A 41,619-nucleotide genomic window follows, 5' to 3' on the forward strand; every position below is an offset into this window, starting at 1 on the left:
GGAGAAGGCGTCCAGGAAGGCGGCGGCCGCGCAGTTGTCGGCCTGGCCGAAGCCGCCGACGATGCCGGTGGTGGCCGAACCCGAGAGGAAGAAGTCCAGCGCGTCGTCGGCGAGGAGCTCTTCGAGCAGCAGCGTGGAGCGCACCCGCGCCCCCAGTACGGCCTCGAAGTCGTCCCGCGACTTGAGCGCGACGAGTCCGGTGCCGCGGGCGTCCGCGCAGTGCAGTACGCCGTCGACGGCGCCCAGCAGGGAGCGGGCCTCCTCGACGAGCGCCCGGGCCTGCTCCGGGTCGGCCAGGTCGGCCGCCCGGTAGGTGACGGCACCGGGACGGGCGGCGCGCAGCGCGGCGATCCGCTCGGCGCGGGCCCGCTCGGCCCCCGCGGGCAGCGCGGCCCACTCGCTCTCGGCCGGGAACTGCGGGTCCCCGACGAGCACCAGGCGGGCGCCCGCCCCGGCGAGCTGCTCGGCGAAGCTCAGCCCGGCCTCGCCGGACACGCCGGTGACCAGGTAGCCGGCGTCGGCCCGCCAGGCCCGCTCGACGGGTACGGCCGCCGGCTCGACCGGCGCGAACGCGCGGCCCAGCCGCTGGGTGCCGCGGTAGGCGACGAGGGTCTCGGTGCCGGGACCGGCCAGTTCGGTGGCGAGCTGCCGGGTCAGACGCGTCCGCGCGGCGGTGTCGGCCGGGGGCAGCACGTCGATGCTGCGGCACGTCAGCCAGGTGTACTCCTGCGGCAGGACGGTGACCGCCCCGTACAGGGCGGCCCGCTCGGGGCGGGTCACGTCCGAGCCGTGCGCGTCCTGCAGCCGGTCGGTGAGGACGTCGACGCGCACCGGGGTGTCGGCGCCGCTCTCGCCGAGGGCCTGGGCCAGCGCGACCAGGCTGTGGAAGCCGGTGGCCACGCCGTCGGCGTAGCGCTCCGCGGCCGTGGCCGGAGCCGAGCCGTCCGGCCCGGTGACGGCCCAGGCGTGCAGGATCCGGTCCGGGGCCGACCCGTCCTGGCGCAGCTCCGCCAGGACCCGGCCCAGGTGCCCGGCGTCCGCCGGGTCGGCGTCGAAGCCGCGCTCGGAGGTGCGGGCGTACGCCGCCGCCTTGCGCACGGTGGTGACGCTGTCGCCGCGCTCGCGCAGGGCGGCGGCCAGGTCGTCGGCCAGTCCGCGTTCGTCGGCCAGCACCAGCCAGGTGGCCGGTCCGGCCGGCTCGGGGGCGGCGGCCAGCGGCGCGCGGTGCCAGACCGGCGCGTACGTCCAGCGCGCGCTGTCGGTGCGGACGCTCGTGGCCTCGGCCGGCTTGGGCAGCAGGAAGCTGCGGCCCTGGAAGGGATAGGCGGGCAGCGGCACCCGGCGGCGCGCGCCGCCCTCGTGCAGGGCGCTCCAGTCGACGCCGACGCCGTGGCGCCACAGCTCGGCCAGGCCCTCGCGGACCGCGCGGTGCTCGGCGGGCGCCTCGGCTCCGGCGCGCGGCTTGCGCAGCAGGGTGACGACGGGGCCCGGCTCCGGGTGCGTCTTGACGAGCCCGCCGAGCTGGCTGCCGGGGCCGGCTTCGACGAACACGGCGGGTCCGCGCCGGGCGAGGGCGGCGATGCCGTCGGAGAACCGGACGGGACGGCGGGTGTGGGCGACCCAGTAGGCCGGGTCGGTGGCCTGCTCGTCGGTGATCCAGGTACCGGTGACGTTGGACAGGAAGGGGATCTCCGGCGCGTTCAGCGTGACCGAGCGCAGCACCTCCTCGAGGCCCGGCAGGGCGGACTCGACCAGCGCGGTGTGGAAGGCGTGCGAGGTCTCCAGCTCGCGTACGGAGGCGCCCTGGGCCTCCAGGACCCGGCGGGCCCCGGCGACCTCCTCGGGCGTGCCGGCGACCACGCAGGAGCCGGGCGCGTTGACCGCGGCGATCGTCGCGCGGCCCTCCAGCGCCCGGGTGAGCGCCTCCTCGTCGAGGAGCACGGACAGCATCCGGCCGGGCGCGAGGTCCTGCATCAGCTGGGCGCGGCGGGCGACCACGCGCAGGATGTCCTCCAGGCTGAACACCCCGGCCAGGCAGGCCGACACGTACTCGCCCAGGCTGTGGCCGGTCATGGCGGACGGCTCGACGCCCCAGGAGAGCAGCAGCTGCGCGGTGGCGTAGTCGACGCAGAAGACGGTGGGCTGGGTGTAGAGGGTCTGCCGCAGCCGCTCGCGGGTCTCCTCGCCGTCGGCGGCGAACGCCACGTCCCGGACGTCCCAGCCGAGCTGGGGCAGCAGGAGCTCGGCGCACCGGTCGAGGGCCGCGCGGAAGACGGGCTCGGTGCGGTAAAGGTCCGCGCCCATGCCCGGGTACTGGGCACCCTGGCCGGGGAAGAGGAACACCACCTCGGGCGTCCCCCCGCCCTGCCCGGCGGCCACGGCGGACGGGGCGGGCCGGTCCTGGCGCAGCGCGGAGGCGGCGCCCTCCGGGCTGTCGGCCACCACGGCGCGGCGGTACGGGAGTTCGACGCGGCCCGACTGCAGGGTGTGGGCGACGTCCGCGAGGGCCGCGCCGCTCCCGGTGAGCGCGTCCGCGAGGCGCTCCGCGGCGGCGTCGAGGGCTTCGGGGGTACGGGCCGACAGGGGCAGGACCTGCCAGCCGCCGTCCGCGCCGCGTTCCGCGGCGACGGCGGGGGCCGCCTCCAGGACCACGTGCGCGTTGGTGCCGCCGATGCCGAAGGCGCTCACACCGGCGCGCGGCGGGGTCGCGGTACGCGGCCAGGGGGTGCCCTCGCCGGTGACCACGAACGGGCCCTTGTCGAGGGCGAGCCGCGGGTTGGGGGCACGGAAGTGCGCGGTCGGCGGGATGAAGCGGTGCTCCAGGGCGAGCGCGGCCTTGATCAGGCCGGCCACGCCGGCGGCCGCGTCGAGGTGGCCGATGTTGGACTTCACCGAGCCCAGGTGGACCGAGCCGGCGGCCACGTCGGGACCGAACGCCTCGGTGAGCGCCTGCACCTCGATCGGGTCGCCGAGCGGGGTGGCGGTGCCGTGCGCCTCGACGTACTGGACGGTGGCGGGCGGGGCGCCCGCGACGGCCAGCGCCTCGGCGATGACCTCGGCCTGGCCGTGCGGGGACGGCGCGGTGAAGCCGATCTTGGCGGCGCCGTCGTTGTTGACGGCCGAGCCGCGGATCACGGCGTGGATGTGGTCGCCGTCGGCGACCGCGTCCTCCAGGCGCTTGAGGACGACCAGGGCGACGCCGTCGCCGGAGACCGTGCCGGAGGCGTCCGCGTCGAAGGGGCGGCAGTGGCCGTCCGTCGAGAGGATCGCGCCCTCCTCGTAGCGGTAGCCGCGCGGCTCGAACTCGCGCACCGCGACGCCGCCCGCGAGGGCCATATCGGACTCCCGGGCGAGCAGCGACTGCACGGCCAGGTGCACGCCGACCAGCGAGGAGGAGCAGGCGCTCTGCACGGTGAAGCTGGGCCCGGTCAGACCGAGCTTGTAGGAGACGCGCAGCGCCAGCATGCCGGGGTCGTTGCCGATCGCGACCTGGATCTCGTCGGAGATCCGGCCGTCGCCGCCGCTGTCGGCGATCCGCTCGCGCAGGTAGCCGCTGCCCGAGGTGCCGGCGAAGACGCCGGTGCGGCCCTCGAAGGAGCCCGCCGGGTAGCCGGCCCGCTCCAGGGCCTGCCAGGCGGTCTCCAGCAGCAACCGGTGCTGCGGGTCCATCAGTTCGGCCTCGGAGCGGGTCACGCCGAAGAACTCGGCGTCGAACCGGTCGAACCCCTCGACGGGGAAGCCCGACTTCACGTAGGCCGGGTCGCCGAGCAGCGCCTCGGGCACGCCCGCCCCGGCGAGCTGCTCGTCGGAGTAGTCGGTGCGGCCCTCCTCGCCCGCCGCCACCATGCGCCACAGGGCGTCGACATCGCCGGCACCGGGGAAGCGGCCGCTCATCCCGATGATGGCCACGGACTGCTCGGGCAGCGGCAGATCCGCTTCGTACGTCATGCGTTCTCCCCGTGCGGGTTGGTTGTGGACGGTGCGGCGAGCAGCTCTTCCAGGGCCGCCGCGAGTTCTCGGACCGTGGGCAGGTCGAAGAAGATCCGCAGCGTCACGGCGACGCCGAACTGCTCCTTCGAACGGGCCACGACCTGGGTCGCGAGCATCGAGTGCCCGCCGAGGTCGAAGAAGTCGTCGTCGAGGCCGACCCGGTCGACCGAGAGCACATCGGCCCAGATCTCCGCGAGGGCCTTCTCCACCGGGGTGCCGGCGGCCTCGAAGCCGCCGCCCAGGTCGGGGCGTACGGCCTCGGGCGCGGGCAGGGCCCGCCGGTCGACCTTGCCGTTGAGGGTCAGCGGCAGACGCTCCAGCGGGACGAAGACGTTCGGCAGCATGTACGCGGGCAGGGTGCGTCCCAGGTGCTCGCGCAACTCGGTCGTACCGTCGCCGGGTCCGGCCCCTGCGGACACCCAGTACGCGACCAGGCGCGGCTCGCCGACCGAGTCCTCGTCGACGATCACCACGCAGTCCCGGACGTCCGGGTGGCGGGTCAGCGCGTTCTCGATCTCGCCGAGCTCGATGCGGTAACCGCGCACCTTGACCTGGTGGTCGAGCCGGCCGAGGTACTCGTGGTCGCCGTCCGCGCCCCGCCGGGCGCTGTCGCCCGAGCGGTAGCGGCGGGCGCCGGGCTCGGCCGCGTCCGGGTCGGGCAGGAAGCGCTCGGCGGTCAGGGACGGCCGGCCCAGGTAGCCGCGGGCGACCCCGGCGCCGCCGACGAAGAGCTCGCCGGCCTCGCCGTCGGCCGCCCGGGTGCCGTCCGCGGCGGCGACCTCCATCGTCCAGCCCCCGAAGGCCCCGCCGATCATGGAGCCGGCTCCGGCGTCGAGGTCGGCCGAGGTCATCCGGCGGTAGGTGGAGTGCACGGTGGTCTCGGTGATCCCGTACATGTTGACGAGCTCGGGCCGGTCCTCACCGTGCCGGGCGATCCACGGCCGCAGCATCTCGGGCGGCAGCGCCTCGCCCGCGAAGACGACCAGGCGCAGCGCGTCGAGGGCGGCCGGTCCGGCGGCGGGCGGCTGTTCCTCCTCGTACCGCACGAGCTGCCGGAAGGCGGCCGGGGTCTGGTTGAGGACGGTCACCCGCTCGCGGTTCAGCAGCGCGTGGAACTCCTGCGGCGAGCGCCGGGTCTCCTCCGGTACGACGACGAGCCGCCCGCCGTGCAGCAGCGCGCCCCACATCTCCCACACCGACACGTCGAAGGCGGCGGAGGCGAACATGGACCAGACGTCGTCGGGGCCGAAGCCGAAGTGGCCCCGGGTGCCGGTGAGCAGGCCCGTCACGTTGCGGTGCTCGATCATGACGCCCTTGGGGGTGCCGGTCGAGCCGCTGGTGTAGATGACGTACGCGAGGCTCGCCGGGCCGGTGCCCGCGTCCTCGGGAGCGGTGTCCGGGTGGCCGCCGAGGTCGGTGCCGCCGGGGCCGGTCAGGACGGTGTGCGCGGCGGGCAGCCCCCGCCCGTCCCGGTCGGTGACCAGGACGGTGGCGCCGGCGTCGGCGAGGGTGAAGGCGATCCGCTCGTCCGGGCTCGCCGGGTCCAGCGGCACGTACGCGCCGCCCGCCTTGAGCACCGCGAGCAGCGCCGTCACCAGGGCGGTGGTGCGCTCCATGCAGACGGCGACCGGCACTTCGGGGCCGACGCCGAGGGAACGCAGGTGGTGGGCGAGGCGGTTGGCGGAGCGGTCGAGCTCGCGGTAGGTCAGCCGGCCGTCGATGCCGGTCACGGCGATCGCGTCGCCCCGCGCCGAAGCCTGCCGCGCGAACCAGGCGTCGATGGTGCCCGTTCCCGGGGCGGCCAGTGGGTCAGCGGTCACGGTGCGTGTTCCTCTCGGTGCCGGACACCCGGAAGCGGACCGCTGGGAGATCCAGCACGGGCCCGTCCGGGAAGGTGATTGCGTCGTGCAGCGTCTGCTCGTAGGCGGCCAGCAGCGCGGCCGGGGTTTCGGGCCCGAACAGGTCGGTGTCGTATTCGAGGGTCAGCGCGACACCCGCACCGCTCTCCTGCGCGTACAGGCTGAGGTCGTACTTCGCGGTGTCCTGCGGTCCCGTGAGGTCGAGGGAGCAGTGCCCCAGCCCGGCGAAGACCGGGTCCGACTGCTCCTTGAGGAAGCTGAACATCACCCGGAACACCGGCAGGAAGTCCCGGCTGCGCCGGGAGACCAGGGCCTCGACCAGCTTGTCGAAGGGCAGTTCCTGCTGCGCGGAGGCGTCGAGCAGCGCGGTGCGGGTACGGGCGAGCAGCCCCCGGAAGGCCGGGTCCCCGCCGAGTCCGACACGCACCGGAACCATGTTGATGAGGCAGCCGAGGAGCTCCTGGAGTTCGGGCCGGGTGCGGCCCGCGACCGGGATCCCGACAGTGACGTCCTCGGTCCCGGACCAGCCCGCGAGCAGCGCCTGGAACCCGGCGAGCAGCGTCATGTTGAGCGTTGCGCGCTCGACGCGGCCGAACTCCCGCAGACGGGAGGTGAGTTCGGGCCCGAGATCGCGGGTGACGACCGCGCCGCGGAAGGACCGGTGGCGGGGCCGGGGGTGGTCGGTGGGCACGGCGAGGGCCTGCGGGTCGTCGCCGAGCACCGCCCGCCAGTGGGCGGTCAGGGCGTCCAGGGTGTCGCCCTGGAGCCGCTCACGCTGCCAGACGGCGTAGTCGGCGTACTGCAGCGCGGGCGCGCCGCCCGTGTCCGTGCCCGCATCCGCGTCCGGGTCGCCGTACAGCTCCCCCAGTTCCCGGAAGAAGATCTCGACGGACCAGCCGTCGATGGCGATGTGATGGAACGTCACCACCAGGTGGTGGTCCTCGGCGCCGAGCCGCAGCAGGTGGGCCCGCAGCGGCAGGTCGGCGGCGAGGTCGAAGACGTACGCGCCCACCTCGGCGGCGATGCGCGCCGCCTCGGCCGCGGGCTCCGGCGCGGCGCTCAGGTCGGTGGTCGGGAGCGGGAACTCCCCTGGTGCGGCGACGGCCTGGTGGGGCACGCCGGACGACGCCTGGTAGGTCGTGCGCAGCACCTCGTGCCGGGCGACGAGCGCGGTCAGCGCCCGGCCGAGCCGGCCGTGGTCGAGGGCGCCGCGCAGCCGCAGCACGGTCGGCACGTTGTAGAGCGTGGTGTCGGGGTCGATCTGCTGCATGAACCAGAGCCGCTGCTGGGCGAAGGACAGTGCGGGCCGCTCCGGACGTGCCCCGGCCCGCGGGCCCGACGGTCCGGCCGCCGCGGCTCCCGCCCCCGGTCCCGTCCCCGCCTTCCTGGCCGCCATGGCGCCGCGCACCAGGCGGGCCATGCCCTCCAGGGTGCCCGCGTCGAGCAGCCCCGCGGGCTCGACGCGGGCGCCGAGCTCCTCGTCGATCCGGTCGGCGAGGGTGCGTACCGCTTCCGGCCGCCCGCCGAGCGCCTGCCAGTGCGAGCCGAGTGCCACGTCGGTGGCGCAGAGGATCTCGGCCCACATCTGGGCGAGCTCCTCCTCCACGAATCCCATGACTGTCATATGAGTTGTGTCCCGGAGTGAGAGTGACGCACGGCGTCCTGGAGCAGTTCGAGGAATTTCGGCGGGTTGCCGCTGAAGTAGAAGTGGTCGCCCTCGAAGACGTGCACGTCGGCGTCGGCCGTCGTGTGGGCGCCCCAGGCGCCGGCCTCGGCGAGCGGCACGTCGGGGTCGCCGTCGGCGACGAACACGGTGACCGGGCAGCCGACGACGGCGCCCGCGTCGACCCGGTACTCCGCCAGGGCGCGCAGGTCGCCGCGGATGGCGGGAAGCACGAGCTGCAGCAGCTCCGGGTCCTGGCGCACTCCGTCACTGGTGCCGCCGAGGCCCATGATGCGGGCGAGCACGGCCTCGTCGGGCTCGGGCTCGGCCTCGGACCCAGGCTCTGATCCGGCCTCCCCCGAGGTCAGCCGGTCCGTACGCACCGAGGGTGCCGAACTGGCCGAAGCGACGAGGAGGTGGGGAGCGGTGCCCCCGGCCGACTCCAGCCGCCGGGCGACCTCGAAGCCGATCAGCCCGCCCATGCTGTGCCCGAAGAAGGCCGGACGCCGCGGCAGCCGGGTACGCAGCGCCTCGTACACGCCGTCCGCCAGCGCCGCCACCGATCCCGCGGGCTCCTCGAAGAGCCGGTTCTCGCGCCCCGGGTACTGCACGACCAGCATCTCGATGTCCGGGTCGAGCGCCGCCGACAGGTCGAAGTAGTAACTGGCCGACCCGCCCGCGTGCGGGAAGCAGACCAGGGTGTACCGGGCCGCCGGCTTCGGGTGGAAGCAGCGGATCCAGGTGGTGGTGGGGGCGGGGCCGGTCCCCAGGACCCGCACCGGTGTCGTCGTGGCCGTGCCGCCGTCGGGACAGTGGCCTTCGCCGGCGCCGCCCATCAGGCGTGCACCGCGTCCGCGCGCAGCGCCCGGTGGGCCCGGCGCGCCTGCGCGAACTCGACGACCTGGCCGGCCATCGCCGTCAGCTGCTGCTGGACGTGCGGGTCGGTGCACTCGCCGTCGGCACCGAACCCGGCCGTCGCGCTGTTGAGCGCCACCCCCAGCGGGGTGGTCCAGCCGCGCAGGGCGTGCACGATGTCCCGGAGCGCGGCGAGCGTGGTCACCGCGCCCTGCCAGCCCATCCCGACGGACAGGCAGCCGACGGCCCGCTCCGAGAGGTAGGGCCGGACGTCGCCGCGGAGCTCCTCGGTGTAGTCCAGGGCGTTCTTCAGCAGCCCGGACACCGTGCCGTGGTACGCGGGGCTCGCCAGCACCACGCCATCCGCCGAAGCCACCTCGTCGAGGAGCCGGCGCGCCGGGGGCGGGCAGGCCGCCACGCGCGGGTCGTAAAGCGGCATGACGAGGTCGGCGCCGCTGACGAGACTGACCTGCGCGCCCAGCCGGGCGGCCTCCGAGAGCACCACCCGCAGCCCGAGCTCCGCGGTGGAGCCAGGCCGGGAGGACCCCCCGATTCCGACGACCTTCACGGCCTGCTGCATGAACTCCCCGTTTCGCGTGACTTGGTCCAAAAGCCCGGCCGCCCGTCCTCGTGGCGCTCCGGGTCCCCCGGTGGTCGATCTCCCCGGTCGATCAGGACCGGCCACAGCCTTCGGCACGCCAACTTGCAGGTCAACGCCCGTTGTCCGGGGGAATCCGATGGCCCCGTTCGGACATTCCGATGGGGCCTTGCGGTCATGCCCGGCGCCGGTCGGCCGGTCATGCCCGGCGCCCGTCGGCGGCCCCGCTCCCACCGGGGCACCCGGGCCGCCGCCACCGATCGTTCCCACTGATGGGAGCCATCGGAGATACCCGTCGGCCCGCTCTTTTCCGGGCGCCCCCGATGCGCGGATCATCGGAGCGGCGCCGATCGCGCACACCGCCCCATGCCGAGCTTCCGGCGCGTACTCGAACAGGGTCATGTCCCGGAGCCGACGGCCCGCACGGCCGCCGGCCGTCCGGGTTCCCTGCCCACCGCGGATCCGAGAAGCCCATGCCCCAGGTCGACGACCCCGCCGCCCCCCGCATCGCCGTCGTCGGAGCGACCGGTGCGGTCGGCGGCACCCTGCTCGAACTCATCGAGGACCGCGCGCTGCCGTACCGGAACCTGCACCTGGTGGCGTCCGCCCGCTCGGCCGGCCGTACGATCCGCGTCGACGGCCGCGACCGACGCGTCACCGAGCTCTCCCGGTTCGCGTTCGGCACGGTGGACGCGGCCCTGTTCTGCGCCGGTGAGCAGGTCAGCAGGGAGTGGGTCCCGGTCGCCGTCGCCCACGGCGCCCTGGCCATCGACAGCACCCCCGCCTTCCGGATGGCCTCGGGCACCCCCCTGGTCGTCCCGCAGCTCGACGCGGCCGAGCTGGGCCGCCGTCCGGCGGGCGGGGTGATCGCGGTGCCCGGCGCCGCCACGGTGCCCGTGGTCCGCGTACTGCGGGACGTGGAGCGCCGTTGGGGGATCCGCCGGATCGTCGTCAGTACGTACCAGGGCGCCTCGGGCGCCGGGCACGGCGGTATCGAGGAGCTCCAGGACGGCTCGCGCACGGTCCTGCAGGACCCGCATGCCACCGTGCCGTCGGCGCAGTTCTCGCCCGCGCTCGCCTTCAACGTGCTGCCCGGCATCGGCGACGTCCTGGACGACGGCTCGACCCGCCAGGAGCGGGAGGTGGCCGACGAGGTCCGTAAGGTCCTGGGGCTGCCCGGCATCGAGGTCACGGCGACCTGCGTCCGGGTCCCGATGGTCAGCGGGCACGGTGCGGCGGTGTGGGTGCAGTGCCGTGCGGCGGTGGACCGTACCGAACTGGTCGCACTGCTGAGGGCGCTGCCCGAGGTCGTGGTCCACGACCCCGGCGGCCCGACCCCGGCGGCGCTGGGCGATCCGGACCAGCTCCACGTGGGGCGGATCCGGGTCTCGGCCACCGCCCCCGAGGGCTTCTGGCTGTGGCTGGCCACCGACAACCTCCGGGTGGGCGGCGCGCTGGACGCCGTACGGATAGTGGAGGAACTGCTGGCCCGGGGCGCCCTGTGAACACGCCGCCGCCGGCCCGCCCGAAGGCGGGGGCGGCGGCGCCACGGGCGCTGGCGGAACCGCGGGAGGGCGGCCTTCAGCAGGCCACCAGCTGCCGGTCCTGCTCGGCGAAGCGGACCATCCAGTCGATGAACACCCGCATCTCACGCGTGAGGTGGCGCCCGTACCGCCACGCGATCTGTGTGTAGACCTCGAACGGAGCCTTCCAGTCCAGCACCGTCAGCGACTGCGCCTCGAGCTCGGCGGCGACCGCCATCGCGGGCAGCACGCTGACGCCGAGACCGGCCGAGACCCCGCGCTTGATCGACTCGATGTTGCCGAACTGCAGCAGCGGTACGGGCTGCTCGGCACCGCCGTTGAGCTCCGCCTCGAACATCGCCCCGTACGAGCAGCCCGCCTCCGGCGCCAGGATCGGCACCGCGCGCAGATCACTGGTGGAGACGTTGCGGACGCCCGCCAGGACATGGTCCGGGGCGGCGACCGCGACCAGCGGCTCGGAGCCGAGGATCTCTGTCCTGACCCCGGGATGGTCGGTCTCGGCCTCCATGAGGAAGCCCAGGTCGAAGGTGCCCTGCCGGAGCGCCTCGCAGGTGTCCCGGCACAGGCTGGGCCGCAGCGCGAGCTGGAGCTGCGGGTAGCGGTGGTGGAAGTACTCCAGGACCGGGGGCATCCGGTAGGACGTGAAGCTCTCCATCGTGCCGATGGTGAGCACCCCCGAAGGTTCGCCCAGGCCGGTGGTCCGGTCCCGGGCCTCGTCGACCAGGGACAGGATCCGCTCGGCGTACGGAACGAGCCGTTCTCCGGCCGGAGTCAGCCGGATCCGCCCCCGCAGGCGCTCGAAGAGCTCCACGCCCAGCGCCACCTCCAGGCCTTTGACCTGGGCGGTGACGCTGGACTGCGCGTACTTCAGGTCGGCTGCGGCGCGGGTGAAGCTGAGCAGGGTCGCGACCCTGTGAAAGGTGGTGAGCTGCTTCAGATCCATACGCTGTCCCGGCGGCGCGCCGTCCCCGTGCTGGTGGCGCCGGTCACTGCCAGCCCATGTCCGTCTTCTGGGCGTCGGCCTGGGTGGTGGGCGCGGCGGCGGCGCCCTGCGGTACTTCGGTGGTGGCGGCCTGCGCGGTGGCGGGCGCCATCAGCACGGCGGCACCGAAGACGACGATCGCTACGGCCTTGCCCATACGAGTGCTAAGCATGAAAGAACATCCCCCTGTGTCATGCGTGTTTCTTGCCGCTACAGCATCACCACGCGTCACAGCCTCGGGAAAGGGTTTTCCCGTGGCCAGATTGGGCCCTGACCCAATCTGGCCAGCAGGGCCCGAACGGGCCCCACCGGAGATACTGGTCTCTGCTGACGGATGGGGGGGCCGATGCTCGACGTACTGGGACTGGACGGACCGACCGAAGCCGTTTACCGAGCGATGCTGAGCCACCCGCGGGACGACGCCGCGGCCCTGGCCGGGCTGCTCGGAATCTCCGAAGAGGCCGTGCGCGCGGCATGGGACCGGCTGTCCTGCCTCTCGCTCGTGCAGTACCCCGCCGACAGGGCGGCCGACCCGTCGGCGGCGCCCCGCGCGGTCAGTCCGGAGGTCGGCCTGGAGTACCTGCTGGCCCGGCGCCAGGCCGAACTGTCCCTGGAGAACCAGCGCATCGCGGGCGCCCGGGCCGCGGCCCAGCGGCTGATCTCCGAGTACGAGGGCCTCCGCCCGGTCGGGGCGCCGGTCAGCGTGGAGCACCTCGCCGACGTCGACGAGGTCCGCACCCGCCTCGCGGTGCTCACCGAGAACGTCCGGAACGAGGTGATGGTCTTCGCCCCCGGCGGGGCGCAGACGGAGGCGAACATGGCGGCCTCCCGCCCGCTCAACGAGCGGCTGCTCGGCCGGGGCGTCACCATGCGGACGATCTACCTCGACAGCGTGCGCAACAACCCGGCCAGCGAGGCGCACGCCAAGTGGCTGACGGAGCTGGGCGGCCAGGTCCGCACGATCGCCGTGCTGCCGCTGCGGATGACCATCGTGGACCGGACGACCGCCGTCCTGCCCGTGAACAGCGAGGACAGTGGTGAGGGCGCGGTCGCCCTCACCGGCCAGGGCACGCTCACCGCGCTGTGCACCCTCTTCGAGACGGTGTGGGAGAACGCCCGCCCGCTGGGCCAGGCCCCGCGCCGCGACGAGTCCGAACTGGACCACCAGGAGGCGGCCAGCCTGCGCCTGCTCGCCGAGGGCCACACCGACGAGGGGATCGCCAAGCGCCTCGGTGTCTCCCACCGCACGGCCCGCCGCATCGCCACGGTCCTGATGGAACGCCTGGGCGCCCGGAGCCGCTTCGAAGCCGGCGTCCGAGCGGTCCAGCGCGGCTGGCTCCCCCCGGACGCGTAACCCGGACGCGTAACCCGGAACCGATGGCGGGCTGGGGGGGTGTCTTGTCGGTCGACAAGACACCCCCTAACGCACGCTCAGCGGGCGCTGGTCCGTCCACACCTCGTCGATGTACTCGAGGCACTCCTCCTTGGTCCCGGTCACACCGGTGTCCCGCCAGCCCAGGGGCACTTCGCGCCCTTCGGCCCAGATCGAGTACTGCTCCTCGCCGTTGACGACAACGGTGTACCGCCCCACGCCGCACCTCCACGTACGCGCCGGCCCGACAGCCCGGCAACCTCATCTGCGGGCCCCAGCCTCATCGGCCCACCCCGCCACCACAACACCCACCCCATACCGGCTCCCGAACCGCGCAATCGCCCCAGCCGATCGCCGACGGCGTGCGCGACGTTGAATAGACGCAACGTCTAGTCTAATGTCGCGCTCAGACACAACGCACCGTCCAGTCTTATGCCGGAGGTCATCCCGTGCCGAACCGAACCGACCGAACCGACCGCCGAACCGACCGCGCCGACTCCCCGCCGGACGCACCGGCACCACACGTGCCATACGCGCCACACGCGCCCCGCAGCCGGCTCGCGGCCGCCGTCGTGGCCTTCGCCTTCTGGATCACCATGGCGGGGACCACGGCGCCCACCCCGCTCTACCCGCTGTACGGCAAGGACTTCGGCTTCTCCCCGATCACGGTCACCGTGATCTTCGCCGTCTACGCCATCGGGGTCGTCGCCGGACTCCTCGCCTTCGGGCGCCTGTCTGACCAGATCGGGCGGCGCCCCGTGCTGATCGCGGCGACCCTGCTCTCCGTCTGCGCCGCCTGGGTGTTCCTGGCCGCCGGCGACGTGGCCGTCCTGCTCACCGCCCGCGTGATCTCCGGATTCTCCGCCGCGCTCGTCACCGGCGCCGCCACCGCCTCGCTCACGGAACTCCTCCCGCAGGACCGCGGGGTCCGGCCCGCGACGGTCGCGCTGTTCGCCAACATGGGCGGCCTCGCCTGCGGCACCCTGCTCGCCGGGATCCTGGCCGACGCCGCTCCCGCACCGCTGCGCACCCCGTGGATCGTGATGCTCGTCCTGGCGGCGATCGGGCTGATCGGCGTGGCCTCGTCCCGGGAAACCGCCGCCCACCGCTCCGGATTCACCTTCCGGTTCCAGCCGCTGCACATCCCGACGGAGATCCGCTCGGACTTCCTGCGCTCCTCCATGGCCGCCGGGGCGGGCTTCGCGGTGCTCGGCGTCCTCACCGCCGTCACCGGCCTGTTCCTCGGCACCGTCCTCCACGAGAGCAGCCACTCCCTTACCGGACTCGTCGTCTTCACCGCCTTCGCCTGCACCGCACTGGGTCAGCTGCTGGTCCGCCGGATCAAGCCGGGCGCCGCGCTCTCCGTGGCCTGCCTGGGGCTGATCCTCGCCGCGGCACTGATCGCGCTCGCCATGGCGGTCACCTCCCTGGTCCCGCTGCTCATCGGAGCCGCGGTGAACGGCCTGGCCACCGGCACAGCCCTCGGCCACGGCATCGCCAGCATCACCACACGCAGCGACCCGCAGCACCGCGGCGCGTCGGTGTCGACGTTCTTCGCGATCCTCTACTCCATGCTCGCCGTCCCCGCGATCGGCGTCGGCGTCCTGATCCGCGCCACGAGCCTGCGGCCGGCCGGGGAGATCTTCAGCGCCGCGGTCGCCCTGCTCGCACTCACCGTGCTGCTGAGCCTCACCCGCTCGATCGGCCGGCTGCGGCACTGACCCGGTGTGCCAGAATCGCGGCATTCGCACGGAACAAGAGGTGAACGACCATCAGCGCCGCACGGAAGACCGAAGGCCGCCGCGCCCCCTCACCCGTCGTGAGCCGCACGGGTCCGCGGCGCAGTGAAAGCATTCGCGTCGCGGTGCTGAACGCCGCCGACGACCTGCTGGTGGAACAGGGCTTCGCCGCGACGACGATCGAGGGCATCGCCGCCCGGGCGGGCGTCGCCAAGCAGACGATCTACCGGTGGTGGAAGTCGAAGGTCGAGATCCTCCTCGACGCCCTGGAGGACGACGCCCTCGAAGGGCTCGCCTGGGCCGACCCGGCCGGAACCCCCGCCGAGGACCTCACCGCGCACCTGCACCGCGTAGCCGACTTCTTCCAGGAGCCGGCGGGCCAGGTACTCCAGGCGCTCCTCGGCCATGCCCAACTGGACCAGGACGCCGCCTCCTCCCTGCGCGAGGGATTCCTGCTCAAGCAGCGCGAACGCGACCTGGCCGGCCTGGCCGCGATCATCGAACGCCACACGGGAAGGACCCCGGACGAGGAGACCCTCGACCGACTCGCGGACCTCCTGCTCGGCCCGATCTACTACCGCGTACTCGTCTTCGGCAAACCGGCCGACAAACACCTCATCGAGGCCACCGCCCACCTGACCCTGAAACTCGCACTCTGACCGCCACACGGCCCGAGCCCCCGCCGGACGGCAGCTGCCGGGCGGAGGGCTCCCACTGGCGCACGAACACGCAAGCCCCAGGTCACGGCAAGTGAGTCCGAAGGCTTCGTCAAGGCCGAGGCCTCAGATGGCGACGCGTTCCGGCGCTCGGCCGCCGGACCACGCGTACTTCACTGCGCGCATCGCGCCGGAGCTCCCTGGGGTGACGTTCGGTCCGGTGGCCAGTGAGGGCTCGACCTCGCTCGCGCAGACCCTTTCACCGCTCCAGCAGGCTCACGCGGTTTCCACCCCGACGAAGGTCCAGAGGCTGCACCCAGATCGGGATTCCGCAGCGGCCAAAGACGAGACCGGCCGCATTCTTGCGGAGACCGGGGCCGCAGTTCCTGACGTGATGCAGGCCGGATTCCTCAATTAGTTCCCCGTTCGGAAGATGACCCCGAGAATCCTTTCCGCTCGCGCCCTCACCTGCGGTTCGGGGTGCGACAGGGCGACGGCGATCAGCACCGCGACCACAGCAAAGAAGGGGGAGGAAACAAGGGCGATCTGCGATTCAATTCCCATGGCACGACGATACCGCCCAGACTTTTCTGGACTAAATTACACCTATACGCGGGTTCCATAAACTTATATGTGTCAGCGCCGAAAAGAGCCCTGATCAGGAGCTGTCAAGCCACGGCCGGCCCATCCCGGGCGGCGCGCTCGCCCCCCGCGACTCTTCACGTCATCTCCACAATCGGAGCCACATGCACCTCCGCCAATGGCAACATTCCGGGGAGGTACCGTGCCCATCCATCCGGCGATGGCCGAGGATCTCTCGGCCGCCGTCCGTGACCTGTACGCGGACGCCGAGGCTCACCTGCTCTCGCTCGGCGGGTGTCGGCGACGCCGCTCCTCGGGGTCGGCTCCCGTCGGCAGGCCACACTGCGCGCGATGGAGCGGTTCGGCGACGCCGGTCTGCGGACGTTCGTCGACCGGCGTGGCCGGTCGTGGCAGATGACCGGCTATGCCGAGACGGCCGTGCGGACGGCGGTCGGCCGTGCCGCCGTGTCCAACGCGCCCCACAACTGCGACCTTTGCGGCCCGTTCGAAGAACGCATCCGTTGCCGAGCGTTGGATGAGGGCTCGGGCCACCCAGGGCTGATCTGGATGAAGAAGCGGGGGGAGCGAGATCAACTCACTCCCCCCGCCCTTGTTTTCACCATGGCCAGCGACGAGACCGGCTGGACTGACTCACAGATGGCACGGGTGCCGTGGCCGGTGCCGGTGCCGTGCGCGGGCGCCGGCACCGGCGGATACGGCATCAGTAGCGCGGCTTGCGCGTGAGGATCAGTCCGCCGAGCAGGAACAGCACGCCGATCGCGCCGGCGACGACGGCGGAGGTCATCTGCGCGGGCTTGCTGCTCGCGTCGAGCACGGCGGTGACCAGCCCGGCGACGCCGCTGATGTAGCAGAAGATCGTGATGAAGATCTTGAGGTTGGGGTTCATGGGGGGCCTCTCGTATCAGTTCGGTTCTTGTTGTGCTGGGCTTGTCATGCCGCCGGGCCGGGGGAGGTTCCGGCGGCGATGAGGCCGAGCAGCATCACCCAGGCGTCGGGGTCGGAGCGGAAGCGGTTCCACCGGTCGGCCGCGAGGGAGAGTTCGGCGAAGGACAGCACCCCGGCCGCCAGCAGGGGTTCGAGGCGTTGCGGCCCGAGATGGGGAGCGAAGGCCTCGGTCGGGTGATCGTCGTTGGTGGTGGCGAACGGGCGCAGTACGACGTCCTCGAAACCGTCCGCGCGCAGCATCCGGGTGAGCCGGCGGCCGATCGAACGGTCACCGCCGGCCGCCCGCTGGGCGCCGGCCACCTTGGCGTGGATGCCCGCCATCTCCGGGTAGGACGGTTCGGCGATGCCCCAGCAGGAGGTGTCCACCTCGGTGACGATCACCCGGCCGCCGGGCCGCAGCACCCGGCGGACCTCGGTGAGCACCTTCGACGTGTCCGGCACATGTTGCAGGACGTAGCGCAGCAGAACGGTGTCGACGCTGCCCGTCTCCAGCGGCAGGTCCGCCGCGTCGGCGACGATCAGCTCGGCGCCGGTGCCCTCGGCATGGGCGAGCAGTGTTTCGTCGATGTCGACCGCGACGATCGTGAGGCCGGGGAGCGCGGCGCGCAGGCAGCGGGTGACCGCGCCCGATCCGGCGCCGAGTTCGAGCAGGGTCGAGGACTCGGTGACGCCCAGCTCGCGCAGGATGCGCAGCTCTTCGGGGAAGGACAGGGCGGCCTGTGCTTCGAGGCGGGCCAGCTCGCCGGTCAGACCGCCGGTGGTGGTCCGGGCCGGATCGTACGAACCGCCCTTGAGGGTCGAGGTGTTCACCGGGTCCTCACCATCATGCTCATGCCGTGCCGGGGACGCAGGGTGACCAGCGCTTCCGGCTCGACGGGGAAGTCCTTGACGAGTTCGCACTCGACGGACTGCATCAGCATGGCCAGGACGAGGGTCGCCTCGACCATCGCGAAGTGCTGGCCGATGCAGATCCGGTCGCCGCCGCCGAAGGGCATGTAGAGGTGGCTGGGGAGCTCGGCGTCGATGAAGCGGTCGGGTACGAACTCCTCCGGCGCCTCCCAGTGGTCGGGGTGACGGTGCAACACCCACTGGCTGATGCAGATCAGGGTGCCCGGCGCGACGTCGTAGCCGCCGATGACATCGGGGCCGGTCGCCCGCCGGGAGGTGAGCCACACCGGCGGGTAGAGGCGCATGGCTTCCTTGATCGCCCGCTGACAGACGGGCAGGTCCACCAGGTCGGCGGCGGTCGGAGTGCGCCCCTGGAGTACCCGGTCCACCTCCTCGCGGACCCGCGCGGCCTCCGCCGGGTTGCGGTCGAGCAGGTAGAGCGTCCAGGTCAGCGACTTCGCGGTGGTCTCGTGACCGGCCATGATGATCGTCAGCACCTGGTCGCGCAGATCGGCGTCGGAGATCTGACGGTCGGCACTCATCATCGCGTCCAGCAGGTTGGTGCTGCCGGTGGCGGCGCCGGTGACCCGGCGGGAGGCGATGAGGGTACGGGTCACGGCGTCCAGGAAGGCGCGCGCCGAGGCGAATCCCTGCCGCCGCAGCGCGGTGTCCGTCGGATCGGGGTCCTCGGCCGGTACGTAGTGGCCGATGTAGCGGTTCACCGCGTCCACCGCGCGGCCGAAGCCCTCGCCGATTCCGTCGATGTCGGCGCCCAGGATCGCCCGGGTGATGATGCCCAGGGTCAGGGCCGTCAGATGGTGGTCGACGGCGATCGGGCTGTCGCTGTCCAGAGCCGGGCGCCAGCGGTCCAGCATGTTCGTGGTGGCGTCGGTGACGATCCCGTCGAACGTCCGTACCGCGCTGGGCCGGAAGGCCGGCGCGCACATCCGGCGCTGCTTCGCCCACTCCTCGCCGTCGCTGGTCAGCAGCCCGTTGCCGAGCAGGGGACGCAGCATGTGGTCGTCGGGGGTGTTCTCCTTGGTGTAGTTGGCGCCGTTCTCCTTGAGTACGTAGCGCGCCAACTCGGGCCGGTTGAGCAGGTAGACGGTGTCGCCGTCGGCGCGGTGGCAGGTGATGTCGCCGTACTCATGCGCGAGCCCGGTGACGAAGGCCAGCGGATCGTTGCGCATCTCCTGCATGTCGGCCGGGCCTTCGGGGCCGGGGGGCAGGACCAGGGTCCGTGCGGGCATGGTGGCGGTCACCTCCGTGGTGTGGCCGTCGGTCGAATGCGTACACCGAATGCGTACGCGGAATTCTTAAATACGTAGCAGAGGACGCCCGATACGTAATCGGAATACGTACACCTAGGGCCGGCAATACGTATCGATTCACGTATCCAAGGGGTTCTGCGGGGCGCAATCTATCGCACTGTCCTGAGGCGCTCAATACTTACTGATGCGCGCAGAAGATTAAGTCTTGGCGGGGTCTTTCCCACATGCCAAGCTTCGTTTGTCGCCAGCACAACACGGTGCTCGGCGGTACTCGAAGGAGGAGTCCACATGTCGCTGGACCCGCAGCAGCGCGCTGAATTCGTCAACGCGTACACCAAGACGCTCATCACCGCCTGGTCGAGCGAGGAGTACGTGGCCCGCCTGAACTCGGAGCCGCGTGCCGCGCTGGCCGAGTCCGGTCTGAACGTCCCCGAGGGCGCCGAGATCGTCATCGTCCGCACCCTCCCGGACGGCAAGCAGGACGGCAACCTGGACGTCCAGGTCTCCTTCTGGGAGCAGGGCCTGGCCACCGGCCGCTTCGAGTTCCACATCCCGGAGACCCCGGTCGTGGACACCGCCGAGCTCAGCGAGGGCGACCTGTCCGACGTCGCCGCCGGTGGCAACTACTGCTGCTGCCCCTGCTCCTGCTGCACCTGATCGGCGGCTGCGGAGAGCTCGAAAAGATTCGCGGCTCCGCAGGATGACGGAACCGGTGCTGTGCGCGGGCCCTCGGTCGAACAAGGCCGAGGCCCCGCGCAGCCGGCTCCTGCCACAGCATTTGGATCCTGTTCTCAGTGCCCCCCGTGCGTCCCCCGTGTACGGGGTGCCTGGAATACATAGAAAGAGAAGTCAGCATGGCGATGGATGCCCAGCAGCGTACTGAATTCGTCAACGCCTACACCAAGACGCTCATCACCGCCTGGTCGAACGATGAGTACCGCGCCCGGCTGAAGTCGGACCCGCGCTCGGCCCTTGCGGAATCCGGTCTGACCCTTCCCGCGAACGCCGAGATCGTCATTGTCAGCGCCGACCCGGAGACCCAGCCGGACGGAAACCTGGACGTCCAGGTCGGTCTGTGGGAGGCGGGGCTCGCGAGCGGCCGCTTCGAGTTCCACGTGCCGGACGCTCCCGTCGTCGAGACCTCCGAGCTGAGCGAGAGCGACCTCTCGGGTCTCTCCGGCGGCGGCAAGGGCGGTGGCCCGACGGTTCTCACGTGCTGCTGCCCCTGCTCCTGCTGCACCTGATCACCGCCTCGTAAGGAGAGCACCGAAGTGCTGCACACCGCATCGGAAGAAGACCCTGTCGTTGTCCGGGGTCTGCGTAAGCAGTACGGCGATTCGCACGTCGTACAGGGCGTGGACCTGACCATCCACAAGGGAGAGGTGTTCGCCCTGCTCGGGCCGAACGGCGCGGGCAAGACGACGACCGTCGAGATCCTTGAAGGGGTCCGGCAGCGGACCGGCGGCGACGTGCGGGTACTCGGATGCGATCCGGCCGAGGACAGGCGGGACTGGCGGGCACGCATCGGTGTCGTGCCCCAGTCCACGGGCGCCTACACCGATCTCACCGTGCGCGAGGTCGTGGAGCATTTCGCGGCGCTGTATCCGGCGCCGTTGCCCGTGGGCCAGGTCATCGACATGGTCGGGCTGGGCAAGCACGGCAAGAAGCAGACGACGGCTCTGTCCGGCGGCCAGCAGAGGCGCTTGGACGTGGCCGTCGGGGTGATCGGTGATCCCGAACTCATCTTCCTCGACGAACCCACCACCGGGTTGGACCCGGTGGCTCGTCGAGAAGCCTGGGATCTGGTGCAGTACTTCGCCGACCGTGGGCGGACGACCGTACTCACCACGCATTACCTGGACGAGGCCGAGGCGCTCGCCCAGCGCGCGGCCGTCATCGTCGACGGAAAGGTCGCCGAGGTCAGCCGGGTCTCCGAACTCGGCGGACGCGCCGACACCTCGACAACGGTGTCCTTCCGGATGCCGCCGGAACTGGTCGGACGGACCCTGCCGGCCCTGCCCGCCGACGTCACGGTCGAACGGGACGGAAGCAAGGGCGACGGCATCGTCAGCATCCTGACCAGGACCCCCACCGCGGTCCTCCTGGTGCTGCTGGCCTGGGCCGCCGAGGCCAGGGTGCGGGAGCTTCCTGAGCTGCGCGTGCACCGGCCGACGCTCGAGGAGATCTACCTCGACCTGATCAGCAGGAACCGCGACGCAAAGGCAGGAACCCCGTGACCGTGTCCGACGCCCCTTCCGTCCCTGCCCGCACGACCACGAGGGCTGCCGCGACCGCCGAAGCCGGCGAACACCGCGCGCCCCGCCGTACGCCGGGCATCTGGCGGGCCTCCGTCGCGCGCTCCTCGGTGGAGCTCAAGAGCTTCTTCCGCAACAAGCAGTCGCTGATCTTCACGCTCATGTTCCCGGTCCTGATGCTCCTGGTCTTCGGATCGATCTTCTCGGGCAAGGTCGCGGGCACCGACACGGACCTCAAGCAGGTCTTCATGGCCGGGATCATCGCGTCCGGCGTGATGAGCACCGCCTTCTCCGGTCTCGCGATCAACATAGCCATCGAGCGCGACACCGGTACGGTCCGCCGGCTCGCCATGACGCCGATGCCCAAATCTGCTTACTTCATCGGCAAGTTGGTGCGCGTGGTGGTCACCACCGTGCTGGAGACCGCACTGCTGATGGCGATCGCCGTGACGGCCTTCGGCCTGCCGCTGCCCTCCACCGCGCAGCGCTGGACGACGCTCGGGTGGGACCTGGCGCTGGGTACGGTCGCCTGCGCCCTGCTTGCCGTGGCCTACAGCGCGATCATCCCCAACAGCCGGTCGGCCGCCGCCATCGTGACCCCGGTCTTCATGGTCACGCAGTTCATCTCGGGTGTGTTCTTCCCCTTCAACCAACTGCCCTCCTGGATGCAGACCCTCGCGGCGTTCTTCCCCCTCAAGTGGATCGCCCAGGGCTTCCGGTCGGTGTTCCTGCCGGACTCCTTCGCCGTGGTGGAGCCTGCCGGCAACTGGGAGCTCGGCAGGATCGCCCTGATCCTGGCGCTCTGGTCACTGGCCGGACTCGTGCTCACGGCGATGTCGTTCCGCTGGCGCGGCCCGCGCGTCAACTGACCCAGACAGGAACCGTCGTGTCCTCAGCCACCCTTCGCCTCCCGGGCCACCTCGCTCATCCGTTCTCGCCGGCCGGACGGGTGGACCCCTACCCGGCGTACCGGTGGCTGCGGACGTACGCCCCGGTGTACCAGGACCCCGCCACCCGGATGTGGCTGCTCACCAGCCACGCGGACTGCTCGGCGGCGCTCAGGAGCGACGCCTTCTCCGCGGCCCAGGGGCAGCAGGGCCGCGCCAGGGACGACGCCCTCCCCCCGTCCATGCTCACCACCGACGCGCCCGACCATCACCGGCTGCGCGCCCCGGGCGGACTTCTGCTCGGCCCGGAGGCGATCCGGTCGGTGGCGGAAGGGATCGGCCGTGAGGTCGACGCCCTGCTGGAGCGGTCGGGTGGCCGGGCAGGAGAGCTGGACGCCGCGACCGGCATCGGACAGCCGCTGGCCACCGCCGTCTACGCGCAGCTCTTCGGGCTGGCGGACGCCGAGCGCCCGCACTTCGAGGAGCTGGCCCGTGCGGTCTCCGTCAACCTCGACCCGATGGCGGGACCGATCGCGGCCGCCGCGGGCCGGGCGGCCATGGGTGAGCTGAGCCGCTACCTGGACGCGGTGGCGCAGCGCCACGCCGCGACCGGATTCGACTGCCCGCTGTCCCGGCTGGCCGCCGACGACCGGCTGACCAGGCCCGAGATGCTCGGCATCCTGGGCCTCGCCGTCGTCGGCGGCTGGCAGCCGTTGGCCGAGACGGTGGGCAACGCCCTGTACTGGCTGCTGCCCCGCCCGGCGGCGGTGGAGTACCTGCGGCGGGCCGACGACCATGCGGCCCGCACCGCGGTGGACGAGCTCCTGCGCTTGGAGGCTCCGATCCCGTTCACCGCGCGCGTCACCACGCGGGAGGTGGAACTGCCCGGCGGCCGGGTGCCCGCCGGCGCCCGGGTGCTGGCCGTGCTCGCTGCCGCGAACCGGGATCCGGCGGTCTTCGAGCGCCCCGACGAGCTGCTCCTGGACCGGTCCCCCAATCCCCACCTGGCCTTCGGCAGCGGGCCGCACTTCTGCCTGGCGGCCGTGCTGGTCCGGCAGACCGGGGCCCTTCTGCTGCCCCGGCTGCTACGCCGCTTCCCGAACGTCGCGTCCCACCAGGACCGCGCCCGCTGGGACGACTGCGTGCTGCCGCGCCGCCTCGCGGAGTACCCGCTGGAACTGGGCCCGCGCCCTTCGGACGCCTGCGGCCGGAACACGAACGACATGGAGGCCTGATGCGAACCGACGTCCTCGTCGTGGGCGCGGGAATCAGCGGTTTGACCTGCGCGAGCCGCCTCACCGAGGCAGGCCTGCGCGTCGTCGTCCAGGAGGGCCGCGCACAGGTGGGCGGACGTATCCGCACGTTCCGGCCGGCCGACGGCGGACCCGCTCTCGAACTCGGCGCGCAGGTGGTCCACGGCGCCCGCAACCCGGTCCACGCCCTCATGGGGAGCGACCGCATGGAGACCGTGCCGCGCGACGTCGCGGCCCGGGTGGTCGAGGACGGCGCGCCGGCGGAGATGGGAGTGCTCGCCCGTGGCCGACGCGGCCCGTGGGCGCTGGAGGCCGAGCTGAACACGGCACGGGCCGATGCGGACGTGTCGGTCGGCGACTGGCTGCGTTCCAAGGGCGCCGACGGTGCCGAGGAGCGCGCGGCACGGGAGTGGTACCGGCAGAACTGGGCCGCGGAACCGGACGAGGTGAGCGCCTCGGGGGTGGCCGCCGCACACCACGCAGATGCCGTCGGTGGCGGCGAGTTCGCGGTGAGCGGCGGTTTCGACCGGCTTCCCGAGCAGCTCGCGCAGAGCCTCGACGTACGCCTCGGCTGCCCGGTGGACGAGCTCGACTGGTCCAGGGGGCAGGTGCGGGCCCGCACCGCGCAGGGGGTGCTGCATGCCGGTGCGGCGGTCGTCACCGTTCCTCCGCAGGTGGTCGTCAGCGGCCGGCTGCGGATCGCCGGGCTGCCCGCGACCAAGTGGCGGGCGGCGAAGGACCTGCCGGCCGGCGACGGCTACTGCGTGGTCGTCACCCTCTCCGTCCCCGCGCCGGAGTCCGCGGTGGTGTTCGACGTGGACGGGCTGGGCGGATTCGCCCGCAGCCGGGCCGGACGGCCGGAGGTGCTGATCGTGGCCAAGGCCGGAGCCGCCGCCGCCGTACGGTCCGCCGTGCACGAGAGCGGCGGCCTGGCGGCGCTGCTGGCCCGGTCCATGCCCTGGACCCGGTCGGCGCGGGTGGTGGCCACCGAGGCAGCGGACTGGGGGAACGACCCCTGGTCGGGCGGAGCTTTCACGGCACCCAGGACCGGCGCGCGGGAAGCCTCGGACCTGTGGGCCGAACCGATCGAGGACACGTTGTTCTTCGCCGGAGAGGCGACCGTCTGCGGCCGTCAGCTTCCCTGGGTCCAAGGGGCGATCGCCAGCGGCGAGCGCGCGGCCGCGCAGATCCTGTCGGGAGTGGCACGATGACCGTACGATCCGAGGCCGGGCTGCCGGGAGCGGTGCGCTCCGAAGGGGCGTACTCCCGGACGGTGCACTCCGGCTGGCACCTGGTGGCCTTCCTGTCCGAACTCACCGCCGAGGTGACCCCGCTGGCGATCGGCCCACGCCGCCTGGTGGCGGTCCGCGACGGCGACGACGTACGGCTCTTCGACGCGAACTGCCCGCACCGGGGCGCGCACCTGGGATACGGCGGCACGCTGGACGGCAACTGCCTGGTCTGCCCCTTCCACGGCAAGCGCATCGCGCTCGGCGACGAGGGCAAACGCTGGTCGGTCGCCGAACACCAGGTGCTCCGAGCCGGTGAGGCGGTCTTCGCGAGGCTCACCGACACCGCGCGGGACGACCGGGGGTTCGAGAAGGTGATCAAGGAGATCGCCGTCAGCCACCCGCTGGTCGAGGCGGTCGTCCTTCCGGTCGCCGCTCCCTCCGGACTCATCATCGAGAACGCCTTCGACACGGACCACTTCACCGCCCTGCACAAGGTCGAGGCCGTCGAAGGCATGGACATCGTGCCGACCGAGAACGGTGAACTGGCCATCGAGGGCACATTCCCGATGCGCAACTCCCCCTGGAAGAGCGATCTCGCCCGGGCGGAGGCCAAGTGGCGGGCGATGCGTAACGGCGAGACGCGACTGGAGTACGTACCGCGGTTCTACGCACGGGCCTTCAGCCCCGGCCTGGTGGTCACCGAGTTCGGGCCGCCCGGACAGGTGCACGTCCTGGTCACCGGAGCCACGCCCACCCCGGACGGCTGTGTCGCCCGTGTGGCGGTCGGCGTCAGCCCCGGCCGGGAGAGCGACCTGCGGATGCTGATCGTCGGCAGCGAGCGCGCGCTCGCCGAGGACCTCACCGTCTGGGAACACCTGGATCCGCACGCGCCCGTGCGCTACGACGCCCGGGACGAGCCGGTGATCGCCTTCCGCGAGTTCTGCGAAGGCTTCGAGGAAGTGAACTGATCATGAACCAGCTGTCCGTCCGCACGTCCGGCAGCGGCCCCGCCGTGCTGTGGATCCACGGCTACACCATGGACTCCAGCACCTGGGAGCCGCTCTGGGAGCTCCTGCCCGGCTGGCGGCACATCGGCGTCGACCTGCCCGGCCACGGCGGTTCCGACCCCATTCCGGCCGGGCTGACCCTTCCCGCCCTGGCGCGGCAGATCGCCGAAATCGTCCGGGCCGAGCAGGCCCACCGGATCGTCTCGCTCTCATACGGTTCGTCCGTCGCACTCCAGCTGGCCATCGACGAACCCGAGCTGGTGCACGCCCTGGTGGCCGCCGCGCCCACGCTGGCGGGCGCGGCCCCGGACGCCGATGCCCGGCGGCGATACCAGCAGCTGATGATGCTCAAGCCGCTCGCCGGCCCCGGGGAGCAGATGGCCGATCTGTGGATGGCCTCGCCCCCCGACATCTTCCGCGGCACCGAACGGCATCCGGAGCTCCGCGCGGCGCTGCGCTCGGTGATCGTCCGGCACTCATGGGCGGAACTGGACAGCGGCGCCATGATGACGCTGTCCGCGCACCGCCACAGCCCGGCGGACCTGGCCCGCATCCAGGCCCGGACCCTGGTGTTCATCGGCGACGAGGACATGCCCGCCTTCGTCCGCAACGCCGAACTGCTGCGCGCCAACGTCGCCGACTGCCAGGTCGTGGCACTGCCCCGGTCCGGTCATCTCCCGCTGCTGGAGCGGCCCGAGGCCGTCGCGGCCGACCTCGCGGCACACCTGCTCCGCGCCGGATGAGCCACTGGCCCGGCTTGCGCGTCCTCCCTCATGCCGATGGCCCGCGGACCTCCCGTCCGCGGGCCATCGGCATGGGTGCTACTCAGCGGTCGGACGAGGCTTCGGGGCCGTGCGCCGTACGGAACCGCTGCACCATCAGCGCGTGGCCCGGGCTGCCGGCGGCCTCGTACGCGCCGAGGGCGTTGACCCGTTCCACGGTGGAGGAGCCCAGCTCGGCCCGCAGGTCGGGCGAGCGGGAGAGAAGGAACATGCCCTCCTCCGTGTAGCCCTCGTCCAGCCACCCCTGCCACAGGGCGTCCCGGTCCTGCTCCTGGCCGGCGAAATACGCGGTGCTCCGCTCCCGTGGTGCGGTGGGCGGGGCGGTGTCCGGGACGGGTGCGGCGCGCAGGACGATCCGCCGGCCGCCGAGGTAGGCGATCCGCAGGCCCTTGCGGATACAGAAGACCAGCGCCTCGGCCGCGGTGTCCACGACCGGCTCGCCGCGGTCGTTGAGCGAGGTGTTGCACACGATCGGCACCCCGGTCCGGGCGTGGAACGCCCCGATGGCACGGTGCAGGAGCGGGTTGGCCGCCGCGGTGAGGACCTGGTGGCGTGCCGATCCGTCCAGGTGCACGATCGCCGGTACGGCGTCGCGTACCTCCGGCCGCACCTGAACGGTCTCCAGCATGTACGGGGACGGCCGGTCGCCGTCGAACCAGTCCGGGGCGTACTCGGCCGGCACGATCGGGGCGACCGGGCGCCACCACTGACGCTGCTTGTACTCGTTGAGCAGGTCCTTGACCTTCGTCGACCGGGGGTCGCCGAGCAGGCTGCGATGGCCGAGGGCCCGGGGGCCGATCTCGGCGGCGCCGTCCACCCAGGCGACCACGCTGTCGTCGAGGTCCTCGGCGAACCGCTCGGGTGAGAACGCGCCGACCTCCTCGATCCACGGGGCGAACTCCGCCAACGCGGCGTCCACGTCGCGCAGCTCGTTGCCGTAGTAGGCGGATTCGATCAGGATGTCGGCGTTGTCCAGGGCCCCGGTGCCGTACAGGGCGAGCAGCCCGAGTCCCAGTGCCTGGCCGGAGTCGTTGGCGCAGGGCGGGGTGAGCAACCCCTTGAAGCCGAAACGGTCCATCAGCAGGGAGTTGGCGGGGCAGTTCAGCGCGAAACCGCCGCTCGTGGAGAGGTAGGCGTCCTCGGCCCGTACGCCGCCGATCGCCAGCAGGCGTTCGATGTTGCGGACCGCGACCAGCTCACAGCACCGTTGGACGACCTCCATGACGGCGCTCTGCAGGTTCTCCTCGTCGGTGAACTCCCGGTCCAACTCCCGCCCCGCCAGCTGCCGACGGGCTTCGGAGACGATCGACGCGACCACCCGGTGGGCGTCCTGCCACGGCGCCCGCCGCCCGCCGAACAGCTCGACGCCGGCCATGGCGGCCTCGACGTCGAGGTCGATCCGGGTCCGGCAGGCCGAGGCCAGGGCCATGAGGGTGCCCGGCTCCTTGCCGAAGATGGTCTCGGCCGCCGTGTAGAGGGGGCCGGGGGATTCCACCGGGGCGAAGGCCGGTCGTCCCTGGACGGAGACGCACCCGGCGTACCAGGCGCTCTTGGTCTCCCGGTCCTGGACGAAGTCGGGGCCGCCGTCCACGGCCATCGCGATGATCGTCTCCCGCTTGAACAGCGCGCTGTCCATCAGCAGGCCGCTGAAGAGATGACCGAGGCTGTGGAGGGGGAAGTCCTCGGCGCCCGCCGGGACGGGGATCTCCGCGTGGCCGGGCAGGCCCGGGGTGCCCCAGGAGGCGCTGATGTCGGACAGGTCCAGCCCCTCGGTGGCGAGCAGTCCGTTCAGGAACGCCTCGGCCCGGGCGGGGGTGTAGAGCGGCTGATGATGGTGCTTCTGGCCGCTGACGCGTTCGAGTTCCCAGACGCGTACGAGCTCCACGGCCCGGCCGCTGCGTCGCCACAGGGCGACGTTCTGGTCGTGGCGCGCGGACAGCACGGCGGTGGGACCCGGCGGTGTCAGGTAGCCGGAAAGGAAGTACTCGACGTCATGCCGATCAGCCACGGCACTGCTCCTCTGCTTGCTGTCCGGTGGGTTCATCGGGGTGTTCAGGAGGCGCCGGGACGATCGCAGCGGCGCAGCCCGACGGCGTTTCCGGGGCCCACCGGCATCCGCCGGGCCCACTCCCGTGCTTCTTCCTCGGTGGCCACCTCGATCAGCCACAGGCCGCCGAGCTCCAGTTCGCCCGGTGCCGCGCGGTCCTCGCCGGTCGCGCCGTCGGGGCGGGCCAGCCGGGCGCCGTAGCGCACCCGCACCCCGGCCTCGGCGAGGTCACGGCCGTAGGCGCGGTTCGCCTCGTACCGTTCCTGGCGTTCGGTCGGCGACATGTCGTCCCATGCGCGCTCTTCGCCGTAGACGAGCAGTGCGAATTCCATGAAGATCCTTCCTCAGGACACCTGGCGGCTGGCCAGGCGGGCGAACAGGCCGTTCTCGTCGGCGAGCAGTTCCTCGTAGCGGCCCTGCTGCACGATCCGTCCCTGGTCCAGGACGATGACCTTGTCGGCGTCGGCCACCGTCGACAGCCGGTGGGCGATGACGATCCGGGTGGCGCTGAGCTTTCGGGTGCTCTCCGCGACCAGCCGCTGGGTCGGGTTGTCCAGGGCGCTGGTGGCTTCGTCGAAGAAGACGATGCGGGGGCGGGCGACCAGGGCGCGGGCGATCATGAGCCGCTGGCGCTGTCCGCCGGAGAGGGTGTTGGTCCCTTCGGAGAGCACGGTGTTCATGCCCATGGGCATGGCCGAGATGTCGTCGGAGATGCCCGCCATCGATGCCGCCACCCAGGCGTCGTCCAGGGTGTGGCTGCTGCTGCCGATGATGTTGGCCTTGATGTCGCCGGCGAGCAGCGAGCCGTTCTGCAGCACGACGCCGCACTGTCGGCGGACGGCGGAGACCTCCAGCTCCGCCAGGTCCTGCCCGTCGTACAGCACCGTGCCCGACACGGGCTGCTCGAAGCCCAGCAGCAGCCGCAGCACAGTGGACTTCCCGCTGCCCGAGGACCCGACGATGGCGACGAACTCGCCCGGCGCGATCGACAGGGTGACGTCGTCCAGCACGAGCGGGCCGTCGTCGCCGTAGCGGAAGGAGACCCGGCTGAGGTCGAGCCGGCCGGAGAGGTCACCCGGGGCGGCCTTGGACTGGTCGACCTCCGGTGCCGTCTCCAGGATCGGGCGCAGCTTCTCCAGAAGCGGTACGACGCCCATCGCCGTGATCGCGGCCGAGGTGAACTGCAGGCTGGAGGCCAGGAGAAGGTTGAAGGCCGCGAAGAACGAGAGGAACGCGGCGATGGGCACCTGGCCCTGCAGCGGACCGCCGATCACCGCGAAGATGATGACCGAGCACACCAGCGGGAAACCGGCGTTGAAGGTCGTCACGATGTTCTGCACCCGCCGGGACGCGGCGGCCAGGCTGCGGCCCTTGGCCAGTTCCGAGGCCCAGACACCGAACACCCGGTCCTCGGCGGCGGTGACCCTGAGCTTGGGGACGGCGGTGAGCAGTTGGAAGACCCGCGAGGACAGCTTCTGCTCGTGTGCGTACAGCTTGCGCTGCCAGCGCACCTCGATCCGGCCGGCCACCAGCGCGAACACCGCTCCGACCAGCACCAGCACGGTGGCCAGCAGCGCGAGCCGCAGGTCGTAGAAGTAGACGAGGACGAGATTGGCGGAGCCGGTGATGAAACCCAGGGTGGCGCTGGTCATCATGCCCGAGAGCATTTCCTGGGCGGCGCTGACACCGAGCACGGTCGTGCCCAGTTCCCCGGTGGAATAGCGGGTGAAGAAGGAGGTGGGCAAGGACAGCAGCTTGGTCCAGACGCCCACCTGCATGGTGGCGGTGGATCGGCTCTCGATGCGCAGCACGGCGATGTTCTGGACGATGGACAGCGCCGCGACGACCAGGGCCGAGCCGATCACCACCAGCGAACCCTGGACGATCAGGCCCCGCTGGGCCTGCGCGACGAAGGTGCCGAGGACCTGCCCGGTCATGACGGGCACCAGCAGTCCGACCAGGGCGGCCAGGGCCGCCGTCCAGGCGAACATCCACAGGTCGCGCCGGTTGCTGCGGATACCGAAGCGCAGCAGGCCGCTGATCGACCGGACCGCGGAGGGCAGCGGCTGGTAGAGCATGACGGCCTTGGTCTGCAGCTCCTCGGCGAGCTTGGCGGTCACCTCGGTGATCTTGCCCGCCTCGGCCATCACGTAGCGGCCGCCGATGGGGAGCAGCGCCACCGGCTGATCGCCCACCTTGCGGTAGCCGATCACCGGGCCGAAGTCCGTCCTCCACCACCGGCCGTCCAGCCGGATGGCACGGGTGCGGACGCCGGAGGCGTGGGCGATGGACTGGAGGTCGTCCAGGTTGCGGCCGTGACCGCTGCCGACCAGGGGGGCCTTGACGGCGAAACCCTGGTGCGCGGCGACCAGCCGGGCGGCCGCCAGTGTCGGCGGGTCCGCGGCGACGTCCGCGAGCCGGATCCGGGCCTCGGTGTCGTGCAGGACTGCCTCGAAGCTGCGGGCCGTGGTGGCCAGGGTGCCGGCCTCGTGGGCCTGGCGGACGTCGAGGGCCTCGCGTTCCAGGCCGCGCTGGGCCTCGATGCGACGGTCGACGGTGTAGAGCAGGCGGGTCGCGTGGGCGAGCAGGAGACCCCAGAGGGCTCCCTCGTCGAGCAGTTCCCGCGAGGAGCGGGCCCGCAGCCGGGCGGGCGAGTCGGCGATCAGCCAGTCGCGCTGGGTGAGGCAGGTCTCCATACCGGTCGTGAACCGCCCGGAGACGCCCTCGCCCAGCTCGACCGAGCCCTCCTCCACCCGCACCCAACGGACGCCGTCCACCGAACGCACGGCCGCTCCGGCGGCGAGCTCGGTCGGCCCGTCGGTGGACAGGGGTACGAACTCACGGGGCGGCAAGGTGTCGCGCAGCGCCTGGGCGAGGGCCACGATGCCCTGCTCCAGGCCGTCCAGGAACTGCTGTACCGCGTCCCCGTAGGCCTCGGTGGACAGGGCGCGCACCGCCAGCCCCGACGGGGTGTCGCATGCGGCGCGGCGGGCCGAGAGGCCTTCGAGGTGGGAGAGCGGCAGGTACGACAGCACGGTGCCGGGCACCGGCCGGCCGACGATGCCGTGCCGCGGCCCGGACGGTGATCCCATGAGCAGGGCTCCGGCCTCCACACGGGCCAGGAAGTTCCAGCGCCCGGTGGGCACTCCGTCCACCAGGCGGACCGCGAACAGGTCCACGGCGCCGGCCTCCACCAGCAGCACGCGGCGTACGTCGTCCAGGACGGTGAACGGGTCGGTGTGGAGGTCGGCGGGGGTGGCCGCGTCGGAGAAGAACGGCGCGAACGCAGAGGTGATCACAGGTCGCCCCCTTCGGCGGTGCGGACCGAATCGATGAGACCGGCGTAGTGGCCGCCGCGGGCCAGCAGGTGTTCGTGGGTGCCGCGTTCGGCGATCTGCCCCTTGTCGAGCACGATGATCTCGTCGGCGTCCCGCACGGTGGACAGACGGTGGGCGATGGTCAGGCAGGCGCAGCCACGGCGGCGCAGGTTGTCCATGATGACCCGTTCGGTTTCCGGGTCCAGGGCGCTGGTGGCCTCGTCCAGGATGAGCAGGGTGGGCTGGGTGGCCAGGGCGCGCGCGAGCTCCAGGCGCTGACGCTGGCCGCCGCTGAAGTTGCGTCCGCCCTCCCAGACCATGGAGTGCAGACCACCCGGGCGGGCCATCACCGTCTCGAAGATGGCGGCGTCATGCAGTGCGGAGATGATGACGTCGTCGGGGACGTCGTTGTTCCACAGCGCGAGGTTGTCCCGGACGCTGCCCTCGAAGAGGGAGATGTCCTGGTCCACATAGGCGACCGAGGCGGCGAGCACGGTGCGCGAGATTTCCTCGCGGGGACGGCCGTCGAGCAGGATGCGGCCCGACCATGGGGCGTACAGACCGGTGAGCAGCCTGCCGAGGGTCGACTTTCCGCTGCCGGAGCTGCCGACGACGGCGATCCGGCGACCGGGCACCACGGAGAAGGACAGGTCCTTGATGAACGGCGCGGCCAGCGGACTGTAGCCGAAGGTGACGTCCTCGAACTCCAGGTGCCCGTCGAGCCTCCCGGTGCGGGAGGGGTCCTCGGGAACGTCGAAGGAGGTGTCGGCCGGATAGTGCTCGACGTCGTACAGCCGCTTGATGTCGGCGGTGACGTCCTGGAGCCGGCCGCCGAGATTGGTGAGTTGGGTGACCGGGCGGCTGAGCGCGGCGAGCAACGTCTGGAAGGAGACCAGGATGCCGACGCTGATCGCGCCGTCCACCACCCGCTGCCCGCCGACCAGCAGGATCAACCCGCTGTTGAGGGAGGCGAGCATCGGGGGCACCACGATCAGTACGGCGGTCGGCACGCCCAGTTGCTGCTTCGCGGAGATGACCTTGGCCAGGAAGCCCGCCCAGCGGCTGAAGGCGTCGGGTTCGGCGCCGGTGGCCTTGACCGTCTCGATCTGGCTGAGGGTGGTGAACGTGGTCGCCGTGAGGTTGCCGCGGTCGGTGCGCAGCGCCACCACGGCGTCCGTGCGGGCCCGGGCGACCCAGCGCAGCACCACGATGTTCAGCAGCGCCATGCCGACGCCGATGGCGCCGAGCAGGACGTCGAAGTGGATCAGCAGGGCCGCGTAGAACACCACGAGCACGAGGTTGACGACGGTGAGGGCGAGGTCCCGGGAGAGGATCTCGGCCACGACGTCGTTGCCCGCCACCCGGTTGGCCACTTCGGCGGGACGCCGCTGCATGAAGAAGTCGACGGGAAGCCGCAGGAGATGGCGGAAGAAGCGGGCCGAACTGACCAGCCCCATCCGTATCTCCAGGCGCAGCAGGTAGTGCCGCTGTACGGAGGTGAGGACGAAGACGCACAGCGCCGTGAACATCATGGCGAGCAGCAGGGGCACCAGGTACCCCGCTGAGCCTCCCGCCAGGACCCGGTCGATGAAGACCCGGGTGAAGGCGGGGGTGGCGATGCCCGGAACGACCAGCAGCGCGCTGGCCATCAGCACGAGCGGGAGGGCCCGCCCCGAAGGCAGCCGACGCGACAGCAGCGCGGCGCCGACCTTGGTGCGGGTACCGCCGCGCACGAAGTCCGGGCCGGGCTCGAAGGACAGGACGACGCCGGTGAAGCCGGAGTCGAACTCGTCCCAGGCCATCAGCCGGGGCCCGCCGGCCGGGTCGTTGACGGCCACGACGGTCTTGCCGTACTGGGTGCGCACGCCCTCGACGACCAGGAAGTGCTGGAAGGCCCAGAAGATGATGACCGGCCGGTCGAGGTCCTTCAGGTTCTCCGCTTCGGTCTGGTAGCCCCGGGCGGTCATGCCGTACTGGCGGGCCGCCGCCAGTACGGTGGCGGCATTGGCGCCGTCCCGGGAGACGCCGCACACGCCGCGCAGTTCTTCGAGCGGGACGTGGCGTCCGTAGTGGGCGAGGATCATCGCCAAGGAGGCGGCGCCGCACTCCACCGACTCCATCTGCATGACGGTCGGGACCTTGTGGCGCCAGGGCCGCATGCGGGGCAGCGGGATCCGTCGGCGCCGGCCGCCCGGCCGGTCGGGTCCGCGGGGGGCGGGCGGGGTCGTGTCCTTCGCCGGGGGCTTGGCCAGGGTGCTCTGCGTCATGGCGATGTCCCCTCTCAGCGTCCGAGGATCAGATTGAACGGGGTCTGTTTGCCGAGATTGATCGTGGCCGACACCCCCACCTGGGTGGTCAGCGCCGTCTGGGGGCCGCTGGTGTTGGACCAGGCGAAGCCGGAGCGGGTGTTCTCGTCGCGTACCAGGTCCACGACGACCAACCGGGGCGCGGAGCCGGCGGCGAACTGCCGTGCCGCCAGCTCACCGCCCACCAGGCCGGACAGGGCCTCCGACGTCAGCGGGTAGGGGCTGACGGAGGTGACGGTCCCGCGGAGCAGGCCGAAAGCGGCCGGCGGGGCCGTGGACACGGCCAGGTCCACCTTGTTGCCCGGGTGGAGCCGCGCGGCCCGGTCGGCGGGCACGAACACCATGGCGATCATGCGATCGCCGGAGACGTCGGTGCGCTCCACGGTGAGGACGGCGGAGCCGACGTCGATCATCTGCCCGTCGCTGACCGCCAGCCCGACCACGTGGCCCGCGAACGGGCTGGTGATCCGGCGGATCTGACCGGCGGGGTCCTGCACCTCGATGACCGTCTGCCCCGCGGTGACCGTGGCGGTGGGCTGGGTGAGCACCCGCTGCACCATGCCCGTGAAGGGACTCTGCACCTGTGCCGTGCCGCCCGGGCGGGTCAGCAGGCCCGGCGCGCTCACACTGATCAGCAACTGGCCGGCGAAGGCCCAGATCACCGCGGCGGTCATGGTGATCATGACGACGAACAACGCGATCCAGCCGCGTGGCGCCGCCAGCAGGGTGGGCGAGTCCAGCTCGTCGGGCTCACGCATCCGTTGCAGCGCCTTGAAGCGGAACATCATGACTGGTCCTCCCCGCGTGGGACTCCCGCGCTGTGCCGCAGTGTCCGGGGGCGGCTGCCGACGACGAGCTCGCCGACCCCGCCCTCGGAGTAACGGTCCAGGCCGGAGGCGGCTGCGAACTCGTCTGCGTCTCCGCCGCCGAGGCCGCACACCGCCAGTCCCATGGCCGTTCCCACCAGGTAAAAGGTCTGGTAGAGCACGCCGACGTGCTTGAGGATGAGGGAGTAGGCGACGGTCTCGTACTTCCACATCACCCGCCCGAAGCGGGCCGAGACCAGCAGAGTCACCTGCGGAGCGGAGTCCATCAGGGCGCTGCCCCGTGCGGACTCCACCAACGCGGCCGTGGCCGGACCGGGTTCGGCCACCAGCTCCAGCTCGTGCCGGTCCGGCGCGTAGTGCCACAGCCCCGGTTCGGCGCCGACGCACTGGGTGATGAGCGGGTAGACCTCCAGTTCGTGGACGGAGCCGCCGGACGGGTAGGGCCGGTCGGCCAGCACCTGCCCGTCACTGCCGGTGAAGGTCTGCCGCAACCGCATGCTGCGGTAGAGCAGTTCACCCAACTGCTCAAGGGTGATCGGCGCGTCCGCGTCGTGCTCACGGATCGACCTGCGCCGCTCCAGCACCTCGCTCAACGAGGCCTCGCTCTTCGCGCGGGCATCCAGGTCGGGGACGGCCAGGGCGATCCGCTGTCCGGGGAAAGGCTCCCGGGACGCCGGCTCGGGGCCGAAGCGCTCCCCGAGCGGGTACGTACCGCCGTAGCCGGTGACCGTACGCGGGCCCCGGGTGCGGGAGTGGAGGGCCAGGTCGGCGGCGGACCACTGGGCGAGCCGCTGCTCCCCGGCCTCCGGGTCGTGTTCCGGCCCGCCGGAGACGAGCAGACCACCGGCCGCGAACAGCCGCAGCACCTGCGACACGGCCGTGTCCGGGAGCCCGGACCGCTTGGCCGCCCCGGTCGGGCTGTTCCAGTCGGCGAGGACAGCGAGCAGTCCGGCGGAGGCCGGGGAGAGCTCCAGCGCGAGCGGGCTGCCCGGCGCGCGCACCACCAGCAGCCCGCCCTCGGCGGTCGCGGTGGCGAACCGGGACAGTTTGACGAGTGCGTCGGCGGCCGGAGCGGCCGGGAGCGCGAGGCGACCGCGGCCGACCTGGCGCAGCCGGGCGATCGGCTCACCGTCGAGCCGTACCGCGCGCTCCGTCATGCCTGCGGCGTCGAGCTTGTGCAGCAGCATGTGGAGGCGGAGCAGCCCGAATTCCCCGTCGTGCGCGGTGACGAGGGGAGCGAGCTGGTCCTCGGCGTGGTCGTCGGCGGCGAGGGCGGTCAGCACCGCCAGCAGTCCGGGAGTGGTGTCCGGCAGGGCGACGGCACCGGCCGGGGCCGACAGGAGCCAGGCCCCGGCGGCCGCGGCTCCGGCCTGGCCGGGGGCTTCTTCGAGCGTCGCGTCCCGCCGCAGCCGCAGGACGGCGTGCACGGTGCGGGCCGGGTGGGCCGGGTGAGCCAGGTGCTCCGGGTGCTGCGGGTGGGCTCGGTCGGTCTGCCCAGTCGTCATGATGTCCGTCCGGCCGGGTCTAGAAGAAGACATTCCAGGGATTCATCTCGTCCTCGGTACGGGGCTGTTCCAGCCGCCCGGTGCGGGTCGGGACCTCGTAGAGGCGACCTGGGCCCAGGCGCCGCCAGAAGTGCCGCATGCCGGGGGCGATGACCTTGACCACGCACAGGTCGAGATCGGGGCGGGTCTGGTCCAGCACGATCACCTCGATGCCGGCGGCCTCGGCCCGGGACACGCAGTCCTTGATGTGGTCGGCGAGGTCATGACCCACCAGCGGAGCGAAGTCGCCCACCGTGGTGGGCTTCTGGTCCGGGTCGGGGGTCAGCCACGGCTCGTCCGCCAGCTTGACCTTCTTGCACCACGCCAGGGTCTCCGGGTCGTCCGACCGGTAGACGGTGTTGCCGTCGGCGTCGCGACGGTCCACGTACGGCAGGAACTGATTGACCTCGGTCAGGGCGCGGATGGCGGCGATGCGCGCGTCCGGGTGCGAGCCGAAGCCGACCATCACGTCCTCGACGTCGTGGCGGCGCCCGGAGACCGCGGCGAAGGTGGGGATGCCCAGGTCGGAGGTGATGTCCAGGACCCACACGTCGCGGTCCATGCTCGCGTAGAACTCGCGCATGGTGTCCACGTACGGGTCGTCCAGCGAGTCCAGGTCGAACTCCGGAACGCGCAGGCGGTTGTACCACCACAGCGCCACCGAGTCGCGTTCCACGACCTCGCAGAAGCCCTGGAGGATGGCCTCTTCGAGGGTGTTGCCGCTGGCCCCGCCATTGGAGTCGCCCACGCAGTAGAAGTGCTCGGCGAGGTCCGGGTGGCCGTACCAGGCGTAGCCGGACGGGATCATCCGCTCGGTCTCGCGGGTCAGGGACCAGCCGGTGGACCAGTCGATCGGCAGATCGGTGCGGAAGGGGTCCGGGACCAGGTGGAGCCGGTGGGTGGGATCGGCGTTCCACTGCTCGCGGCCGGCGACCTGCGCCTCGGAGAAGCCCAGCAGTTCGTCCATGTGCACGGCGACGTCCGGGTCGAGGTCGTCGTACGCGGCCCGGGTGACCGGCTCGCCGCCCCGCCACACCGCCGAGTAGCGCTCGATGGCCTCGCACATCGCGCTGACCTTGGCCTGTATCTCGGAGCGGCCCTTGCCGCCGCTCTGGCCGCGCATGTTGCGGCGCAGCAGGTCCATGTTGTCGTTGACCATCGCGAAGTTGTGGCCCGCGGTGAAGCTGTAGGTGACGCCGTTGCCGGTCTCCTCGTGGGCGCCGAGCTTGGTGATCGCGCCGAGGTAGGGGCTGATGTGCCGCTTCAGCCGGTCGTACGTCAGCTGCGGCGGCTGGATCCGGTAACCGCCGTCCGTGGTGTGCCGGGCGGGGCTGGCGGTGAGGGCGACCTTGGGGCTGCGCTCGGAGACCAGCGTCGGATCACCGCAAGAGGCACACTGCGGCTGCCGTACGAGGGTGTGCTCGGCACTCTCCAGAGTGACCAGGTCCATGGTGCGCATCACGCCGGTCAGGGACTCGGACGTACCGGTGACGACGATCCGGACGGCCTCGACGGCGAGCAGGCCCGCGATCAGGGTCGAGCTCGCGGGAAGTGCCGCATGCGAGGGGTGGCGGGGGGTGTGGTCACCACGCTTGCCGGAAAGGTAGCGCTCGACCTGGCGGTTGCCACCGAGCCGCTGGGCCAGGCAGGTCCAGCAGCCGGTCTCGCCGGGACGCAGGAAGGGACCGACCCACGGCACGACACCGGCGGGTTTGGCCGGCAGCCAGGAGCGGCCTGCGGCCAGGTATGCGGTATTGAGGCGGTCCAGTTCCGGGTCAAGGTAGTCGTCGACCAGGACGACGGCCAGGCCGTCCCCGGCGTCCGCCGAGCCGATCGCCTCGTCGAAGCCGACCACTCGCACCCGAAGACCGTTGGACTCCAGCGCGCTGAGCACCGGCCGGTGGTCCAGGCCGGATCCGGCGACAAGGGTCAGCTCGGTGGCCGCGGTGGCGGCCACCACCTGGTGCGGGTCGACGCCCTGGGCGTCCCAGAAGGCCAGCGCCTCGTCCGACATCTCGGGACGGCCCTCGGCCAGGTGGCCGGCCGCCTCGTACCGACGCAGCGCGGTCAAGGTCTCAGTGATCGCCAGCTGTCCGCCGAGCGCCCCGACGATCTCGGCAACGGTCTTGTGGCCGTCGAGGTGCGGAAGCACCGCGGCCGCCGCGGCTCCCTGGACGAGGAAGTCTTTTCCCTCGGCGAGCAGGAAGACCTTCGAACCATCGACCACTTCACTTATGAAATGGGCCTTGAGTCGCGGACGCTCCATCTGGCTTCCCCCTGTTTATTGCCGGTGTTCCATATTTCGCTCGCCATCCAATCATGTGGCTGAAACCCGTGTACATGCTGAAAAGCGTGAGGCGATGCGCCGCTTAGGTATGTGCGGGTCGATACGTAATCGCGGGCTGCGATACGTAAGCCATACGTATCTTTCCGAAAGGCCGGACCTGTTCTGGACTACAGTGGTCCGCGGATGCGATGATCATGGCTGCGGTTGTCTGCCGCTGACGGGGGATGATTTACGGTGCCGACGGGGCAGTTGCAGCATCGGGAACGCGAGTTGGCCGCACTGGGGGAAGTGCTCGGGGAGGCGGCTCAGGGCCGTCCGGCGCTCGCGCTGATCCAGGGGCCCAGGGGCATCGGCAAGTCCGAGCTGCTCCGTGCGGCCCTCGCGCGGCTGCCGCAGCAGAGCATCGTCCTGCGGGCCCGATGTCATGAGAACGAGCAGGAATATCCCTACGGCGTCGTGCGCCAGCTCTTCGACCCGTTCATATCGGCGTCCGTCAGTTCCGGGGCGACCCCGGAACCCCTCTCCGTGAATTTGCCGAACAGTCTGGATCAATCAGCTGTTCCCGCGAACGGCGCCGCCGCACATCATCTTCTGCAGAATCTGTTCCAGGCCACCCGCTCCATGGCGACGACCCGGCCGGTGGTCATAGCCATCGACGACCTCGATTTCGCGGACGAAGCCTCGCTGCAGTGGTGCTCGTACATCGCCCGCCGCCTCGAAGGCCTCCCGGTCGCATTGCTGGCCACCGTTTCCTCGGAGACCGCCGACGTCCACGAGAACCTGCCCGCCGAACTCGGCGCCCTGCCGTACACCCGGGTGGTCCGGCCGGGGCCGCTGTGCGACACCTGCAGCGCGGAACTGATGGCCGCCGCGTTCGGGGCCCCGCTCGACGCCGAACTCGCCGCCGCCTGCCACACCCTTTCCCAGGGCAACCCCTTGGTGCTGCGGGAGCTCACGAAGCGTCTGATCGCCGCGCCGGTCTCCCCCGGGTCACCGAACCTGGACGACGTGCTGCGGATCGGCGCACAGACGCTCTCCGACACCACGCTGACCTGGCTCGACCAGTACCGGCCTGCAGCGGTGGAGCTGCTCAACAGCCTCGCGATCCTCGGACCCGGGGCCGATCTGACGACCGCGGCCATCCTGGCCGGCCAGGGCGACTTCCAGGCCGCGCAGGCCCGAGCCGCGCTGTGCCGAACGGGCCTGCTCGACCCCGGGCCGCCGGAACAGTTCCGGCACGAGCTGGTCCGTACGGCCATCCTGTCCCGCATCGACTCCGACCACCGCCTGGACCTGCACGAACGCGCCGCCGCCCTGCTCGCCCGGCTCGGCGCCCCGGCCACGCAGACCGCCGGGCACCTGATGTCCCTGAGTACCGCCAACCGCGCCTGGGCCCTGCCGATCCTGCGGACGGCCGCCGACGAGGCCGCCGCGGCCGGGTCGTGGGACACCGCCGCGCGTTACCTCCGCCGGTCCCTCGCGGAGTCCGACGACCCCGAGGCGCTGAGGGAGACCACGGTCCGGCTGGGCGCCGTAGAGCTGCATCGGGACCTCGCCTCGTGCGTGCGCTACGCCACGACGGCCGCTGCCGCCGCCGACCCGTCCGACCGCGCCCGGGACCTGCTGCCGCTGGCCCACCCCGCCCTCACCGTCACCTCCACGACCGCGGCCCGGCACTTCGCCGACACCGCCACCGCGTTGAGCACCGTCGAGGACGCACCACGCGAACAGTTGCTGCAACTCGGCTCCCAGGCACTGCTGGCCGGTCACCGCGTCGGCATGAAACGTGCCGTACGTGAACTGCACGCCGGTGAAAACGGCCCGGCGAGCTGGAGCTTCCTCGGGGCTCTGGCCGCGATGACCGCTGCCGGAGGCCGGTCGCCCCTGCGGGCCGCGCGGCTGGCGGTGCGTTGCACCGAGGCCGCGTCCCCCGCCGGTGCGGACGCCGGGCTGGTGGGCGCGGTACTGGCCTTCGCCTGGACGGGCCGGCCGGCCGAGGCGGAGCAGTGGAGTGCCTGGGCCGTCCGATCCGCACGACGACTGCGGCGCCCCGCCGAACTGGCCCTGGCGCTGCTGGTGCAGAGCGAGGTGACGTACCGCCGGGAGAAGTGGGACGAGAGTCTGCGCGACGCTCGTGAGGCCGCTGCGCTCGCCCGGGCCGTCAACGCGGCCGGTCTGCACGGCGCGGCGGTCGCCTGCGCGGCGCGCGCTCTGGTGCGGCTCGGTCAGGTGGCGGAGGCGGCGGGCTCGCTGGTGGGCGTGGAGGTCCCGGGCGACGTCCATCCTCTGATCCGGGGAGTGGTCCTGGAAGGACAGGGCGTCGTCGCGGCCGCCCGGGGCAACCACCAGGAGGCGCTCCGGCTGTTCCTGGAGTGCGGGCACCAGCTCGCCACCCGGGGCATCGCCAACCAGGCCTGCGTTCCCTGGCGGTCCCATGCCGCCAACTCCTACCAGCACCTGGGCGAGTACGCCGCCGCGCGGACCATCGTCGCGGATTCCCTCGGCACCACGGCGCGCCGGAGGGCCGGTGCGGGGGTGCCGGATCGGACACCGTCCGGGGGCGCGTCGCCGGAAGCCGCAGGCGCAGCCTCGGCAGCAGCCGCAGCCGTCCGACTGAGCCCCGCCGAGCGCCGGGTGACCGACCTCGTCCTGATGAACCTGAGCAACCTCGAAGTGGCCGAGCGGCTGTGCCTCAGCAAGCGCACGGTCGACACCCACCTGGGCCGGATCTATCGCAAACTCGGGATCGTCGGCCGCCCCGAGCTGGCCGCCGCCATCGAGAAGCTCTCACCGCGCGGTTGAGGCCTCCTGGACATGCGACAAAGCGGCGGGGGGGGGGGGGGGGGGGGGGGGGGCAAGGACCTTTCCCCTCTTCGTCGCTGGCCCCTCCGTGCGTTTTAGCCCGGCCGG

The 41,619-nt window shown here is 72.0% G+C and carries 33 protein-coding genes (1 of these 33 running past the window's edge); 15 read left to right on the forward strand and 18 right to left on the reverse strand.

The genetic code is table 11. The features are described from left to right. The 5 genes in view from ACZ573_RS16445 to ACZ573_RS16465 are tightly spaced (at most 5 nt apart) and all read right to left on the reverse strand, a layout consistent with a single transcriptional unit that may run on beyond the window. On the reverse strand, window positions 1-3,948 hold the 5' portion of the coding sequence (locus ACZ573_RS16445) for a type I polyketide synthase (protein WP_471304314.1). 648 nt of this gene lie to the left of the window's left edge; only the first 3,948 of its 4,596 coding nucleotides appear in the window; the start codon lies at window positions 3,946-3,948; its stop codon lies beyond the left edge, outside the window. After that, on the reverse strand, window positions 3,945-5,810 hold the full coding sequence (locus tag ACZ573_RS16450) for an amino acid adenylation domain-containing protein (RefSeq protein WP_471304316.1): 1,866 nt from the start codon (window positions 5,808-5,810) through the stop codon (window positions 3,945-3,947). Before ACZ573_RS16450 ends, ACZ573_RS16445 begins: the two co-directional genes overlap by 4 nt. Then, entirely contained in the window at window positions 5,800-7,464 is a 1,665-nt protein-coding gene (locus tag ACZ573_RS16455) for a condensation domain-containing protein (protein WP_471304319.1), read from the reverse strand. The genes ACZ573_RS16450 and ACZ573_RS16455 overlap by 11 nt, the downstream gene beginning before the upstream one ends. Window positions 7,465-7,469: 5 nt before the next feature. Beyond that, entirely contained in the window at window positions 7,470-8,348 is an 879-nt protein-coding gene (locus tag ACZ573_RS16460) for a thioesterase II family protein (protein ID WP_471304321.1), read from the reverse strand. After that, entirely contained in the window at window positions 8,348-8,947 is a 600-nt protein-coding gene (locus ACZ573_RS16465) for an NADPH-dependent FMN reductase (protein WP_471304324.1), read from the reverse strand. The genes ACZ573_RS16460 and ACZ573_RS16465 overlap by 1 nt, the downstream gene beginning before the upstream one ends. 491 nt (window positions 8,948-9,438) lie before the next feature. On the opposite strand from ACZ573_RS16465, the gene ACZ573_RS16470 reads away from it, so the two are divergent. Beyond that, the gene (locus ACZ573_RS16470; protein WP_471304328.1) at window positions 9,439-10,470 is read left to right on the forward strand and encodes an aspartate-semialdehyde dehydrogenase; all 1,032 of its coding nucleotides are present in this window, start codon (window positions 9,439-9,441) and stop codon (window positions 10,468-10,470) included. A 76-nt stretch (window positions 10,471-10,546) separates the two neighbouring features. On the opposite strand, the gene ACZ573_RS16475 is transcribed toward ACZ573_RS16470, so the two are convergent. Together ACZ573_RS16475 and ACZ573_RS16480 are read right to left on the reverse strand one after the other, a co-directional pair. After that, on the reverse strand, window positions 10,547-11,452 hold the full coding sequence (locus ACZ573_RS16475) for a LysR family transcriptional regulator (RefSeq protein WP_471304329.1): 906 nt from the start codon (window positions 11,450-11,452) through the stop codon (window positions 10,547-10,549). A 43-nt stretch (window positions 11,453-11,495) separates the two neighbouring features. Further along, window positions 11,496-11,663 carry a hypothetical protein gene (locus tag ACZ573_RS16480; protein ID WP_471304333.1) on the reverse strand — a complete coding sequence of 56 codons (168 nt, stop codon included), beginning with the start codon at window positions 11,661-11,663 and terminating at the stop codon, window positions 11,496-11,498. Between the two features lie 174 nt (window positions 11,664-11,837). Between ACZ573_RS16480 and ACZ573_RS16485 the strand changes: the two genes are divergently transcribed. Beyond that, window positions 11,838-12,845, forward strand: a complete 1,008-nt coding sequence (locus ACZ573_RS16485; protein ID WP_471304335.1) for a helix-turn-helix domain-containing protein — start codon at window positions 11,838-11,840, stop codon at window positions 12,843-12,845. 66 nt (window positions 12,846-12,911) lie between these two features. Here the strand turns inward: ACZ573_RS16485 and ACZ573_RS16490 are convergent, their stop codons facing one another. Continuing rightward, window positions 12,912-13,082 carry an MbtH family protein gene (locus ACZ573_RS16490; protein WP_471304337.1) on the reverse strand — a complete coding sequence of 57 codons (171 nt, stop codon included), beginning with the start codon at window positions 13,080-13,082 and terminating at the stop codon, window positions 12,912-12,914. Window positions 13,083-13,387: 305 nt separating this feature from the next. On the opposite strand from ACZ573_RS16490, the gene ACZ573_RS16495 reads away from it, so the two are divergent. The 4 genes from ACZ573_RS16495 to ACZ573_RS16510 all read left to right on the forward strand — a co-directional run bounded on the left by ACZ573_RS16495 (window position 13,388) and on the right by ACZ573_RS16510 (window position 16,584). Beyond that, window positions 13,388-14,584 carry an MFS transporter gene (locus ACZ573_RS16495; RefSeq protein WP_471304339.1) on the forward strand — a complete coding sequence of 399 codons (1,197 nt, stop codon included), beginning with the start codon at window positions 13,388-13,390 and terminating at the stop codon, window positions 14,582-14,584. Window positions 14,585-14,727: 143 nt separating this feature from the next. Next, complete coding sequence (locus tag ACZ573_RS16500) at window positions 14,728-15,261, forward strand: TetR/AcrR family transcriptional regulator (protein ID WP_471304341.1); 534 nt, start codon at window positions 14,728-14,730, stop codon at window positions 15,259-15,261. Between the two features lie 127 nt (window positions 15,262-15,388). Then, entirely contained in the window at window positions 15,389-15,676 is a 288-nt protein-coding gene (locus tag ACZ573_RS16505) for a hypothetical protein (RefSeq protein ID WP_471304344.1), read from the forward strand. A 458-nt stretch (window positions 15,677-16,134) separates the two neighbouring features. Next, window positions 16,135-16,584 carry a phage minor capsid protein gene (locus ACZ573_RS16510; protein WP_471304347.1) on the forward strand — a complete coding sequence of 150 codons (450 nt, stop codon included), beginning with the start codon at window positions 16,135-16,137 and terminating at the stop codon, window positions 16,582-16,584. Here ACZ573_RS16510 and ACZ573_RS16515 read toward each other — a convergent pair. From ACZ573_RS16515 to ACZ573_RS16525, 3 genes are read right to left on the reverse strand one after another with little or no spacing between them, the layout of a single operon-like run. Next, a complete protein-coding gene (locus ACZ573_RS16515) occupies window positions 16,562-16,747 on the reverse strand; it encodes a hypothetical protein (RefSeq protein ID WP_030756074.1) in 186 nt (61 codons plus the stop codon). The two genes, ACZ573_RS16510 and ACZ573_RS16515, sit on opposite strands and share 23 nt — an antisense overlap. Window positions 16,748-16,791: 44 nt before the next feature. Beyond that, window positions 16,792-17,616 carry a class I SAM-dependent methyltransferase gene (locus ACZ573_RS16520; protein WP_030756071.1) on the reverse strand — a complete coding sequence of 275 codons (825 nt, stop codon included), beginning with the start codon at window positions 17,614-17,616 and terminating at the stop codon, window positions 16,792-16,794. Further along, window positions 17,613-18,944, reverse strand: a complete 1,332-nt coding sequence (locus tag ACZ573_RS16525; RefSeq protein ID WP_471304351.1) for a cytochrome P450 — start codon at window positions 18,942-18,944, stop codon at window positions 17,613-17,615. Before ACZ573_RS16525 ends, ACZ573_RS16520 begins: the two co-directional genes overlap by 4 nt. A gap of 309 nt (window positions 18,945-19,253) precedes the next feature. Between ACZ573_RS16525 and ACZ573_RS16530 the strand changes: the two genes are divergently transcribed. From ACZ573_RS16530 to ACZ573_RS16565, 8 genes are all read left to right on the forward strand, one after another. Further along, complete coding sequence (locus tag ACZ573_RS16530) at window positions 19,254-19,622, forward strand: hypothetical protein (protein ID WP_030756063.1); 369 nt, start codon at window positions 19,254-19,256, stop codon at window positions 19,620-19,622. Window positions 19,623-19,819: 197 nt separating this feature from the next. Next, the gene (locus ACZ573_RS16535) at window positions 19,820-20,209 is read left to right on the forward strand and encodes a hypothetical protein (RefSeq protein ID WP_030756060.1); all 390 of its coding nucleotides are present in this window, start codon (window positions 19,820-19,822) and stop codon (window positions 20,207-20,209) included. 27 nt (window positions 20,210-20,236) lie between these two features. Continuing rightward, window positions 20,237-21,202: an ABC transporter ATP-binding protein gene (locus ACZ573_RS16540; protein WP_468120766.1), complete on the forward strand. Its 966-nt coding sequence runs from the start codon at window positions 20,237-20,239 to the stop codon at window positions 21,200-21,202. A 2-nt stretch (window positions 21,203-21,204) separates the two neighbouring features. After that, window positions 21,205-22,089 (forward strand): ABC transporter permease, encoded by an 885-nt coding sequence (locus ACZ573_RS16545; RefSeq protein ID WP_471304356.1) that lies wholly within the window; start codon window positions 21,205-21,207, stop codon window positions 22,087-22,089. A gap of 17 nt (window positions 22,090-22,106) precedes the next feature. Continuing rightward, window positions 22,107-23,342, forward strand: a complete 1,236-nt coding sequence (locus tag ACZ573_RS16550; RefSeq protein ID WP_471304359.1) for a cytochrome P450 — start codon at window positions 22,107-22,109, stop codon at window positions 23,340-23,342. Continuing rightward, window positions 23,342-24,571 carry a flavin monoamine oxidase family protein gene (locus ACZ573_RS16555; protein WP_471304363.1) on the forward strand — a complete coding sequence of 410 codons (1,230 nt, stop codon included), beginning with the start codon at window positions 23,342-23,344 and terminating at the stop codon, window positions 24,569-24,571. The genes ACZ573_RS16550 and ACZ573_RS16555 overlap by 1 nt, the downstream gene beginning before the upstream one ends. Continuing rightward, window positions 24,568-25,560 carry a Rieske 2Fe-2S domain-containing protein gene (locus ACZ573_RS16560; protein ID WP_468120773.1) on the forward strand — a complete coding sequence of 331 codons (993 nt, stop codon included), beginning with the start codon at window positions 24,568-24,570 and terminating at the stop codon, window positions 25,558-25,560. The genes ACZ573_RS16555 and ACZ573_RS16560 overlap by 4 nt, the downstream gene beginning before the upstream one ends. Window positions 25,561-25,562: 2 nt before the next feature. Continuing rightward, complete coding sequence (locus ACZ573_RS16565) at window positions 25,563-26,342, forward strand: alpha/beta fold hydrolase (protein WP_471304366.1); 780 nt, start codon at window positions 25,563-25,565, stop codon at window positions 26,340-26,342. An 82-nt stretch (window positions 26,343-26,424) separates the two neighbouring features. Here ACZ573_RS16565 and ACZ573_RS16570 read toward each other — a convergent pair whose 3' ends face one another. From ACZ573_RS16570 to ACZ573_RS16600, 7 genes are read right to left on the reverse strand one after another with little or no spacing between them, the layout of a single operon-like run. Next, complete coding sequence (locus tag ACZ573_RS16570; protein WP_471304368.1) at window positions 26,425-28,389, reverse strand: carbamoyltransferase C-terminal domain-containing protein; 1,965 nt, start codon at window positions 28,387-28,389, stop codon at window positions 26,425-26,427. Between the two features lie 44 nt (window positions 28,390-28,433). Continuing rightward, a complete protein-coding gene (locus tag ACZ573_RS16575; protein WP_471304370.1) occupies window positions 28,434-28,760 on the reverse strand; it encodes a YciI family protein in 327 nt (108 codons plus the stop codon). 12 nt (window positions 28,761-28,772) lie between these two features. Beyond that, window positions 28,773-31,727, reverse strand: a complete 2,955-nt coding sequence (locus ACZ573_RS16580; RefSeq protein ID WP_471304372.1) for an NHLP bacteriocin export ABC transporter permease/ATPase subunit — start codon at window positions 31,725-31,727, stop codon at window positions 28,773-28,775. Continuing rightward, entirely contained in the window at window positions 31,724-34,012 is a 2,289-nt protein-coding gene (locus ACZ573_RS16585; protein WP_471304375.1) for an NHLP family bacteriocin export ABC transporter peptidase/permease/ATPase subunit, read from the reverse strand. Before ACZ573_RS16585 ends, ACZ573_RS16580 begins: the two co-directional genes overlap by 4 nt. A gap of 14 nt (window positions 34,013-34,026) precedes the next feature. Next, the gene (locus ACZ573_RS16590; protein ID WP_468120782.1) at window positions 34,027-34,839 is read right to left on the reverse strand and encodes a biotin/lipoyl-containing protein; all 813 of its coding nucleotides are present in this window, start codon (window positions 34,837-34,839) and stop codon (window positions 34,027-34,029) included. Beyond that, complete coding sequence (locus ACZ573_RS16595; protein ID WP_471304380.1) at window positions 34,836-36,383, reverse strand: SagB family peptide dehydrogenase; 1,548 nt, start codon at window positions 36,381-36,383, stop codon at window positions 34,836-34,838. The genes ACZ573_RS16590 and ACZ573_RS16595 overlap by 4 nt, the downstream gene beginning before the upstream one ends. Before the next feature lie 19 nt (window positions 36,384-36,402). Then, window positions 36,403-38,688: a TOMM precursor leader peptide-binding protein gene (locus ACZ573_RS16600; protein WP_471304383.1), complete on the reverse strand. Its 2,286-nt coding sequence runs from the start codon at window positions 38,686-38,688 to the stop codon at window positions 36,403-36,405. Between the two features lie 255 nt (window positions 38,689-38,943). Between ACZ573_RS16600 and ACZ573_RS16605 the strand changes: the two genes are divergently transcribed. Continuing rightward, window positions 38,944-41,511, forward strand: a complete 2,568-nt coding sequence (locus ACZ573_RS16605) for an ATP-binding protein (protein ID WP_471304385.1) — start codon at window positions 38,944-38,946, stop codon at window positions 41,509-41,511. Window positions 41,512-41,619: the final 108 nt, after the last annotated feature.

The sequence above is a fragment of the Streptomyces sp. NPDC040545 genome (assembly GCF_055595065.1).

Bases quoted from the DNA above. Each gene is read 5' to 3' on its own strand.
- ACZ573_RS16560 (WP_468120773.1), top strand. From the start codon at position 24,568: ATGACCGTACGATCCGAGGCCGGGCTGCCGGGAGCGGTGCGCTCCGAA.
- ACZ573_RS16515 (WP_030756074.1), bottom strand. From the start codon at position 16,747: ATGAACCCCAACCTCAAGATCTTCATCACGATCTTCTGCTACATCAGC.
- ACZ573_RS16575 (WP_471304370.1), bottom strand. From the start codon at position 28,760: ATGGAATTCGCACTGCTCGTCTACGGCGAAGAGCGCGCATGGGACGAC.
- ACZ573_RS16465 (WP_471304324.1), bottom strand. From the start codon at position 8,947: ATGCAGCAGGCCGTGAAGGTCGTCGGAATCGGGGGGTCCTCCCGGCCT.
- ACZ573_RS16565 (WP_471304366.1), top strand. From the start codon at position 25,563: ATGAACCAGCTGTCCGTCCGCACGTCCGGCAGCGGCCCCGCCGTGCTG.
- ACZ573_RS16460 (WP_471304321.1), bottom strand. From the start codon at position 8,348: ATGGGCGGCGCCGGCGAAGGCCACTGTCCCGACGGCGGCACGGCCACG.
- ACZ573_RS16470 (WP_471304328.1), top strand. From the start codon at position 9,439: ATGCCCCAGGTCGACGACCCCGCCGCCCCCCGCATCGCCGTCGTCGGA.
- ACZ573_RS16525 (WP_471304351.1), bottom strand. From the start codon at position 18,944: ATGCCCGCACGGACCCTGGTCCTGCCCCCCGGCCCCGAAGGCCCGGCC.
- ACZ573_RS16590 (WP_468120782.1), bottom strand. From the start codon at position 34,839: ATGATGTTCCGCTTCAAGGCGCTGCAACGGATGCGTGAGCCCGACGAG.
- ACZ573_RS16480 (WP_471304333.1), bottom strand. From the start codon at position 11,663: ATGCTTAGCACTCGTATGGGCAAGGCCGTAGCGATCGTCGTCTTCGGT.
- ACZ573_RS16485 (WP_471304335.1), top strand. From the start codon at position 11,838: ATGCTCGACGTACTGGGACTGGACGGACCGACCGAAGCCGTTTACCGA.
- ACZ573_RS16535 (WP_030756060.1), top strand. From the start codon at position 19,820: ATGGCGATGGATGCCCAGCAGCGTACTGAATTCGTCAACGCCTACACC.
- ACZ573_RS16505 (WP_471304344.1), top strand. From the start codon at position 15,389: ATGGCGACGCGTTCCGGCGCTCGGCCGCCGGACCACGCGTACTTCACT.
- ACZ573_RS16475 (WP_471304329.1), bottom strand. From the start codon at position 11,452: ATGGATCTGAAGCAGCTCACCACCTTTCACAGGGTCGCGACCCTGCTC.
- ACZ573_RS16595 (WP_471304380.1), bottom strand. From the start codon at position 36,383: ATGACGACTGGGCAGACCGACCGAGCCCACCCGCAGCACCCGGAGCAC.
- ACZ573_RS16585 (WP_471304375.1), bottom strand. From the start codon at position 34,012: ATGACGCAGAGCACCCTGGCCAAGCCCCCGGCGAAGGACACGACCCCG.
- ACZ573_RS16455 (WP_471304319.1), bottom strand. From the start codon at position 7,464: ATGGGATTCGTGGAGGAGGAGCTCGCCCAGATGTGGGCCGAGATCCTC.
- ACZ573_RS16530 (WP_030756063.1), top strand. From the start codon at position 19,254: ATGTCGCTGGACCCGCAGCAGCGCGCTGAATTCGTCAACGCGTACACC.
- ACZ573_RS16600 (WP_471304383.1), bottom strand. From the start codon at position 38,688: ATGGAGCGTCCGCGACTCAAGGCCCATTTCATAAGTGAAGTGGTCGAT.
- ACZ573_RS16555 (WP_471304363.1), top strand. From the start codon at position 23,342: ATGCGAACCGACGTCCTCGTCGTGGGCGCGGGAATCAGCGGTTTGACC.